49 protein-coding genes and 1 pseudogene (1 of these 50 running past the window's edge) are annotated in these 57,671 nt (G+C 62.8%); 22 read left to right on the forward strand and 28 right to left on the reverse strand.

What is annotated here, in order from left to right:
- The 6 genes and pseudogenes from glyA to NOV72_RS19450 all read left to right on the forward strand — a co-directional run.
- Window positions 1–162, forward strand: a pseudogene (glyA, locus tag NOV72_RS19425) (serine hydroxymethyltransferase); the annotation flags it as partial.
- A 103-nt stretch (window positions 163–265) separates the two neighbouring features.
- On the forward strand, window positions 266–877 hold the full coding sequence (locus NOV72_RS19430) for a helix-turn-helix domain-containing protein (RefSeq protein WP_106856216.1): 612 nt from the start codon (window positions 266–268) through the stop codon (window positions 875–877).
- A 27-nt stretch (window positions 878–904) separates the two neighbouring features.
- Window positions 905–1,453, forward strand: a complete 549-nt coding sequence (locus tag NOV72_RS19435) for a GNAT family N-acetyltransferase (protein WP_106856217.1) — start codon at window positions 905–907, stop codon at window positions 1,451–1,453.
- Window positions 1,454–1,552: 99 nt separating this feature from the next.
- Window positions 1,553–2,677: an FAD-binding oxidoreductase gene (locus NOV72_RS19440; protein ID WP_106856218.1), complete on the forward strand. Its 1,125-nt coding sequence runs from the start codon at window positions 1,553–1,555 to the stop codon at window positions 2,675–2,677.
- Between the two features lie 13 nt (window positions 2,678–2,690).
- A complete protein-coding gene (locus NOV72_RS19445) occupies window positions 2,691–3,887 on the forward strand; it encodes a M24 family metallopeptidase (RefSeq protein ID WP_106856219.1) in 1,197 nt (398 codons plus the stop codon).
- Between the two features lie 14 nt (window positions 3,888–3,901).
- On the forward strand, window positions 3,902–4,504 hold the full coding sequence (locus tag NOV72_RS19450) for a dimethylsulfoniopropionate lyase (protein WP_106856344.1): 603 nt from the start codon (window positions 3,902–3,904) through the stop codon (window positions 4,502–4,504).
- Here the strand turns inward: NOV72_RS19450 and NOV72_RS19455 are convergent.
- The 6 genes from NOV72_RS19455 to NOV72_RS19480 form a co-directional block, all read right to left on the reverse strand.
- Entirely contained in the window at window positions 4,501–5,520 is a 1,020-nt protein-coding gene (locus tag NOV72_RS19455) for an alcohol dehydrogenase (RefSeq protein ID WP_106856220.1), read from the reverse strand. The two genes, NOV72_RS19450 and NOV72_RS19455, sit on opposite strands and share 4 nt — an antisense overlap.
- 160 nt (window positions 5,521–5,680) lie before the next feature.
- Window positions 5,681–7,102, reverse strand: coding sequence for a purine-cytosine permease family protein (locus NOV72_RS19460; protein WP_181291118.1), 1,422 nt, complete (start codon window positions 7,100–7,102; stop codon window positions 5,681–5,683).
- A gap of 77 nt (window positions 7,103–7,179) precedes the next feature.
- A complete protein-coding gene (gene argE, locus NOV72_RS19465; protein WP_106856221.1) occupies window positions 7,180–8,343 on the reverse strand; it encodes an acetylornithine deacetylase in 1,164 nt (387 codons plus the stop codon).
- The gene (locus NOV72_RS19470; protein WP_106856222.1) at window positions 8,336–9,013 is read right to left on the reverse strand and encodes a DUF1028 domain-containing protein; all 678 of its coding nucleotides are present in this window, start codon (window positions 9,011–9,013) and stop codon (window positions 8,336–8,338) included. The genes argE and NOV72_RS19470 overlap by 8 nt, the downstream gene beginning before the upstream one ends.
- Window positions 9,014–9,023: 10 nt before the next feature.
- Window positions 9,024–9,461, reverse strand: coding sequence for a RidA family protein (locus tag NOV72_RS19475; RefSeq protein WP_106856223.1), 438 nt, complete (start codon window positions 9,459–9,461; stop codon window positions 9,024–9,026).
- A 31-nt stretch (window positions 9,462–9,492) separates the two neighbouring features.
- A complete protein-coding gene (locus tag NOV72_RS19480; RefSeq protein WP_106856224.1) occupies window positions 9,493–10,842 on the reverse strand; it encodes a flavin-containing monooxygenase in 1,350 nt (449 codons plus the stop codon).
- Between the two features lie 172 nt (window positions 10,843–11,014).
- Between NOV72_RS19480 and NOV72_RS19485 the strand changes: the two genes are divergently transcribed.
- The 6 genes from NOV72_RS19485 to NOV72_RS19510 all read left to right on the forward strand — a co-directional run bounded on the left by NOV72_RS19485 (window position 11,015) and on the right by NOV72_RS19510 (window position 17,596).
- Entirely contained in the window at window positions 11,015–11,941 is a 927-nt protein-coding gene (locus NOV72_RS19485; protein ID WP_106856225.1) for a LysR family transcriptional regulator, read from the forward strand.
- Between the two features lie 152 nt (window positions 11,942–12,093).
- Entirely contained in the window at window positions 12,094–13,233 is a 1,140-nt protein-coding gene (locus NOV72_RS19490; protein WP_106856346.1) for an aromatic ring-hydroxylating oxygenase subunit alpha, read from the forward strand.
- Window positions 13,234–13,252: 19 nt separating this feature from the next.
- On the forward strand, window positions 13,253–14,434 hold the full coding sequence (locus NOV72_RS19495; protein WP_106856226.1) for an ABC transporter ATP-binding protein: 1,182 nt from the start codon (window positions 13,253–13,255) through the stop codon (window positions 14,432–14,434).
- Between the two features lies 1 nt (window position 14,435).
- Window positions 14,436–15,482: an ABC transporter substrate-binding protein gene (locus tag NOV72_RS19500; RefSeq protein WP_106856227.1), complete on the forward strand. Its 1,047-nt coding sequence runs from the start codon at window positions 14,436–14,438 to the stop codon at window positions 15,480–15,482.
- Window positions 15,483–15,500: 18 nt separating this feature from the next.
- Window positions 15,501–16,754, forward strand: a complete 1,254-nt coding sequence (locus tag NOV72_RS19505; RefSeq protein WP_106856228.1) for an ABC transporter permease — start codon at window positions 15,501–15,503, stop codon at window positions 16,752–16,754.
- Between the two features lie 14 nt (window positions 16,755–16,768).
- Window positions 16,769–17,596: an ABC transporter permease gene (locus tag NOV72_RS19510; RefSeq protein ID WP_106856229.1), complete on the forward strand. Its 828-nt coding sequence runs from the start codon at window positions 16,769–16,771 to the stop codon at window positions 17,594–17,596.
- Between the two features lie 684 nt (window positions 17,597–18,280).
- On the opposite strand, the gene NOV72_RS19515 is transcribed toward NOV72_RS19510, so the two are convergent.
- On the reverse strand, window positions 18,281–19,009 hold the full coding sequence (locus tag NOV72_RS19515; protein ID WP_106856230.1) for a Crp/Fnr family transcriptional regulator: 729 nt from the start codon (window positions 19,007–19,009) through the stop codon (window positions 18,281–18,283).
- A gap of 776 nt (window positions 19,010–19,785) precedes the next feature.
- Between NOV72_RS19515 and NOV72_RS19520 the strand changes: the two genes are divergently transcribed.
- The 4 genes from NOV72_RS19520 to NOV72_RS19535 all read left to right on the forward strand — a co-directional run bounded on the left by NOV72_RS19520 (window position 19,786) and on the right by NOV72_RS19535 (window position 22,996).
- Window positions 19,786–20,637, forward strand: coding sequence for a class II aldolase/adducin family protein (locus NOV72_RS19520; RefSeq protein ID WP_106856231.1), 852 nt, complete (start codon window positions 19,786–19,788; stop codon window positions 20,635–20,637).
- A 99-nt stretch (window positions 20,638–20,736) separates the two neighbouring features.
- Window positions 20,737–21,057 carry a pyrimidine/purine nucleoside phosphorylase gene (gene ppnP, locus NOV72_RS19525; protein ID WP_106856232.1) on the forward strand — a complete coding sequence of 107 codons (321 nt, stop codon included), beginning with the start codon at window positions 20,737–20,739 and terminating at the stop codon, window positions 21,055–21,057.
- Window positions 21,058–21,132: 75 nt separating this feature from the next.
- Window positions 21,133–22,149 (forward strand): type IV toxin-antitoxin system AbiEi family antitoxin, encoded by a 1,017-nt coding sequence (locus tag NOV72_RS19530; protein ID WP_106856233.1) that lies wholly within the window; start codon window positions 21,133–21,135, stop codon window positions 22,147–22,149.
- On the forward strand, window positions 22,127–22,996 hold the full coding sequence (locus tag NOV72_RS19535; RefSeq protein WP_245933091.1) for a nucleotidyl transferase AbiEii/AbiGii toxin family protein: 870 nt from the start codon (window positions 22,127–22,129) through the stop codon (window positions 22,994–22,996). Before NOV72_RS19530 ends, NOV72_RS19535 begins: the two co-directional genes overlap by 23 nt.
- Before the next feature lie 3 nt (window positions 22,997–22,999).
- On the opposite strand, the gene NOV72_RS19540 is transcribed toward NOV72_RS19535, so the two are convergent.
- The gene (locus NOV72_RS19540) at window positions 23,000–24,016 is read right to left on the reverse strand and encodes a 1-aminocyclopropane-1-carboxylate deaminase (RefSeq protein WP_106856235.1); all 1,017 of its coding nucleotides are present in this window, start codon (window positions 24,014–24,016) and stop codon (window positions 23,000–23,002) included.
- A 144-nt stretch (window positions 24,017–24,160) separates the two neighbouring features.
- On the opposite strand from NOV72_RS19540, the gene NOV72_RS19545 reads away from it, so the two are divergent.
- Complete coding sequence (locus tag NOV72_RS19545; RefSeq protein WP_106856236.1) at window positions 24,161–24,688, forward strand: Lrp/AsnC family transcriptional regulator; 528 nt, start codon at window positions 24,161–24,163, stop codon at window positions 24,686–24,688.
- Between the two features lie 83 nt (window positions 24,689–24,771).
- Entirely contained in the window at window positions 24,772–27,138 is a 2,367-nt protein-coding gene (locus tag NOV72_RS19550) for a penicillin-binding protein 1A (RefSeq protein ID WP_106856237.1), read from the forward strand.
- A 219-nt stretch (window positions 27,139–27,357) separates the two neighbouring features.
- Here the strand turns inward: NOV72_RS19550 and NOV72_RS32800 are convergent, their stop codons facing one another.
- Complete coding sequence (locus NOV72_RS32800) at window positions 27,358–27,543, reverse strand: hypothetical protein (RefSeq protein WP_245933092.1); 186 nt, start codon at window positions 27,541–27,543, stop codon at window positions 27,358–27,360.
- On the opposite strand from NOV72_RS32800, the gene NOV72_RS19555 reads away from it, so the two are divergent.
- A complete protein-coding gene (locus NOV72_RS19555; RefSeq protein ID WP_245933093.1) occupies window positions 27,536–28,615 on the forward strand; it encodes a GDSL-type esterase/lipase family protein in 1,080 nt (359 codons plus the stop codon). The genes NOV72_RS32800 and NOV72_RS19555 overlap by 8 nt on opposite strands.
- A gap of 68 nt (window positions 28,616–28,683) precedes the next feature.
- On the opposite strand, the gene NOV72_RS19560 is transcribed toward NOV72_RS19555, so the two are convergent.
- Window positions 28,684–29,889 (reverse strand): glycoside hydrolase family protein, encoded by a 1,206-nt coding sequence (locus tag NOV72_RS19560; RefSeq protein ID WP_106856239.1) that lies wholly within the window; start codon window positions 29,887–29,889, stop codon window positions 28,684–28,686.
- Between the two features lie 1,102 nt (window positions 29,890–30,991).
- Here NOV72_RS19560 and NOV72_RS19565 point away from each other — a divergent pair.
- Together NOV72_RS19565 and murJ are read left to right on the forward strand one after the other, a co-directional pair.
- The gene (locus NOV72_RS19565; RefSeq protein ID WP_106856240.1) at window positions 30,992–31,555 is read left to right on the forward strand and encodes a serine O-acetyltransferase; all 564 of its coding nucleotides are present in this window, start codon (window positions 30,992–30,994) and stop codon (window positions 31,553–31,555) included.
- 114 nt (window positions 31,556–31,669) lie between these two features.
- A complete protein-coding gene (murJ, locus tag NOV72_RS19570) occupies window positions 31,670–33,037 on the forward strand; it encodes a murein biosynthesis integral membrane protein MurJ (protein WP_106856241.1) in 1,368 nt (455 codons plus the stop codon).
- Window positions 33,038–33,071: 34 nt separating this feature from the next.
- Here murJ and NOV72_RS19575 read toward each other — a convergent pair whose 3' ends face one another.
- From NOV72_RS19575 to NOV72_RS19620, 10 genes are all read right to left on the reverse strand, one after another.
- Window positions 33,072–35,006 carry an acyltransferase family protein gene (locus tag NOV72_RS19575; RefSeq protein ID WP_106856242.1) on the reverse strand — a complete coding sequence of 645 codons (1,935 nt, stop codon included), beginning with the start codon at window positions 35,004–35,006 and terminating at the stop codon, window positions 33,072–33,074.
- Between the two features lie 121 nt (window positions 35,007–35,127).
- Window positions 35,128–36,138, reverse strand: coding sequence for a polysaccharide deacetylase family protein (locus NOV72_RS19580; RefSeq protein WP_106856243.1), 1,011 nt, complete (start codon window positions 36,136–36,138; stop codon window positions 35,128–35,130).
- Window positions 36,139–36,143: 5 nt separating this feature from the next.
- Window positions 36,144–37,226 (reverse strand): hypothetical protein, encoded by a 1,083-nt coding sequence (locus tag NOV72_RS19585; protein WP_245933094.1) that lies wholly within the window; start codon window positions 37,224–37,226, stop codon window positions 36,144–36,146.
- Between the two features lie 45 nt (window positions 37,227–37,271).
- Entirely contained in the window at window positions 37,272–38,291 is a 1,020-nt protein-coding gene (locus tag NOV72_RS19590) for a hypothetical protein (protein WP_106856245.1), read from the reverse strand.
- Entirely contained in the window at window positions 38,291–39,454 is a 1,164-nt protein-coding gene (locus NOV72_RS19595) for a glycosyltransferase family 4 protein (protein WP_106856347.1), read from the reverse strand. The genes NOV72_RS19590 and NOV72_RS19595 overlap by 1 nt, the downstream gene beginning before the upstream one ends.
- Before the next feature lie 13 nt (window positions 39,455–39,467).
- The gene (locus NOV72_RS19600; protein ID WP_106856246.1) at window positions 39,468–40,634 is read right to left on the reverse strand and encodes a glycosyltransferase family 4 protein; all 1,167 of its coding nucleotides are present in this window, start codon (window positions 40,632–40,634) and stop codon (window positions 39,468–39,470) included.
- Entirely contained in the window at window positions 40,631–41,704 is a 1,074-nt protein-coding gene (locus tag NOV72_RS19605) for an SDR family oxidoreductase (protein ID WP_106856247.1), read from the reverse strand. Before NOV72_RS19605 ends, NOV72_RS19600 begins: the two co-directional genes overlap by 4 nt.
- Window positions 41,697–42,908: a glycosyltransferase family 4 protein gene (locus NOV72_RS19610; RefSeq protein WP_106856248.1), complete on the reverse strand. Its 1,212-nt coding sequence runs from the start codon at window positions 42,906–42,908 to the stop codon at window positions 41,697–41,699. Before NOV72_RS19610 ends, NOV72_RS19605 begins: the two co-directional genes overlap by 8 nt.
- 115 nt (window positions 42,909–43,023) lie before the next feature.
- Window positions 43,024–44,301: a Vi polysaccharide biosynthesis UDP-N-acetylglucosamine C-6 dehydrogenase TviB gene (gene tviB / locus NOV72_RS19615; protein WP_106856249.1), complete on the reverse strand. Its 1,278-nt coding sequence runs from the start codon at window positions 44,299–44,301 to the stop codon at window positions 43,024–43,026.
- Window positions 44,302–44,395: 94 nt separating this feature from the next.
- The gene (locus NOV72_RS19620) at window positions 44,396–46,636 is read right to left on the reverse strand and encodes a polysaccharide biosynthesis tyrosine autokinase (protein WP_106856250.1); all 2,241 of its coding nucleotides are present in this window, start codon (window positions 46,634–46,636) and stop codon (window positions 44,396–44,398) included.
- Between the two features lie 782 nt (window positions 46,637–47,418).
- Here NOV72_RS19620 and NOV72_RS19625 point away from each other — a divergent pair.
- Window positions 47,419–48,546 carry an MraY family glycosyltransferase gene (locus NOV72_RS19625; protein ID WP_106856251.1) on the forward strand — a complete coding sequence of 376 codons (1,128 nt, stop codon included), beginning with the start codon at window positions 47,419–47,421 and terminating at the stop codon, window positions 48,544–48,546.
- Between the two features lie 187 nt (window positions 48,547–48,733).
- Here NOV72_RS19625 and asnB read toward each other — a convergent pair whose 3' ends face one another.
- From asnB to NOV72_RS32025, 8 genes are all read right to left on the reverse strand, one after another.
- Window positions 48,734–50,755: an asparagine synthase (glutamine-hydrolyzing) gene (gene asnB / locus NOV72_RS19630; RefSeq protein WP_106856252.1), complete on the reverse strand. Its 2,022-nt coding sequence runs from the start codon at window positions 50,753–50,755 to the stop codon at window positions 48,734–48,736.
- Window positions 50,756–50,801: 46 nt separating this feature from the next.
- Window positions 50,802–51,935: a glycosyltransferase family 4 protein gene (locus NOV72_RS19635; protein WP_106856253.1), complete on the reverse strand. Its 1,134-nt coding sequence runs from the start codon at window positions 51,933–51,935 to the stop codon at window positions 50,802–50,804.
- A gap of 202 nt (window positions 51,936–52,137) precedes the next feature.
- Window positions 52,138–53,478, reverse strand: coding sequence for a glucosamine inositolphosphorylceramide transferase family protein (locus NOV72_RS19640; protein WP_106856254.1), 1,341 nt, complete (start codon window positions 53,476–53,478; stop codon window positions 52,138–52,140).
- A 332-nt stretch (window positions 53,479–53,810) separates the two neighbouring features.
- Window positions 53,811–53,999 (reverse strand): hypothetical protein, encoded by a 189-nt coding sequence (locus NOV72_RS32020; RefSeq protein WP_146150027.1) that lies wholly within the window; start codon window positions 53,997–53,999, stop codon window positions 53,811–53,813.
- A gap of 442 nt (window positions 54,000–54,441) precedes the next feature.
- Entirely contained in the window at window positions 54,442–54,570 is a 129-nt protein-coding gene (locus NOV72_RS33015) for a hypothetical protein (protein WP_281261819.1), read from the reverse strand.
- A gap of 208 nt (window positions 54,571–54,778) precedes the next feature.
- A complete protein-coding gene (locus NOV72_RS19645) occupies window positions 54,779–55,294 on the reverse strand; it encodes an NUDIX domain-containing protein (protein WP_245933095.1) in 516 nt (171 codons plus the stop codon).
- A 224-nt stretch (window positions 55,295–55,518) separates the two neighbouring features.
- The gene (locus NOV72_RS19650; protein ID WP_106856255.1) at window positions 55,519–57,633 is read right to left on the reverse strand and encodes a phosphocholine-specific phospholipase C; all 2,115 of its coding nucleotides are present in this window, start codon (window positions 57,631–57,633) and stop codon (window positions 55,519–55,521) included.
- 30 nt (window positions 57,634–57,663) lie between these two features.
- Window positions 57,664–57,671, reverse strand: the end of a protein-coding gene (locus NOV72_RS32025; protein ID WP_146150028.1) for a hypothetical protein. Its footprint extends 271 nt past the window's final position; 8 of the gene's 279 nt are visible here — the last part of the coding sequence; its start codon lies beyond the right edge, outside the window — the gene reads right to left on this strand; its stop codon occupies window positions 57,664–57,666.

Genomic DNA, 57,671 nt, shown 5'->3' on the forward strand with positions numbered 1-57,671 from the left:
GGCTCGCCCGCGATGACCACGCGCGGCTTCGGCGTGAAGGAAGCGGAGATCGTCGGTAACCTGATCGCCGATGTGCTGGAAAGCCCGGAAGATGCGGGCAACCTCGAACGCGTGCGCGCGCAGGTCGCCGAATTGACGAAGCGTTTCCCCGTGTACGGCTGATTCAGATCGGCTCAAGTGTTCGCAACGGGCTCCGCTGTCATCGTGCAGCGGAGCCCGTTTTCGCTTGACATCGATATCCGGCTTATTGGAAACTAAGTCCATTATGCTAGATACCGTAAAACCCGCTTCCGACGAAACCGGCAGCGACATCAATCAGCGCATCGCCGATCGCGTGCGCGAGTTGCGCGCCGCGCGCGGCTACACGCTCGACGCGCTCGCGGCCCGCTGCGGCGTGAGCCGCTCGATGATTTCGATGATCGAACGCGGCGCCGCCAGCCCTACGGCCGTCGTGCTGGACAAGCTCGCCGCCGGTCTCGGCGTGTCGCTCGCGAGCATCTTCGGCGGCGAGCAGGAAGGCGCGCCGGCTGAACCGCTCGCGCGGCGCAAGCAGCAACTGAAATGGCGCGATCCGGAATCCGGCTACACGCGCCGCAATCTTTCCCCGCCGGGCTGGCCGTCGCCGTTCCAACTGGTCGAAGTGGATTTTCCGCCCGGCGCGCGCGTCGCCTATGAACGCGGCGGCCGCGAATCGACCATGCATCAGCAAGTCTGGGTGATGAGCGGACGCATCGACATCGTGATCGGCGAGGAGCTTCATGCGCTCCAGCAAGGCGATTGCCTCGCGATGCGGCTGGACCGACCGCTCATCTTCAGCAACCCGGCTTCGAAGGCGGCGCGCTATATCCTCGTGATCGGCGACGCGCCCGCAAACTGATTCATCCTCAGCCTGAACGGATACCGAATGAACACCACCGCACCGCACGACGACGTGCGCCTGATCGACTGCAACGAAGCCGACCACGCGCTCGCCATTCTCGACATTCTGAACGAAGCCATCGTCAATTCGACCGCGCTGTACGACTACAAGCCGCGCCCCGTCGAAGCCATGACGACATGGTTCGCGACGAAGCGCGCGGGCGGCTTTCCGGTCGTGGGCGCGTTCGATGCATCGGGCAAGCTGATGGGCTTCGCGAGCTGGGGCACGTTCCGCGCCTTCCCCGCGTTCAAGTACACGGTTGAGCACAGCGTCTACGTGCATCGCGATTGCCGCGGGCTCGGGCTGGGCGAGCGGCTGTTGCGCGAACTGATCCGTCGCGCGAAGGAAGCGCAGGTGCATGTGCTCGTCGGTTGCGTGGACGCGTCGAATGCGGGGAGCATCCGCCTGCATACGCGTCTGGGCTTCACGCACTCGGGAACGATCGCGGAAGCCGGATTCAAGTTCGGTCGATGGCTGGACGCGGCGTTCTATCAGCTCAATCTTGAGACACCCGCGCAACCGGTGGACGGCTGACGCATAACATGAAGTAATGGAACCCGGAAAATAAAGCGCGTTGACGGTGTTTTTGCGCGCTCCAATACTGCGCTCATTGCAAACGCACTTTCGAGCGCCATGAACTCCGTCGACAGAATCTTCGCTCCTTCATGCGATCTCGCCGATCGCCTCGCCGATGTCGCCACCTGGGAACACGGCGGACGGCTCTGGCCGAGCGGCGCGCAGCAGACGCTGACGTGCTGCCGCGTCATCGACGAAACGCACGACGTCAGGAGCTTCGAATTCCGCACGGAAGACGGCTTGCCCGTGCGGTTCGAGCCGGGTCAGTTCATGACCGTGTCGGCGAGCGTGCAGGGACAATCGGTCGAGCGCTGCTACACGATCTCATCCGCGCCGACGCGCCCGTTTCTATTGTCAATCACGGTCAAGCGCGTTCCGGGCGGGACCGTGTCGAACTGGCTGCACGACACCATGAAGCCCGGCAGCACGTTGCGCGCGTATGGACCCTCGGGCGTCTTCACGCCGACGGCCGCGCCCGCGCCGAAATCGCTGTACCTGTCCGCCGGTTCCGGCGTCACGCCGCTGATGTCGATGACGCGCGCGAGCATCGATCTCGGTCTGGATCGCGACATCGTCTTCATTCATAGCGCGCGCACGCCTGCCGACATCGTGTTTCGCGAAGAACTCGCGCGGCTCGCGAAGCTCTCGCCTCGCCTGCGCGTGTTTTTCGTGTGCGAGGGCATCGGCGACGAAGCGAACTGGAATGGACCTACGGGCCGTCTCAGTCTTTCGTTGCTGTCGCAGTGGGCGCCGGATTATCTGGAACGCGAGGTCTTCACCTGCGGTCCCGCCGGATACATGAGCGCGGTGCGCGCGCTGCTTCGCGAGGGCGGCCACGATCCGGCGCGCTATCACCAGGAAAGCTTCGATATCGGCGCGGGCGTCGCACCGGAGCCAGAAGCCGCGCCCGCCGCGCCGGACACTTTCACCGTCAGGCTCTCGCGCTCGTCGAAGTCGTTCACGATGAACGCATCGCAGACCGTGCTGTCGGCGGCGAAGAAGGCGGGCGTCGCCATCGCGTCGTCGTGCAGTCAGGGCGTGTGCGGCACGTGCAAGACCCGCGTGCTGGAAGGCACCGTCGATATGAAGCACAACGGCGGCATCCGCGACAGGGAAGTGCAGAAGGGATTGCGCCTGCTCTGTTGCAGCCGTCCGACTTCGGACCTCGTGCTGGAACTGTGAGGAGACACGCAGCGTGATCGAATCCGAAGTCAAGACGCAAACCTTGAGCGACGTGAGGACATACCGCCTCGCACGCGTGCAGGCGCAGTTGCAGCGGCATCGATGCCCCGCGATTTTGCTGTACGACCCGGTCAACATCCGCTACGCGACGGACACGTCGAACATGCAGATATGGACGGCGCGCAATCCGTCGCGCTACATCATGGTGTTCGCCGATGGCCGCATCGTCGCGTGGGAGTTTCATCGTTGCGAGCATGTGTGGCAGGGGCTGGATCTGGACGTCGAATTGCGTAGCGCGGTGAGCTGGATCTACTTCAATGCGGGCGATCAAACCGAAAGCCGCGCCAATCTCTGGGCCAACGAAATTCTCGACGCGTTCCGCACTCATGCGCGCGGCGAAAGCCGGCTGGCGGTCGACCGGCTCGATCCCATCGGCACGGCGCTGCTCGTTAAAAGCGGACTCACGCTGCTCGACGGTCAGGCAATGATGGAAGACGCCCGCGCGATCAAGTCGGCGGGCGAGCTCGTGCTGATCGGCGAATCGCTGCGCGCCTGCGAGAAGGGCATCGAGCGCATGCGTCGCGAGCTTCGGCCCGGCATGACGGAGCAGGCGCTGTGGGCGAACCTTCACTTCGAGAACATCCGTCACGGCGGCGAGTGGATCGAAACGCGGCTGCTCGCTTCCGGCGACCGCACCAATCCGTGGATGCACGAATGCTCGTCGCGCGTGCTGCAAGAGGGCGAACTGCTCGCCTTCGATACCGACATGGTCGGACCGCACGGCTACTGCTCGGATATCTCGCGCACGTGGATCGTGGGCGACGCGCGGCCATCGGACGAACAACGCAGGCTGTACGAACTCGCCTGGTCGCAAGTCCACTTCAACATGGATATCTTGCGTCCCGGCATGACGTTTCGCGAGTACAGCGAGAAAGCGTGGAAAATTCCCGAGCCGTACCTGAAGAACCGGTATAGCTGCGTGGCGCATGGCATCGGCATGGTCGATGAACATCCGTCCATCGCGCATCAGGTGGATTGGGACAGCGCGGGCTACGACGGCCGCTTCGAAACCGGCATGACGCTGTGCGTGGAAAGTTATATCGGCGCGGAAGGCGGAAGTCAGGGCGTGAAGCTCGAGCAGCAGATCGTGCTCACGGAGCACGGCTGCGTGCCGCTCACGACATGCGCCTTCGAAACCGACTGGCTGTGACGAAGGATCATCCGATGAACCATCGTCTGGAGAACGTGGCGGCCTTCATCGCCATTGCACAGAGGCTGTTTCAGTCGGAGAAGCTGCCGGCGGGCGGACGCGAGGTCGCCGCGCGCGTGTTCGAGCGGCTGCGCACGCCATCCGACGACGGCGCACGTCACGCCACGCGCTATCCCGCGTGCGAGCGGCTCGACGCCACACTCGCGCCTTTCATGAACGACGACACCGACTTCGGCGCCGCCGCGCGCGCGATCAAATCGCTCGAACCCGATCTCGGATGGTCGCGCCGTTCGTCGGGCGTGAACGGCAGCGACGGTTACATCGACGCGCACGTGCACGGCATGATCTGCGGTCCCGGCGGCGCGGAAAGCCGCTACGACGTGCAACTGGGCTTCTCGCTGATGCTGCCGCACACGCGCTATCCCGACCACAGCCATCCGCCGGAGGAAGCCTACGTGCTCTTCACGCCCGGCGAATTCCGGCAGAACGGCGGCGAATGGATAGATCCGGGCATCGGCGGCGGCATTCACAACGTTCGCAACCATCCGCACGCGATGCGATCGGGTTCTGTGCCGTTTCTCGCGATATGGGCGTTGTTGACGAGAGCGGGCGATTAGCGACCCGGCGTCAACACCACCCTGAACCGCGCCTTCCCGCTCATCATCCGCTCATACGCCTCCGCTGCGCGCGACAGCGGATATTCCTCGATCATCGGCTTCACGCCCGACAGCGCGCTGAACGCGAGCGTTTCCTGCGAATCCGCCGCCGTGCCGGACGGCCAGCCCTGCACCGAATTGCGGCCCATGATGAACTGCGTGATCGGCACCTCGACCGGCTCCTCCGATATCCCCACCATGATGAGCTTGCCGTTGAGCCCGAGCCCGCCGATGGCCGCGTTCATCGCCTTGCCGCTCGCGGCCGTCGCCAGAATGACGCGCGCGCCGCCGAGCGCCTTCAGGGCATCGGCGACGTCTTGCGATTCGCTGTCGATATAGTGATGCGCGCCGAGCTGCTTCGCGAGCGGCTCCTTGTCCTTGCCTCGCGCGATGGCCGCCGTGACGAAGCCCATCTTGCGCGCGAACTGCACGCCCAGATGGCCGAGCCCGCCGATGCCGAGAATCGCGACCACGTCGCCCGCGCGCGCGCCGCTGTTGCGCAGCGCATTGAAGGTGGTGATGCCCGCGCAAAGGAGCGGCGCGGCATCGACGTCGGAGAGATCGTCGGGCATGCGCGCGAGCGCTTCCTGCGGCGCGACCATGTAGTCCGCATAGCCGCCGTCGTAGCTGATGCCCGGCACGAGCGCGCGCTGGCAAAGCACGAAGTCGCCGTGACGGCAATGCTCGCAATGGCCGCAATGCCCGCCGTGCCAGCCCACGCCGATGCGCTGCCCCTTTTCCCATCCTTCCACGCCCGCGCCGAGCTTTTCGATCACGCCCGCGATCTCGTGGCCCGGCACGCGCGGAAACTGAAGGCCGGGCCATAGTCCTTCGACGGTGAGGGTATCGCTATGACAGATTCCGCAGGCCTGCACCTTGATCAACACATGTCCGTCGGGCGGCTCGGGCACATCGCGCTCGACGAGTTCCAGCGGACCGTTCGCTTTCGCTACCTGCACTGCCTGCATCGTTGGCATCGCTTGCTCCTTGTCATGGGAGAAACACGCGCGGCGCGGCTGGCGCGCCGCAATCGGATGACACGGCCCGGCAAAATCGCAATCCCGACCGTATCGTGGAGGAACGTCGGAGATTGCGATTGTGACAGGTCTCGGGCAGATGCATCGGCTGCGCGACCGGTTACCGCGTCGCGCCGGGCGCCACCTGCGCGCCGTTCTGTCTGCGCCGATAAACCGTATCCCGCGACGCAAGCCAGTAATACACCGGCGACGTCAGCAGCAAACCGACGACCCACGACAAATCCGCGCCGTCGAGATACTTCGGCACCGGTCCCGCGTACATCGGCGTATTCATGAACGGGATCTGCACCGCTATGCCGATCGCATAAGCAATCAACGCTTGCGGATTGAAACGCCCGTAAATGCCGCCGTCCACCTGAAAGATCGATTGAATGTCGTACTTGCCTTTGTGGATCACATAGAAGTCGATGAGATTGATCGCGGTCCACGGCACCAGCACGACGAGCAACGCGAGAACGAGATCGACGAGATTCGCGACGAAGTTCGTCGACGCACCGATCGCGAAGTAGCAGCATGCGACGAGTATCACGACCGACAGCACCGCGCGCGCCTTCGCCGTCGGAATCCAGCGATACGTGAAGGTTTGCAGCGACGTGATCGTCGCGAGCACCGCGCCGTAGAGATTCAGCGCGTTATGGCTGATCACGCTCAACAGGAACAACACGAGCATCGGCAGGCCGAGCGGTCCGGTGGCGAGCTTCACGGCGTCCATCGCATCGGCGCCGGGCGGCACGGCCAGCACCGCGACCGCGCCGAAAACGAAGGCGAGCGTGGAGCCGATCGTGCAGCCGAGATACGTCGCCCAGAACGTCGATGCGACGCGCACGTTCGCCGGCAAATAGCGCGAATAGTCGGAGACGTAGGGCGCGAATGCGATCTGCCACAGTGCGGATAGCGAAACCGTCGCGAGCCAGCCGGCGAAGTTGAAGCCGCCGCGCGTGAGGAAGTCGTCCGTCGAAACATGCGTGAGGATGTAGCCGAATCCCACGCAAATGCCGATGCCGAGCACCCATGTCCCGATGCGGTTCAGGATGTGAATGAAGCGATATCCGATGATGCCGATCAACCCCGACCCCAGCGCACCGATCACGATGCCCACGGGCACCGACACCGACGACTCGATGCCATGCAGCGATTTCCCCGCCAGCACGATATTCGACGCGAAGAAGCCCACGTACATCACGCCCGCGATGACGGTCACGAGCAGCGCGCCCCACGAGCCGAACTGCGCGCGGCTCTGGATCATCTGCGGGATGCCCATTTGCGGCCCTTGCGCCGAATGCAGCGCCATCAGCACGCCGCCGACCGCCTGACCGACGATGATCGCGACGATGCCCCACAAAAGATTCAGATGAAAGATCTGCACGCCGAGCGCGCCGGTCACGATCGGCAAGGGCGCGATATTTCCGCCGAACCACAGGGTGAAGAGATCGCGCACCTTGCCGTGACGATCCTCGGGCGGCACATAGCCGATGGTGTGCTTCTCGATCAACGGAGAAGCGTTGCGTTGCGCGGTAGTCAAAGTCGTCTCCTTAATGCGCGCGGCAAAGCGATGCCCTGACGCGCGAGGCGCCGGAATCGCTCGAAGCGCTTGAATAATCAGGCTGTGGTCGAGAGATGGTCCGCGAGCCGTATCAGCATCGCGTCGCAATCGCGGAGTTGTTCGATCGTCACGTACTCGTCGGGCTTGTGTCCCTGATCCATGCTTCCGGGACCGCATACGACAGTCGGAATGCCGGCTCGATCGAAAAGCCCGCCTTCGGTGCCGAACGCCACCGTGCCGAAGTCCGCCGAACCGCTCAGCAGCGCGAGCAGACGCGCCGCTTCGCTGTCGGGCGGCGTCGCCAGTCCGGGATACGCGGAGAGCGGTTCGAGCGTGATGTCGGTATCGGGCTTCACGGCGCGCATCTTCGGCAGCAGTTCGGCTTGCGCGTACATGTGCAAATCGTCGGCGACGACGCTGGCGTCGAAGCCCGGCAGCGCGCGCACTTCGAAATCGAACTCGCATTCCGCCGGCACGATGTTGAGCGCACGGCCACCTTTGATCGTGCCCGTTTGCACCGTGGAATACGGCGGATCGAAACGCTCGTCGTGATGCTCGGGCTGCGCGAGCTTCTCGCCGATCTCTTCCAGACGATTGATGAGACGCGCCGCATACTGGATCGCATTGACGCCATACGGCGCGTAAGCCGAATGACACGGCGCGCCCTTCACCTGACAACGCATCGCGAGCTTGCCCTTGTGCCCGAGCACCGGCTTCATCGACGTCGGCTCGCCGATCAGGCACAGCACCGGTTTATGCGCGCGTTTCTCCAGTTGCGCGAGCATCGGCCGCACGCCGAGGCATCCGACTTCCTCGTCGTATGAAAAGGCCAGATGCACGGGCAATCTCAGTTCACGCTGCAGCAACATCGGCACGGCGGCCAGCACCGATGCGAGAAAGCCCTTCATGTCGGCCGCGCCGCGACCATACAGCCGTCCATCTTTCTCGGTGAGGCGGAAGGCATCGACGGTCCACGGCTGGCCATCGACGGGCACGACATCCGTATGACCCGACAGCACGATGCCGCCGCGATCGCGCGGTCCGATCGTCGCGAACAGGTTCGCCTTCGTGCGCTCCGCGTTGTAGAACAACTCGCTTTCGACATCGAGTTGCGCGAGGTAATCACGAATGAATTCGATCAACTCGAGATTCGAATCGCGGCTGACCGTCGCGAAGCCGATCAGCCGTTCGAGCAGATCGCGGCTCGTCAGGTCACTCATCGCCGGGCACTCCGTAGCTCGGCGCGGCGGTCGGATTCAATGCGCGGGTCACGTAGTCCTGCATCTGCGGTCTGTACGCGTGCCAGAGCGCATTCAGCTTGCCGATGGGATCATCGTCCGCCCAGTCCACGCGCAGATCGACGAGCGGCCAGCTCTGTTCGCCCGCTATTTTCAGCGCCGCCGAATGCACCGGGCCCGCTTCGCCGCCCGCAGCGATCGCGGCATGCATCGCCGCGAGGAGCCGGTCCGCAAGGTGGCCGGAAGCGTTCTCGAACGCGGGAATCATCGCCTCGATCACGTGGATGCCCGCGAGCATGTTGCCCGCCGCCACGCACTGCCTGCCCGAGACCGCGTGATACGTGCCGAGCGCCTGCTTGCCGCTGAAAAACGCGGTGCGGCCTTGCGCATCGACCACCGTCACTTGCCGATACTCGCTCCATTCGTTCGCGGCCAGCGCACGCTCGAGCGCTGCGGCGGGATCGAGATGCGCGCCTTCCATGTGATCGAGAATCTGCGAGCCGAGCGCGGGCAGCGTCACGTTCTGCGTCGCGACGGCGCCGACGCCCGCGCGCACCCACGGACAACGCGCGCCCACCGCGATGCTCGATGAACTGATCGCGATGCCAAGCTGCCCGGTCTCTTGACATCGTCCGACGATTGAGAATGTCATGTGCCCTCCGTTATGCGTTCGGCGGCGTCCATCCGTCCGGAATGACGGCGATCACGTCGATCTCCATCAGCCATTCGGGCTGACCGAGCGCGACGACGGTGAGGCCCGTCGAAATCGGAAACACGCCCTTCAGCCATTTGCCGACTTCGCGATACACCGGCTCGCGAAAGCGCACGTCGGTGAGATACGTCGTCGTCTTGACGACGTGCGAAAGATCGCTGCCCGCTTCTTCGAGCAATTGCTTCACGTTTTTCATCGCCTGCTCGGCCTGCGCGCGCGGATCGCCGAGACCGACGAGAGTGCCGTCGAAGTCCGTGCCGATCTGGCCGCGCACATAGACGGTATTGCCCGCGCGCACGGCTTGGCAAAGATCGTTGTCGAGCGACTGATTCGGATACGTATCCTTCGTGTTGAACATGCGGATACGGGTATGCGTGGGTTGGCTCATCGAATGCACCTTGATACGGGAATATTTGAAATCAGTTGACGCCCATCTCGCTGACCTTGTGGACGCGCGATTCGTCCGGTGCGGGCTCGACGGTTTCGACGCGCTTCTCTTCTTCGTGATGTTGCGGCGCGTCGTAATACGCGAGGTATTTACGCTGCGTGACGATGTGATCGGCGATATGTTTCGCGTCGTGCCACACGCCCCAGATGAACGCAGAGCCGCGGCGCGACAGCCACGGCAAGCCGACGAAATAGATGCCCGGCTCCTTCGCGACGCCGCGCTGATGTTTCGGCTTGCCTTTGTCGTCGAATGCATCGACTTGCAGCCACGTGAAATCGACGGCATAACCTGTCGCCCAGATGATCGACGTCACGCCTTCCTTCGCCAGATCGAGTTCGCATAGCGGATGCGTCATGCAGTCCGGATCGGCGGGAATGATGCGGGCTTCGGGCTCTTCCGGAAGATCGAGGCCGTTGCGTTGCGCGTAGGCATCGGCGGCATCGAGCAGCGACAGATAGTTCTCGTCGCCGCGCCGGATGTTGTCCGCGAGATCGGCTTCGAACGTGACGCGGGTATCGTCGAATGATTTGGTCAGGCCGACGAGCGTGATGCCCTGATGCGCGAGACGCCTGAAGTCCACCGTATGACCGCCGCGCGCGCCGCTCACGGCGATCGTCACGTGCTCGCGGCCGGGCTTCATCACTTCGGCGTCCCATTCGCCGAGTACGCCGAGCCACCAGCAGAAGTCGCGTCCGCGATATCCGCGCGGCGGACGATCATGCGCACCGACCGACAGATATACGCGACGCCCCGCGCGCTGCAATTCATCGGCGATCTGCACGCCCGACGATCCCGCGCCCACGACCAGCACGCCGCCTTCGGGCAATTGCTGCGGATTGCGATAGCCGGCGGAATGAATCTGCGTGAGCGCTGCGCTCTTCGGCGCGATCGGCGGAATCACGGGACGCTGGAACGGGCCCGTCGCAACGACAACGCGATTTGCTTCGATAATTCCTTCAGACGTATCGACGGTAAAGCCCGGACGTCCCGCATTGCGCACGACCTTCTTCACTTCGACGCCGGTGCGAATGGGCGCATCGAACTTCCTTGCGTATTCGACGAAGTAATCCGCGACCTGCTCTTTCGATGCGAAAGCGTTCGGATCGAAATTCGCGAACTCCAGATTAGGGAAACGATCGTGCCATGCGGGGCCGTTGGCGACGAGCGAATCCCATCGGCCCGTGCGCCAGCGCTCGGCGATGCGATCGCGCTCCAGCACGAGATGCGGCACACCGAGCTTGCTCAGATGCTCGCTTATCGCGACGCCGGCCTGGCCCGCGCCGACCACGAGCGTGTCGATTGATTTCCTTTCCACTGTCATGGCTATGTCCTTCCGAAAGGCCGTTGTATTCGTGATGTCTTCGTGAAAATCTACGCGCGCTATCGAAATCTGAAAAATATATTTAAAAAATGCATAGCATCGGAATAAGCTATGCAATGAATTTTGAGCGCTTCACAATGCGGCCTTTCGAGTGAGCTCTGGAGCATCGTCGATGGAAGTTCATCCACTGCGCTATTCGCTGCGGCAGTTGCGCTACTTCGTCGTCACGGCCGAAGCGTTGTCGTTCACCGCAGCGGCGAAAAAACTGCATATTTCGCAGCCGTCGATATCGACTGCGCTCGCGGATCTCGAAGAATCGTTCGGCGTGCAACTATTCATACGCCGTCACGCGAGCGGTCTGTCGCTCACGCAGGCGGGGCGCGATTTGCTCGGGCAAGCGCGCAATCTGCTGAAGATCGCGGAAGAGCTGCAAATGGCCGCGAAGGAAATGGATGGCGGCATGACGGGCTCCATCGCACTCGGTTGCCTCGTTTCGCTCGCGCCGCCGTTGATGCCGGGGCTCATCAGCCACTTCACGGCCGGGCACGCGGGCATTTCGTTCCGCACGGTCGAAGCGCATCAGGACGGCTTGCTGCGCGGACTGCATGACGGCTCGCTCGATATCGCGCTCACCTATAGCCTGGACCTGACCGAAGATATCGCATTCACGCCGCTGATTTCCTTGCCGCCTTACGTGATCCTGCCGAAGACGCATCGGCTTGCCCGCGCGCGCAAGGTATCGCTCGCCGATCTGCTGCCGGAGCCTTACGTGATGCTGGATTTGCCGCATAGCCGCGAGTATTTCGCCGCGCTCTTCGATGCGGTCGGCAGCCGTCCCGTGCCCGCGTTTCGTTCATCGCAGCCGGAAGTCGTGCGCGGCATGGTGGCGAACGGTCTCGGCTATAGCATCCTCAATTTTCCGCTTAAATCGAATCGCACGGTGGACGGCGAAGACTTCGTGATTAAGCGCTTCAAGGACAACGTCAACGCGACAACGCTCGGCATCGCGCAATCGCGCACGATGCGCCCGAGGCAGGTCGTGCATCGCTTCTCGTCCTTTTGCGAAACCTATATCCGCCGCTTGCATATCGATATCTGACACACGCGCTGCATAGGTAAAAGCTTTGCTTTGTATCCGAAAACAATATTTTGGCTGGCAATTTGGCTTGATAGATTGATGTCCATGTCGTGCGCAACGCCTCGAAACCTCGCGTTGACGCGCTTCCACGGGGGAGGAACATGGAGAGCCTCATGACAAGGACGATCGCGGTGCAAACGCTCATCGACCAGTTGCGGTCGAATTGCGAACGACCATTCAGCGATGCGCGCGCCATGCCGCCCGGTGTCTATACATCGCCCGAATTTCTGGCTCTGGAAGAGCGTGAAATCTTCGCGCGCGAATGGCAATGTGTCGGCCGCGCGAGCGCGCTGAAAGAGCCCGGCGACTATCTGACGGCGCAGATCGGCGCGCAGCCGATCGTGGTGTTGCGCGACGAACAGATGCAGCTCAAGGCGATGTCGAACGTGTGCCTGCATCGCATGTCGGTGCTGCTCGAAGGGCGCGGCAACAAGCGCCGTATCGTGTGTCCGTATCACGCGTGGAGTTATGGGCTCGACGGCGAATTGAAGGGCGCGCCGCTGATGGACCGGCAAGAAGGCTTCTGCAAGGAAAGCTATAAGTTGCCCGCCGTGCGCTGTGAAGAATGGCAAGGCTGGATCTACGTGACGCTCGATGAAAGCGCGCCGCCCGTTCAAAAGCAACTGGCCGAATTGAGCGAATTGATCGGCGCGTACGGCATGACGGACTACATCGAAACTTTCTATGAAGAGCACGTGTGGGATACGAACTGGAAGATCCTCGCCGAGAACTTCATGGAAAGCTATCACTTGCCGATGCTGCATCGCGCAACCGTAGGGCCGCATTCCCGGCTCGAAGAAATGGAATGTCCGCCAGGTTATCCCGCCTTCAATTATCACTGGATCACGAAGGAAGCGAGTTTGCCGATCGGCAATGCGCATCCGGACAACACGCGCTTATCGGGTCACTGGCGCAAGACGACCGCGCTGCTCGCGATTTATCCGACGCATCTCGTCACGCTCACGCCCGGCTATTTCTGGTATCTCGTGTTGCAACCGCGCGGCGTCGGGCGAGTGCATATCCGCTTCGGCGGTGGGCTCGCGCCTGAATTCATCGCCGATCCGGAAGCGAACGCGCACATGACGACGTTGAAGAAGCTGCTCGACGAAGTGAACGCCGAAGACAGGCGCGGCGTGGAAGCCGTATTTCGCGGCGTGCATGCGCCGCTCGCGAAGCCCGGCAATCTGAGTCATCTCGAACGGCCCAATTACGACTTCGCGCGCTACATCGCGGCGAAGCTCGCACAGCACTGAAAGACAGGACGCGATCACGATGTCAGACCCTTCCTTCATCTCCTTCTCGGGCGTGAGCAAATCGTACGACGGCGCGCACTATGTCGTGGAAGACCTGAACCTCGACGTGCGCAAGGGAGAGTTTCTTTCGCTGCTCGGACCGTCTGGCTCGGGCAAGACGACCACGTTGATGATGCTTGCAGGCTTCGAATCGCCGACGCAAGGCGAGATCAGACTCGATGGCCGGCGTCTCGACGACAAGCCGCCGCATCAGCGCGATATCGGCATGGTGTTTCAGAACTACGCGCTCTTTCCGCATCTCACGATTGCGGAGAATGTCGCGTTTCCGCTTTCCGTGCGGCGCGTGAGCCGCGCCGAGCAGAAGGCGCGCGTCAAACGCGCGCTGGAGATGATCGAGTTGCCGCATCTCGCGAACCGTCGTCCCTCGCAGCTTTCCGGCGGCCAGCAGCAGCGCGTCGCGCTCGCACGCGCACTCGTGTTCGAACCGAGCGTCGTGCTGATGGACGAACCGCTCGGCGCACTCGACAAACGCCTGCGCGAAACGATGCAATATGAAATCATGCGCCTGCATCGCGAGCTCTCGCTGACGATCGTCTACGTGACGCACGATCAGGCCGAAGCGCTGACGATGTCCGACCGCGTCGCCGTGTTCTCCGATGGCCGCATCCAGCAAGCCGCCACGCCAAGCGAACTCTACGAGAACGCGCAGAACGCGTTCGTCGCGAACTTCGTCGGCGAGAACAACGGACTCACGGGACGCGTCGTCAGTGCGAACGACGAATGGGCGACGCTCGCGCTGTCGGACGGCAGCGTGATTCGCGGGCGCTGCGAACACGGCCTGCGCGCCGGCGACGAAGCGATGCTCGCGCTGCGTCCCGAACGCGCGCATATTCCGGGCGCCGAAGGCGTGCAGCCCGACGAGCACAGCAATGTCGTGCGCGCCTGCGTCGAAGAACTCGTGTATTGCGGCGATCATCATCGCGTGCATCTTAAGCTCGGCTCGCGCGATTCCATCGTCGTGAAAGTGCCCAACACGCAGCGTCATGCGTTGCCTTGCGCGGGCAGCACGATTGATATTGCATGGCGTCACGACGACTGCAAGATTCTCGCGATGATGGCGCCGAAGAGCGCACCCGCGATTGCCCCGGCCACACCGCCCTCACCTTCCCTCATCACGACCGCACCCGCAGGAGCCAACTGACATGCGCACTCATATCAAAGCACAATGCGCCGCACTCGCAGTAGTTGCGTTTGCAACTATCCCGACACACGCGGCGGAAACGCTGTCCGTCGTGACCTTCGGCGGCGCATACGAAGCCGCTGCGAAGAAAGCCTGGTTCGATCCGTTCACGCAGGCGACGGGCGTGAACTTCTCGACCGAATCGTACGACGGCGGCCTCGCCAAGCTCTCCGCGATGGAGCAGGCGAAGAACACGACGTGGGATCTGATCGACCTCGAAACCAACGACGCGATCACCGCATGCGATGAAGGCCTGCTGCAGAAGTTCGACAAGAAGTCGCTCGGCAAGACAAGCGATTTCATCCCCGGCTCGATCAGCGATTGCGCGGTCGCGAGCATGGTCTGGTCCACCGTCTATGCCTACGACGCGAGCAAGCTGAAGACCGCGCCGAGCACCGTCAACGATTTCTTCGACTTGCAGAAATTCCCCGGCAAACGCGGCCTGCGCAAGTCGCCGAAGGTGTCGATGGAATGGGCGCTGATCGCCGACGGCGTCGCACCGAAGGACGTGTACAAGGTGCTCGGCACGCCGGCGGGCGTCGATCGCGCTTTCAAGAAGCTCGACACGATCAAGAAGAACATCGTGTGGTGGGAATCGGGCGCGCAGGCGCCGCAACTGCTTGCGGATGGCGCGGTCGTGATGGTGCAGGCCTATAACGGCCGTATCGACGATGCCGCGAAGAAGGACAACAAGCCGTTCAAGGCGGTCTGGGATGCGCAGGTCTACGACTTCGAATGGTGGGCCATCCCGACGGGCGCGAAGCATGCCGACACGGCCGCGAAGTTCATCGTGTCGCAGGCGCAGCCGAAGGCATCGGCGGATCTGTCGAAGTACATCGCGTATGCGCCGCCGCGGAAGGACGCCGTTGCGCTCGTCGACAAGCAGCGTCTTGCCGACATGCCGACCGCGCCGGACAACTTCAAGCGCGCGGTGCAGATCAATGCGAACTTCTGGGCCGATAACGCCGATCAGATCAACAAGCGCTTTCAGGTTTGGCTGACGCAGTAAGCGCATTCGAGGACAAACATGCCTGCATCGATTCACGCGGCCGCCACCGGTTCTCCGACGAGAGCCGATGGCCGCGCCTCGTTTCAAAGAACGCAGCGCCGCGCATCGGTGCAGGCTTTGTTGCTTGCATTGCCGCTGATCGTGTTTCTGCTGTCGACGTTCATCGCACCGATCGCGCTGCTGCTTGCGCGCAGTGTCGAGAACAAGGAAGTGCCGGGCAGCATGCCCGCGCTGACTCGCGCGCTCGAAGCATGGGACGGGCGCGGCGTGCCCGATGAACATACGTTCGCGCTGCTCGCCGCCGGCCTCAAAGACGCGCAGCAGAGCGGACAACTCGGCACTGTCGCGCGCAGGCTCAACTTCGCGCAGCCCGAGTTTCGCAGCTTGCTGATGCGCACCGCACGCAGCGTCCGCGACGAGACGCCGCCCGCATGGAAGCCCGTGTTGATCGAGATGGACGAGCGCTGGAATGCCCCTGAAACATGGCGTCTTTTGAAACGCGCCGCCACATCGCCGACGCCCGACTACCTGCTCGCCGCCGTCGATGCGCAAGTGACGCCGCAAGGCAACGTCGCATTCGTGGCGGATAACGCGTCGGTGTATCGGCAGGCGTTTCTTCGCACGATATCGATCAGCGCGTCGGTCACGCTGCTGTGCCTCGTGCTCGGCTATCCGGTCGCGTGGCTGCTCGCCAATCTGCCGGCGCAAAGCAGCAACCGCCTGATGCTCTTCGTGATCGTGCCGTTCTGGACGTCGCTGCTCGTGCGCACGACGGCGTGGTACGTGCTGCTGCAACCGGGCGGCGTCATCAACGGTCTCTTGATGGGCCTCGGCCTCGCGACGCATCCGGTGCCGCTCATCTTCAATCGCACGGGCGTGTTGATCGGCATGACGCACGTTCTTTTGCCGTACATGATTCTCGCGATCTATTCGGTGATGAAAGGTGTATCGCCTGTCTACGTGCGCGCGGCGCAATCGCTCGGCGCGCATCCGTTCACCGCGTTCGTGCGCGTCTATATTCCGCAGACGCTGCCGGGCGTGGGCGCGGGTTGCTTCCTCGTCTTCGTGCTCGCGCTCGGTTACTACATCACGCCTGCGCTGCTCGGTGGCGCGGGCGATGAGATGATCAGTCAACTCATCGCGCTGCAAACGAATACGCAACTCAATTGGGGACTCGCGGGTGCGCTGTCGGCGTATCTCGTGATCTTCACGGCGATCTTCTATTTCCTGTTCAACCGCATCGTCGGCATCGACCGGTTGCGCTTCGGTTGAGGAGTCTTGTTTCCATGACAGAGCCACGCAACAGGGTGCTGACCGAATGCATCGCATCGCGCTGGGTGCGCGTGCATACGGCGATCGTGCTGTTCTTTCTCGTCGCGCCGATTCTCGCGATCATCCCGCTCTCATTCAATTCGGGATCCTATTTTTCTTATCCGTTGCAGGGCTTTTCGCTGCGCTGGTACGAGCAGGCGCTGACGAGCCCCGACTGGCAGCGGTCGCTGTTGAACAGCATCGGCATCGGCGCGGCATCGACGTTGATCGCCACGTGTCTCGGCACGCTCGCGGCGCTCGGTCTCTCGCGCTCGCAGTTTCCATTGCGCTCGATCATCATGCCGATCATCATCTCGCCGATGATCGTGCCGATCGTCGTCGTCGCGGCGGGCTTCTATCTGATCTTCGCGCCGCTCGGGCTCGTGAACTCGTATCCCGGCGTGATCTTCGCGCACGCGGCGCTCGGCACACCCTTCGTCGTGATCACGGTGACGGCTTCATTGCTGTCGTTCGATCAGAGTCTCTTGCGCGCGGCATCCGGTCTCGGCGCGACGCCGTGGATCGCGTTTCGCCGCGTGACCTTGCCGCTTATCACGCCCGCCGTCGCTACGGGCAGCGTGTTCGCCTTCGCGACCTCGTTCGATGAAGTGATCGTGATTCTGTTTATCGGCGGGCCGGATCAGCGCACTGTGCCGCGTCAGATGTGGAGCGGTATTCGCGATTCGATCGATCCGTCGATTCTCGCGGTCGCGACGATGTTGATCGTGTTTGCCGTTTTGCTTTTTGCGAGCATCAATTGGCTGCGGGGGCGGGCGGCTGCGGCCAGCCGTGGGCTCGTTTGATTCGCCGGATCCCGATTTCGTGTCGGTTTATTGGTGTTGCCCCTGTGCGGGGCGGCAGTCACTTTCTTTGCTGCTGCAAAGAAAGTAACCAAAGAAACAGCTATCCCCATCCAAAGTGCTTCATGCCGGCCGCGGCACAGGCGATTGGCTGAATGGAACCCAGAGTAGCGAATGCCCTCGCAAGCCGAATCGGGCTTGGATCGCGCACGATCTGACACATCGCACCACACGCCAGATTGGTTCAGCACCAAATAGCTCCGGCCCGCTTCGCGGCCGACCGGTCAACTCGGTCTGCGCGCGCTTCTTTGCTGACACAGCTTTCTCACCGCGTCGCGTCGCACCGCACTGCACTGCCCACGTACACGATGGTTTCCCTTGCATACCCCACGGCAGCGCGAAGCGCTGTGCCGAAGCTATTTCGAGCTGAACCAGAGCGCTCAAAGTAATGGCATGTCAGACCGTGCGCGATCCAAGCCCGAGTGGGCCTATGAGGGCGACACTTAGGCGAGGACCATTGCCGGCTGGCACGTGTGGCCAAATTGCGTGTGACCGCGGGCCGTGCGCCGGCTGCTTTCTTTGGTTACTTTCTTTGCAGCAGCAAAGAAAGTGACTGCCGCCCCGCACAGGGGCTACGCCAATAAACCAATACGAAATCGGGATCCGGCGAAAAGACCAAAAACCCGCTCAAACAACCGCTTCAGCCCGCCGCGGCAACATCCGATCAAACTCACGCTTGACGATGCCATAACACTCACACGCACGCTCCTCGAGCCCCGCGCGATCCAGAATCCTGATGCATCCGCGGCTATGATGAATCAGCCCCGCATCATGGAGCTTGCCGGCAGCTTCGGTCACACCCTCGCGACGCACGCCCAGCATATCGGCGATCATCTGCTGCGTCACGCGCAACTGATCGTTCGGAGTGCGATCCGTCTGGATCAGCAGCCAGCGGCACAGTTGCTTCGACAGCGAGTGGTGACGATTACACGCAGCCGTCTGCGCGACTTGCGTGAGCAGGGCTTGCATGTACAGCAACATCACGCGGCGCAGGAAGTCAGAGCGGCCGAAATGCTCGCGCAACGCGCCCGCGCTCATGCGGTACGCGAAGCCCGCGCATTGCACCTGTACGCGAGTCGGCATCGTGTCGCCGCCCGTCAGTACCGGAACACCCGACATCCCTTCGCGTCCGACCGCCGCGACCTCGACGGAACCGCCGTCTTCCATCGTATGCAGAAGCGAGATGATCGCCGTGGTCGGGAAGTACACGTGATGAATGCGTTGACCGGAATCGCACAGCAACTGTTCCGTGCGCAACTGGACGAGTTCGAGATGCGGCGCGATGGCTTGCCATTCCTGTGCCGGAAGCGCGCCCAACAAATGATTGCCGTGCAGATCGGATTGAAGAGTCAACATTTTTTTAGTCTCGTGCGTATGCGCTTCGCGCTTTTGATTTCTTCTGGCTCGCAACAGGATTCGCGTATGCATCTGACGGCGTACATCGAACCTGTTGCGACCAGCCCCGTAGCACAAACTCACCGCTCTTATCTGTTGTTGAAGGATCGCGGTGACCTTCGTGCTTGGTCATACATTAGCGAGAGGTGTGCCAGCGCACGCCAATCCTTATACCAACTGGGGTTTGCGCGAGGCCGCACGCAACGCGCGGCAACGTGCGCTCAAGTACGAACAAAATTGATTCAAACCTGAAAGACGACCTTCATACGGATCGCACGAGAAGCGCGGCCGACGCCAAACGTTTTCGTCTGGCCAATGTCCTGTCGCGATAAGGGTTCGGCGGGAGTCGGATTTTCGAATACGCTGCAGATTGCACGCGTCAGAAGCTTGTCGCTGTGGAAACGGCCTCTGCTCACAAAATGTTGCAAACGTGGTTAACGGCTTCTCGCGCGGCTTTTGAAGGCCCGCTGTTGAGTCGTCGCCGAGCCTTATGCGGCGGGACTTCGCAGGATTCGCCCGCGTCGTGAACCGGGGCTTCGTATGATCGGAAGCGCAATTGCGGCACCGCGAAAAATGTTGCATCGCCTATACCTGAGCGAATTCGCGAATCCAGCAAAGGCTGCGAAAGCCGAAGCATGAATGTGACTCATGTTTCCTTGAACAACCTTCGTTTGTCCGCAAGCATCGCTCGCGGCACCATGCGTGGCATACCCACTTGATCCGCAAGGAGCGAAAAGATGAGCGACGTCATGGAGACCCCCGCAAAGACCGACACGGCAATCGACCTTAAAGGCCGCGTGTCGATCTATCAGCCGGAACAGGAAGGTCTGATTTTCCCCGAGCTGCCGACGTTTTCGAGCCACGCCGAACATCGACGGTATCTGAAAGAGCGCCTCGTCGCCGCGTGCCGCGCGTTCGCGTTGCAAGGCTTCGATTACGGTTTCGCGGGCCACCTCACGGTGCGCGATCCGGAGAATCCGTCGCTCTACTGGACCAACCCGATGGCCGTTCACTTCTCGCAAGTGAAGATGTCGAACCTGATTTGCGCGGATCACGAGGGCAACGTGGTCGAAGGCGATTACGCGATCAATCGCGCGGGCTTCGTGCTGCACGCGGCGGTCCACGAGCAGCATCGGGACATCGTCGCGATGTGCCACGCGCATACCGTCTACGGCACCGCGTTCGCGGCGCTCGGCAAGCCGCTGATCCCGATGTCGCAGGACGCCTGTGCGTTCTATGAAGACCACGTCGTGATCGGTGACGAAGCGGGCAAGGTCGCCGTCGAAGTGAAGGGCGGCAACAAGGTCGCGAACGCGTTCCAGGGCGTGAAGGCCGCGATTCATCAGAACCACGGCCTGCTGACCGCGAGCCGCCACAGCATCGATTCGGCCGCGTTCTGGTTCATCGCGCTCGAGCGCTGCTGCCAGCAACAACTGATGGTCGAAGCGACCGGCGTCACGCCGAAGCTCGTGCCGGAAGACCGCGCGCGCTACAGCCGTGAGCACGTCGGAAGTGAGTACATTGGCTGGTTGCACTTTCAGACCATATGGAATGATCTCGTCGCCACGCAGCCTGATATGTTCGATTGAGCTTGCTTTCTGGCTGACCCGGGCGACGCGCTAGAACCCGCATCGCCCTTTTTTGTATGATGGCGGACCACCCTTCCACGACAACCAAGGACCACCGCCATGACCGCCGCAACGCAATTCGATCAGGTTTCCGTCATCAAACGCGCCAATGTCTACTTCGACGGCAAGTGCGTGTCGCATACCGTCCTTTTCGCCGACGGCACGAACAAGACGCTCGGCGTGATCCTGCCCGGCACGCTCAACTTCGGCACCGACGCGCCCGAGCTGATGGAAGTGCAAGCCGGCCAGTGCCGCATCCGTCTCGACGGCAGCGACGAATGGAAGACCTACGGCGCGGGCGAATCGTTCTCGGTGCCGGGCAAGAGCCGCTTCGATATCGACGTGACCGAAACGCTCGATTACGTCTGCAGCTATCTGTGACCTGAGCTTTTGTCCAATTTTTATCGACGTCCACGTTTCGTGTACAATCTTTAAAATTGGACAACGAGCCGACCTATGCCGCCGAATGCCGAGCAACTCGTCGAAGCCGCCGCAGCCGCCTTCAGCGAAGCGACCGGCCTCGCCGCGCGCCGCGTCAAGCGGCCCGCGCGCGGCGAGTATGACGCCGCCATCGAATTCCGCATCGGCGGGGCGCGTTTCAAACGTCCCGTCGTCGTGCGGGAAAATATCGACCGGTTCAGCGCGCTGTCCGCGTTCGGCGCATCGGCCGCGCGCAACGGCGGCGCGAATCCCACGCTCGTCACCCGGTATCTGTCGCCGGACATGATCCGCGCGTGCCGCGAATCCGGCGTCGATGCACTCGATCTCGCCGGCAACGCGAGCCTCGTCGAAGGCAATAGCGTCGTGATCGTCTCGGGCCGGCCGCGCGTGGCGCACGGCAAGGCGCATCGGTCCAGAACCTGGACCAAATCGACACTGCGCGTGACGCTCGCACTGCTCGTCACGCCCTCGCTGCTGGAGCGCGGTTATCGCGACATCGCGCAGAACGCGGGCGTCAGTCACGGCACGGTGCAAAACGCGGTGCGCGCGCTCATCGATCATCGCGACGTGTTCGAACGTCCCGATGGCCGCGGCCTGCAATTCGCCGACAAGGAACGGCTCATCGACGAATGGGTCACGCTGTATCCCCGGCAACTGCGAGAATCGCTGCTCATCGGGCGATATCGCGCGGAGTCGAACGACTGGTGGCGCGACGCGCCCGATCTGCCGGGTCAATGCCAGTTTGGCGGCGAGCCCGCCGCGGCGATACTCACGGAATATCTGAAGCCGGCGACGGTCACCGCCTATTGCGCCGAAACCGTGCCGCGCGAGTGGATCATGCAGGCGCGGTTGCGGCCCGATCCCGCCGGGAACGTCGAATTCCTGCGCGCGCCCATCGCGCTCGCGCCCATCGAAGGACTGCCGCCGAACGTCGTCGCGCCGCTGATCGTGTACGCCGATCTCGTCGCGAGCGGCGACCCGCGCAATCTCGAAACCGCCAGGATGCTGCGTGAACGCTACCTCGCCGCTTGAACTGCTGCCGCATCGACCGCTCGCCGGCGTCATGTCGGCGATGCTGCGCGACGTCGTCGCCGCGACGCACGCAACGGGCATCGCGTGGTTCATCGGCGGCGCGAGTGCGCGCGACCTTCTGCTCACGCACGTCCACGACATAAAGGCGACGCGCGCGACCGCCGACATCGACATCGGCATTTCGATTCAAAGCTGGACCGGCCACGACGCATTGCGCCACGCGTTGCTCGCGTCCGGCCATTTCACGGCGCCGAAGGGCTCGGCGCATCGCCTGAATTACCGCGCGCCGCAGACCGGCGAGCGCACGTGGCTCGACATCGTGCCGTTCGGCGGCGTGCAGGACACGCACGGTGAAATCGCGTGGCCGCCGGACGGATCGGTGCGGATGAACGTCGCGGGTTTCAGGCAGGCGCTCGATACGGCGATCGCCGTGCGCATCGACCGTGATCTCGTCGTGCCGGTCGCAGCGCTGCCCGCGCAGGCGATGCTGAAGCTCATCGCGTGGCAGGACCGGCACGCGGCGGATCGCAAGGACGCGATCGATCTGCTCTTTCTGATGGCGCATTACGAGCAGGCGGGCAACCGAGACCGTCTTTATTCCGATGCCTTCGATCTCGTCGAGCGCCACGGTTTCGATCCGGAAATCGCGGGCGCCGCGCTGCTGGGCCGCGACACGGCGGCGCTCGTCGATGAAGCCGTCCGCGCGCAGATTCTCGCGATCCTGCGCCCGGACGATCCCGCGCCGCCGATTCTCACGCACATGCTCGGCTCGCGCATGGCCGTCTTCGAAGCCGATACGTCGGAACGAATCGCCGCGCTGTTCTACGCGTTTCGCGAGTCGTTCTAGCGGTCAGCCGTTGCGGAACAGATAGCTGTACGCGTTGAGCGCGGGCACGCCGCCGAGATGCGCGTACAGCACCTTCGAGCCTTCGGGGAATTCGCCGTTGCGCACCATCTGGATCATGCCGTCCATCGACTTGCCTTCGTACACCGGATCGGTCAGCACGCCTTCGAGCCGCGCGCAAAGACGAATCGCGTCCAGCGTGCCCGCGTTCGGCAGGCCGTATTCGGGGCCGCCGAAGCGCGTGTCGAGAATCACGTCCTCGCGCGCGATGTCCTGGCCGAGCTCGACGAGCGCCGCCGTGTGCTTCGCGATGCGCAAAATCTGATCGTGCGTCTGCTGCGGTTTCGCCGATGCATCGATGCCGATCACGCGCCGCGCGCGTCCGTCCGCCGCGAAGCCGACGACCATGCCCGCCTGCGTGCTGCCCGTCACCGAGCACACGACGATGTAATCGAACGTGAAGCCGAGTTCCGCTTCCTGCGCGCGCACTTCCTCCGCGAAACCGACGAAGCCGAGACCGCCCAGCGGATGCTCCGAGCAGCCCGCCGGCACCGGAAACGGCTTGCCGCCGACCGCGCGCACGCTGTCCATCGCGTCCTGCCAGCTTTTGCGAATGCCGATATCGAAGCCGTCGGCGACGAGCCGCACGTCCGCGCCCATCATCCGCGACATCTGGATATTGCCGACGCGGTCGTAGACGGCATCGGCGTAATTGACCCAGTTCTCCTGCACCAGCACGCATTTCATGCCGAGGTGCGCGGCGACCGCCGCGACCTGGCGCGTCTGGTTCGACTGCACGCCGCCGATCGACACGAGCGTGTCGCAGCCTTCGGCGATCGCTTCGGGAATCAGATATTCGAGCTTGCGCGTCTTGTTGCCGCCGAACGCGAGGCCGCTGTTGCAGTCCTCGCGCTTCGCATACAACTCGACCTTGCCACCGAGATGCGCGGAAAGGCGCTTGAGCGGCTGAATGGGCGTCGGTCCGAAAGTGAGCGGATAACGGGGAAAACGTTGCAGGTTCATGATCGGCGTCCTCGTGAGAGTGGAACACCATCGTAGAGAGTGCCGGGAATGGACGGGTTGCGAAAAAAATGGCATCGGCCTAACGTCTGCGAATGTACTGACGTTCATGCGCACTTTTATTTCGTCCGATATCGCCGCCACGCAATGAAAAAAACCTCATCCGCTCCGAACCCGCATCCGGCGGGCGTTCAGACCGATCGCGTCGATCGCGCGATCCTGCGTCAGTTGCAGCGCGACGCGTCGATCTCGAATGTCGCGCTCGCGGAGAAGGTGAATCTCAGCCCGCCCGCATGTCTGCGGCGCGTCGAGCGGTTGCGCGAAGCGGGATTGATCCGCGCGACCGTCGCGCTGCTCGATCCGAAAGCGCTCGACGCCGGCATGCTCGTGCTGATCGGCGTGATCCTCGACCGCTCCACGCCCGATTCCTTCGCCGATTTCGAAAAGGCCGCGCAGAAAGTGCCCGGCTGCATGGAATGTCACGTCGTGACGGGCGAATTCGACTTCTTCATGCTGATCCGCACGCGCGACAGCGAGAGCTTCAACCGGCTCCACGCCGAGAAGCTGCTTTATCTGCCCGGCGTGCGCCAGATCCGCACGTTCGTCGTGCTGCGCGAGATTCTTTCGACGACGGCGTTTCCCATCGGCGAGTCGGCCGGCGCGCGCACGCCGTGACCTCGAATACAAATTTGCGAAAGACCTGCTGAAAAATTACGCTACGATTCAGGGTTTTCCATGTCCGGGCATCCCGTTTCGTTGTGACCGCGTTTGATTTCAAAGCCCTGGCCAAGGCGATTCTGGCTCGCCTCGCGTTGCGGCTGCGTCCGCATCTGCGGCCGCGCACGCTGCTTCTGCTGCCCGCGCTCTTCGTGCTCTACGTGCTGGTGCTGATTCCGTTCACGCCCGGCATCCGCGATATCCGCAAGGCGAAGGTCGATCAGCCCGCGCAGATCTATTCCGCCGACGGCAAGCTGCTCGCCGAGTTCAAGCCGACGCATCGCGAATGGGTGAGCCTGAAGCAGATCTCGCCGCAGGTGATCGACGCGCTCATCGCGACGGAAGACCGGCGCTTCTATCAGCATCACGGCATCGATTTCCGGCGCACTGCGGGCGCGGCGCTGCGTACGTTTTCGGGCGACCGTCAGGGCGGCTCGACGCTCACGCAGCAGCTCGCGCGCAATCTGTATCCCGAGGAAATCGGCCGTTCGCAGACGCTCACGCGCAAGCTGAAGGAAGCGATCACCGCGTTCAAGATCGAAGCGCTGTATTCGAAGGACGAGATCCTCGAAACCTATCTGAACACGGTGCCGTTTCTCTACAACGCGTACGGCATCGAAATGGCCGCGCGCACTTATTTCGATAAATCCGCGGGCCAGCTCGACGTGCTGGAGAGCGCGACGCTCATCGGCATGTTGAAGGGCAACAGCTATTACAACCCGGTGATCAATCCCGAGCGCGCGCTCGAGCGCCGCAACATCGTGCTCGGGCAGATGGTGAAGTTCGGCCATCTACAGGCCGCGAAGCTCGATGCGCTCAGAAAGCGCCCGTTGCGCATCGACTTCGAGCGGCAGACGGAAGAGCCGGGCCGCGCGCCGCACTTCGCGCAGCAATTGCGCAAGTGGCTGATCGGCTGGGCCGACGACAACGACTACAACATCTATTCCGATGGCCTCGTCGTGCGCACGACCATCGATTCGCGTCTGCAGACGATGGCGGCGAACGCGCTCGCGCTGCAAGGCAATCAGTTGCAATCGATCGCGAATGCGGCGTGGGGCGGTCGCGGCGGCTGCGCGAACACGAACGTCGATCTCGCGCACGCGTTCATCCGCGAGACGGATGAATATCGCGCGTTGCGCACGGGCGGCGCGAACGACGCCGATGCCATCAAAAAACTCGGCGCGGATCGCGCGTTCATGCAGGCGCTGTGCGAGAACAAGACGCGCGTGCAGGCCGCGTTTCTCGCGCTCGATCCGCGCAACGGCCAGATCAAGGCGTGGGTCGGCAGCCGCGACTTCACGCAGGATCCGTTCGATCACGTCGCGCAGGCGCGCCGCCAGCCCGGCTCGACGTTCAAGCCCTTCGTCTACGGCGCGGCGTTCGAGCGCGGCGCGAAGCCGACGGACACGTTCGTCGATCAGGCTGTCGAAATTCCGGTGCGCGGCGCCGAAACCTGGCGCCCCACCGACGACTCGCCGCCCTCGGGCCGCCCGGTGAGTCTGCGCGACGGCATCGCGTATTCGAAGAACCGCATCACCGCGCAACTGATGGAGCAGGTCGGACCCGGACGCGTCGCGCGGCTGGCGCGCGACATGGGCGTGCGCGACAGTCATCTGGACGTGGTGCCGTCGCTCGCGCTCGGCACGAGTCCGGTCACGCTGAAGGAGATGGTGTCGTCGTACGGCACCATCGCCAACGACGGTAGTTATATGGAGCCGCTGCTCGTCACGCGCATCGAGAACAAGGACGGCGACGTGCTCGCGCAGTTCGAGAGCGCACCGGAGCGCGCATTGTCCGTCGATGCGACGCGCAAGCTCGTCGACGTGATGCGCGACGTGATCGATCGCGGCACGGGCACGGCGATCCGGACGCGCTTCGGCATTCGCGCGGACGTCGCGGGCAAGACGGGCACGACGCAGGACAACGCGGACGGCTGGTTCATCCTGATGCATCCGCAACTCGTGGCGGGCGCGTGGATCGGCTTCAACGACAGCCGCGTCACGCTGCGCAGCGACTACTGGGGACAAGGCGCGCATAGCGCGCTGCCGGTCGTCGGCGACTTCATGCAGCGCTCGCTGCGTTCGCATCTGATCGACGCACGCGCGCGCTTCGACACGCAGGAAACGCCGGGCCTGTGGCAGACCATGACCACGCGCGTACGAACCTGGTTCGACGAAACCTTCTCGAAAGCGCCGAAGCCCGGCAAGCCCAAAACCGCGCAGACGGCGGCGCAGCCTCCCGCGCGCGCGAAACGCACGCCTTCGGAGCCGGCGGCCGAAGTGACCGAAGAAACGCCGCAACCGCCGGTGTTCACGACGTTGCCGCCGATCCTGCCATCGCCGGGAGAAAGTGCGAGCGATGCAGCGCCGGCATCGTCGCCCGACGCGGCATCCGGCGCGCAGCCGTAACGCGCGGCGCGCGTCCATCGAAGGCGGTTAGTTGCGGCGCAATCGATTCAAAATCGCCTTTCCTCCGATATGAGCGTCCGCGCACAGAGCGTGCGCGCGATCGGTGTTCCGATGCGTCAAGACGAAACAAACTGACCGAAGATTTCGCCAACCAAAACGGCGCGCTGTGGCCACACGCGCCCGCCAATCGAACTTCCCCACTCCATGGACGTCGCGGCGTCACGCAGACGTCCACTTCATGTCCCGGCTGGGTTCGGAGAACGCGTTGAACAAGCAATTGCCTCGCATCAGGCGAGCCGTCACGGCCACTGCGCTCGCCTTGTCGCTTTCGTCGTCCACTTTCGCGCAGAGCATCAGCGCCACCTTGCCGTGGACCGGCACCTGGAGCGCCGCGCCGATGTCCATCGGTAACGGCGGTTTCAACAATCAGACGATCCGGCAGATCGTGCACACGAGCATCGGCGGGACGGCCCTCGGCGTGCAGTTCTCGAACCTGTATGGCAGCGATCCGCTCGTGATCGGCGATGTCCACGTCGCGTTGAGAGCGAGCGGCCAGCGCACCGTGCCCGGCTCCGACAAGGCCGTGACTTTCGACGGCCAATCGTTCGTCACGATCCCGCCGGGCCGCGCGATGATGAGCGATCCGGTCGCGTTTCAGGTGCCGGCGCTCACGGATATCGTCGTCAGCGCCTATCTGCCGCAGCAGACGCCGGGCGATACAACCGGTCACGTGGACGGTCTCCAGGACGTGTATATCGCACCCGGCGACGTCAGCGCCGACACGAACTTCACCGGCGGCGTGGTCAACGCGCTCGGCGCGCAGTCCTATTACTTCCTCACCGACGTCGTCGTGCAGAACGCCAGCGCGACGGGCGTCGTGGTCGCGTTCGGCGCGTCGATCACCGACGGCCTCGCGTCGCAGCCGAACATCAACGGCCGCTGGCCGAACCTCCTGGCCGCGCGCCTGCAGCAAGCCGGCATGACAGTCGGCGTGCTGAATCAGGGCATTTCCGGCAACGATTTCTTCACGAACGGTTCGGGCGAAGCCGGCCTCACGCGCTTCCAGCGCGACGTGCTCGACCAGTACAACGTGAAGTGGGTCATCATTTCCGACGACGCGGTCAACAGCCTGATCGGTGGCGCGCCGCCGACGGCGGCCCGCCTCAACAGCGCGTTCAGCGAACTGGCGCAGAGCGCGCATGCGGCGGGCGTCCGCGTCATCTGCTCGACGCTCACGCCGTTCGAGGGCGTGTCGTCGTGGACGCCGGATATCGAGGCGACGCGCGCAGCGGTGAACGCGTTCGTCGCCACCGCCGGCAGCGGATGCGATGCCGTGCTCGATCAGGCCGCCGCGCTCAGCGATCCGTCGAACCCGCCCGTCATGCTCGGCGCGTACGACAGCGGCGATCATCTGCATCCGAATCAGGCGGGCCTGCAGGCCATCGCCAATTCCGTGAATCTCGGCTGGCTCAAATAAGCGGCGCGAAAACGCAAAAACGCCATGCGGAAAGGCTTCTCCGCATGGCGTTCGTCTTTCGTCGCCGATTACGACTTGACGATCGTCGGGTTCGTGACGTTGATCGTCGGACCCGACTTGTCCCACTGCTCAACGATCAGCGGGTACTTCCACTTCGGATTCGAGCTGCTGATCGTGCCGTTCACGACATAGCCGTCGAGCGACAGACCCTGAACCGCGAACGAACCGCCGGGGCTCGTCGTGTCGACGTGGTTCGTGATCGCGATGCTGACCGTCTTGCTGACCGGACCCGGCAGCGAGCCGAACCACACGTTGATGCCGCCGCCCTTGCAGTTCGCCGTCGTCGGGCTGTTGATCGTGATGTTCTTGAACACGGCCGAGTTGTCGTTCGGTTCGAAGTCGAGACCGCATGCCGGCGCCGTGCCGGTGATGTTCTGCCACGTCGGGGTGTTGAACACGATCGTGTCGCCCGAGATGATCGACACGCCCTGACGGCGGCAGCCGTCGGCCTTGTGGTTGTCGACGCGCAGGTTGTACGTCGGCGTGTTCTTCTTGCTCTGGCTGTCGTTGATGTAGATGCCGTCGCCCCACGTGTTGATCGTCGTCGGCGCCGTGAGCGTCACGTTCTGGCCGCCGAGGATCGAGAAGCCCATGCCGTGCTCGCCGCCCGAAGCCGAGTTCAGCTCCTTGCTGCCGTCGAGGTACGCGTTTTCGACGGTGACGTTGCTCACGTCTTCGATGAGCATCATCTGGTAGATGTCGGCGTTGTGCGGCAGCAGCTTGATCGAAGCGCCCGACGCAAAGCGGATGTGGCTGTTCGTGCGCAGCTTGAGGCCGGTCGTGTCGATGCGGACCTGGCCGGAGATCAGCAGAATCTGGCCGACGGAACCGTCGATGGCGGCCTGCAGCGCGGCGCGGTCGTTGGTCTTGCCATCGGCCTTCACGCCGAACGACGAAGCGGCGATCGTGCCGGCGGTGTTATCGGACGCGGCGGACGTCGAGCTTGCCGGCGTCGCTGCGCTGGCGGGGGTGGCCGCGCTGGCGGGCGTGGCGGACGAAGCCGAGCTCGCGGGCGTCGCCGTGGAGGCGCCACCGTTGTTTCTCCTTCTCCAGCGATCCGCGACCGAATCGGCCACGCCGCCATCGCTGCCGCCGCCGCATGCGGCGAGCACGAACGCACCGCTGCCCGCGATGAGCGAGGTCAGCAACTTGCGACGGGTAGCGATACGGGTGTTGTCTACCTGGTTGTCTGCCTGAGTGTTGTTCGGAAGCATTAGTCTTTCCAATTGGTCGTGCGTTATCGACGGGCGAACCCGTTCCTGCGACATCGGCCGCACGCAACGTTTCTTTATGGGCGGTGAGATGACCAACGCAAATTCAGCAGGCGCAAACGATTGCGCCGCTCAGCGCTCGACAGCCGCACACGGCGACTCCGAAAGGCATCTCGGCGAAAAACAGAGCGACTTCGGGATTGAGGAACCAGATATTCCGGAAAACCTGTTCAGCCCATGCCCGATCGACCCGCGAACGGACCGCCGAAGCACTGAAGTCTGACGGAAGCAATTACCGTCTTTTATTAATACTACCGATTGTTACGGAGTATTTCTACCCGCTACTTGTTACAGAATGTACGCTTGTAACTTTTTATTTTGCTTTTTCCGCGCTTTAATGCGTTGCATTTTCTGTTTCATTCACCGGAGAGTGAATTAATCTACGTCTTTTTGAATGTTAATACCGTAGATGAATAATGCCACTTTAATCCACATTCGATACGACGATTAACATTCATCTGAACATTCGATTTTAAGCATACGAACGTTCACGCGAAGTTCCGGCTGAACACCTTGACGGAAGGCCATACAAGGCTTGGCCGAGCGCCTTTCGTATGCCGAAACGATCAACAATCGGCAGATTATTTCGCTTTATTGATCGATGGTGCCGCCGGTTATCCTCATTCGCCGCCGTCGATTTACCGTCTTCGACGAACCGAATAAGCAATAATTACAAGATGAAAGCGGCTTAAATGCGTTTTCAACTGACGAATCGGATTTTGTAAGTACGGCCCGCAAAAAAAGTTTTAATCAGAAGACGAAAGACCCTACGGTGCATACCCTTATCGGGTTTATACGAAGATGACACAATCTTCCGGTTTTCCCGCGACAACTGGCGCTCGCGCGGATCGCTAATGATCTGATTAAATATTTTCGTTATTCGACAGACAAAATACAGGCTGCCGGAAATACTTCCCCGTTGCAAATCGGTCATGTGTTCCATTTCGCACCGAAGCGATGCGGCGTAATCATTAGTCTTATGGTTGGTGCCGCCTGCCGCTTCTGATAACGCACAAGAACTCACGCAAACCATAGACGCGCCGCAATGAAAACCTACGATCTGATCAAGAGCGACCTCTATCGCTACTGCGGGGAGTACAGCCTCATCCTCCTTCTCGAACAGCTCGTGCTGAACGAAGGGTTCAACTACATGTTCTGGCTGCGGCTCGCGGGCGCGGCGTCGTCGCGGCCTGCGCGCCTCGTGCTCAATCACATCATCCGCCTGAAGCAGCGCCGGTACGGGTTCGTGATCAGCCCGCGCACGAAGATCGGGCCGGGCTTCTATATCAGTCATGTCGGCTCGCTCGTGGTGAATCCGACCGCGGTCATCGGCGCGAACTGCAACATCTCGCAGGGCGTGACGATCGGATCGAACCACGGCAAGGCGGCGACGATCGGCGACAACGTGTATATCGGGCCGAACGTCTGCATCGTCGAAGACGTGACCATCGGCGACAACGTCACGATCGGCGCCGGCAGCGTCGTGACGAAGGACATTCCGTCGAACGTGACGGTGGCCGGCTGCCCGGCGCGCATCCTCACCGACGATGCGTCGCTCAACCGGGCTGCGCGCTACATCATGCGTCCGTGGGCCATGCAATCGTCGTAAGAATCGTTTGAAGACAGACGCGCCGTCATCGGCGCTGGCGGGTGCCTTGGCGAACAGTCGGGGCGCCCGTTTTCGTGCATGCTCCTCTCTCCATGCGAATGCGGGGGAGTACACGTGCTGAGCGCAGCTGTGCAATCGGTAAGACGACGTCTCGGCGGCGTGCATCAGGATCACAAGCGAATCGCGAGAAGCGCGGTCGTCCTGCTGATATTCGTGATCGCCGGGAAATGCATCGGCGCATCGAAGGAAATGGCGATCGCGTATCGCTACGGGATCAGCGGCACCGTCGACGCCTATCAGTTCGCGCTCACGCTCGTCACCTGGCTGCCCTCGATGCTCACGAACGTGCTCGCGGTGCTGCTCGTTCCCGCGCTGGTGTCGCTCAAGGAAGACAAGTCTCAGCGCGACGGCTTTCTCGGCGAGCTCGAAGGCGTCGGGCTCGTCATCGGCCTCGCGTCGTCTCTGCTGCTCTGGCTGTTCTGGCCTTATCTCGCGGATGTCATCGCGGGCAGTCTCGCCGAATCGACTCGCGACATGTGCCGGGCCATGATCATCAGCATGACGCCGGTCGGCCTGCTGACCTTCACGATCTGCATCTCGTCGTCGCGCCTTCAGGCTTCGGGCAAGCACATCAATACGCTGCTGGAATGCGTGCCGGCCATGGGCCTTCTGATCTTCGTGCTCGCCGCGCGCAACAATACGTCGATCACGCCGCTCGTTCTCGGCACGTCGCTCGGCTTCGTGGTGCAGGCCGCGTGGCTGCGCGTGCTGGCCAAACGCGCCGACTCGATGCCCGCGCTGCCGCGCGTGTCGGCACGCGCAAAACAGTGGCCGTCGACGATCCGCTCGATGGGCATGCTCACGATCGGCTCGGTCGTCGCGAGTCTCTGGCTTCCCATCGACCAGTATTTCATGGCGCAGCAAGGCGACGGCGCCATCGCGACGCTCGGCTACGCGAACCGGCTGCTCTCGCTCGTGCTCAGCATGGGCGCGCTCGCGATCACGCGCGCGACCTTGCCGATTCTCGCGGAGATTCTTCATCGCGGCGATCATGCGCGCGCGCGCAGCACCGCGCTGAAGTGGTCGGGCATCATGACGATGCTCGGTCTCGTCGGCGGACTTTTCGCGTATGCGCTCGCGCCGCATGTCGTCAAGCTGCTGTTCCAGAAAGGCGCCTTCACCGCCGACGACACGATCGCGGTCACCACGCTCTTTCGCTACGGACTGCTGCAGGTGCCGTTCTACTTCGGCATGTGCGTGCTCGTGCAGTTGTTCGCGAGCGAAATGCGTTATCGCGCGATCTCCGTGATTTCGCTGATCGGCTTCGGGACGAAGATCATCGGCAACGTGATTCTCGTGCGTCTCTATGGCGCGCAGGGCGTGCTGCTCGCGACCGGCATCGGCGCGATCGCCGTGCTCGCGAGCTACATCGTCTGGACGCGCTTCGCGCCGCCGTTCACCCCTACCGCGACGCAAGAATGAAATACGGCCTCCCGAAGGAGGCCGATTCTCAGCTTCAGCTCTGCTCGAAGACTCGCCGGAACATCGGCACGAGGAAGCGGTTGCCGTATTCGCTCATGTGGTGGAAGTCGGAATAGAGCGGCCGGCCGTCGTGCGAACCCATGCATTTGCCGTCCGGACACAGATACGGGCGCGGGTCGAGCAGATGGATGCCGCACTGGTCGTGAGCCTGACGCATCGCCTGCAACAGGCCGCCGTTGCGCTCGACGTAATCGTTGAGCGTGATCGACAGATCGGGCGCGTGCGGGTCCTTCATCTTTTCGCGTGCGAGCATCAGCGGAACGTTGAAGTCGAATTCCGGAATCGGCTCCACGAGATAGACGGGCCGGATCTTCGAGATGCGGCAGACCGTCGACAGCAAGTGCTCGCGATACCGCTCGGTCGAAAACGGCGTGGGCGTCTGCGCGGGCTGCTCGGGATTGACGAACGCGAAGTCATCCATGCTCGGCCCCGACCAGTACTGCGACCAGTGATTGGCGATAATCACGGGCGTCTTCGCGGTCTGATCGCGGCTGAGGATATCGATGTACTTGCGGTCCTGATCGAAGCAGTCGCCATTGCCGCGACGGATGCCGTAAATCGTCGGACAGCCTTCGATCGTGATGAGCAGGACATCGCCCTCCTTGCCGTTGGGCACCGCATCGACGACCGCTTCGGCGATCGCTTCCGCGTGACTGTCGCCGAGCACGACCACGCGGCTGTCCTTCTGCTTGCTCGCGACGTCGCACGGATCGATCATCATGTGACACTTCGTGCGGTGCGGGTTCGTGTCGTAGGTTTCGCTATCGGCGATGAACACCGAGCGGTCGAAGCGATTCGGCACGCCCTGGCTCGCATAGATGCTGCCGCCGCCGATCGCGAGCAGCAGCGTGAACGCGAGCACCGGGCGCAGCGTGATGAACCTCGGGAACGCGCGCGTCTCGCCGGGCGACGGCTTTCTCGTCTTCGATTCGACGAGCGCATACGACAGATATCCCATCACGAAACCGCCGGCAATGGCACCCACGCGCCAGAGCAGCGAGCCTTCCTTGTCGAAGTACGTGAGCGCGACGACGAACGGCCAGTGCCACAGATAAACCGAGTACGAAATCTTGCCGATGAATTGCGCGAGCGGATTGCACGTGAAGATCGAATGCTTGCGCGCCGCGATCAGCACGAGCGCGGTGCCGAGCACCGGCACGAGCGCGAGATAGCCGGGCCACGCGTTGTTCTCGTTGAAGGTGAGCGCGCCGTACACGATCATCGCGAGGCCGGCGAATTCCATCGTACGGCGCATGGCGCGGCGCGGCGTCAGCGGGAACAGGAACACGAAACCGCCCGCGAGCATTTCCCACGCGCGCGTCGGCAGCAGGAAGAACGCGGCCGTCGGCCACTTCGTCGGATCGGAGAGATAGACGCACACCGCCAGCGATGCGAGCGCGACGCCGATCAGCGCGATCACGGTCCCGCGTTGCCCGAAGAGTTTGCGCACGAGCAGAATGCCGAGCGGATACAGCAGATAGAACTGCCACTCGACGGAAAGTGACCACGTGTGCAACAGCCACTTCAGGTGCGAGCGGACATCGAAATAACCCGCCTCGCGCCAGTAGACGATGTTCGAGAAGAAGCCGAGGCTCGATCCCGCCGCCTTGCCGAACGCGCGAAACTCGGAAGGCAGGAAGACGAGCCAGCCGAGCACGCCGAGCATGAAGCAGAGAAACGCGAGGGCCGGAATGATGCGCCGCGCGCGATCGGCATAGAACTCGAGCACCGAGAAGCGGCCCTTCTCCATGCGTCTGAAGATGATGCTCGTCATCAGATAGCCCGAGATCACGAAGAACACGTCGACGCCGAGAAAGCCGCCCTTGAAGCCGGGCACGTCGAAGTGAAACAGGACGACCGCGAGAACCGCGAACGCGCGCAAGCCGTTTATATCGTTACGGAAATTCATCGCACTTTCCCTCGTTGTTCTTATCCCGCGCACGCGCCGGCGCGCTGCAATGGCCGGAGCCGATGCGGCGCACCCGCGATGCGGGTTGTTTTCCAGTGTCTTGTTGCTTCTTCGTACGTCGTCAAACGAACAGCCCGAACTCCATCTCCGCAAGCCTGCTCTCTTCGGATTGCGTCGCCCGCGCGACTTCCGCCATGGTCGCGGGCCGCACGCCGTAGGTCTCTCTCAAATGCGCATGATGCTTGAGCACCGCTTCGAGCACCGCGAGATTTTCGGCGAGATTCGCGCCGAAGTTATGCGGATGCCACCACAAGTGAAACGAACGGCCGGTGCGCGCCGCCGATGTCATCGACTGCTTGATCCGATGAATGCGCAGCCATTCCAGCGCCCGCTTGTTGCGCGCATACGGACGCAGGAAGCGGCTGGAGCGCACATCGACGAGCCCGCGCGAAGGACGCGGGTCGAAGGCGTGATCGCCCGAAAGATCGATATAGGCGTCGGCGAGACGCGCGGCGCGGCGCAGCGCGGCTTCGTCGGCGCGCGAGGTTTCCCGATACATCCAGTTGCGCTCGGTGCCGCGGTACGCGATCAGCCCTTCTTGCGCGCATACCGAAAGGTACGCGTTGTTCACCTGATTGCGCGGAAACACGATGCTCGCGGGCGGATCGGCGAGACGGCGGATCGCCGCGACGGATGCCTGCATGTCGGCGGCGAATTGCGCCTTGTCCTGCCCCGCTTCGAGACAGTAGTAATGACAGAACGTATGGCTCGCGAGCTCGCTGCCTTCGGTATCGACGATCTGGCGCGCGAGCGACAGCCCGTAATGGTACGGATCGCTTTTCTCGTCCGCGCCGATCGAATCGATGTAGCCGTTCGTGTACGGACTGAGCTTTGCGTCGTCATACGACGGACGGATATCGGGCAGATTCGCGAGCAGATCCTTCTTGTTATCGAAGAGCAGCATGCCGACCGTCGCCCATGTCGCCTTCACGCGATACTTCGTGAACATCGCGAGCATGGCCGGAATCGCCTCGCGCACGCCGAGGATGTTCTTGCCATACGTGGCGATCGTGCGATGGTCGCGCACGCCCCACATCAGTTCGAAATCGAGCGAAATCAGGAAGTAGGACATGGTCGTCAGGGCATCAGGAAGTATTTATAGACGCCTTCGAAATAGCTCTTCGTTGCGTCGGCGGCGACGGCCACGTACACGCCGAAGGTAATGACGAGAACCATCGCGTTCTTGATCCGGATCTCCGGCGCGAGGAAAGGCAGGAGCAGCGGCACGCAATACCAGACGCGGCCCTTCGCGAACGGAAACACGAAGAACGCGACGACGAGATACACGAACAGCCCGAAATGCATGATCGACAAACGCGTATAGCCGAGTTCGCGCTTCGTTTCCGGCGAGCGCCACGTCGAGTACAGCACCATGACGGACGCCATCGTGTAGAACAGCAGCAGCATCAGCAGCTTGATCGTGAAGTTTTCCTGATAGCCGGTGTATTCGTCGATGCGGCGTCCGCCGTACGTCGCGAACAGGAACTTCGCCGCCGACGCCAGCACGACCGCCGCCGCGCTGACCACGATGAGCGAACGCTTCTTCTCGCCGCCGAATCCCGCGGCGAGCAGCAGCGCGGTCGGCACCGCGAAGGTCGTGTGCACGAAGCTCGCGAGACCCATGCCGAGCGTCGGACGATTGAAGCGGCACGCGAACAGCATCGCGATCGCGAGCCCGAAGCCCTGCCGGATCTGGAACAGGCCGACCGTGGCGAGCGCGTACGGAATCACGAGCCACAGCAGCAGGCCGATCAGCGGGCGCCGCGTTTGCAGCAGCGAATACATCACGATCAGGTTGAGCAGCACGACCGTCGTGCGAATGCCGCCTTCGGGCGTCACGCCGAACGCGTTGAGCATGATGACCCACGTGCGCCAGCCGAGCTCCTCGGTGATGAGGCTGATGAGAAAGCCCATGTCCGACTCGCGGTTCTGATAGAACTGCACGAGCCAGTGCCAGTCCGTCGAGCGGAAGTACTGAATGTACGCTTCCTGGTCGAAGATCAGGCCGACGCTGCGCTCGCGGAACGCCACGATCGAAAGCGCGGCGGCCGCCAGCACCAGGAACGCCCATCCGGAAGGCGTCATGAAGTACGCGAATCCGCGCACTCTGTTCGCGGGTGCGCGTTGCTGCGCCGTGTTGTCCATTGTGGTTGCTTGCATCGTATTGGCCATTTTTTTCGCTTTAGTTATTCCGTGGGCGCGCTGTCAGGGCACGAGCCTCAGGTTGGTGACGACGATCTTCGGTCCCGCCTTGTCGTAATCGATGCTCTCGACGGTGGAAAGCCGCGGGCTCACCCACGTCGGCGAATGGCTCGCGATCTGCCCGGACACTTTGCGCCCGTTCAGCTTGAGCGCCGACACCGCGAAGGCCGCATCGCTCGCGCCTTCGTCGCGATGATTCGTGATGCCGATATCGACATGCTTGGGCATCGGCCCGACAATCTCCTCCAGCCAGACGATGATGCCGTAGCGGCACCTGCGCGTCGTCGGATTGACGATGCGGATGTTCTCCAGAATGTCCGCGTTGCTGTTCGGCTCCGCGTCCAGGCCCGCTTCCGGCTGCGTGCCGCCGATGTTCTCCCACAGCGGATTCTCGAACACGATGTTGCGTCCGCTGATGATCGACACGCCCTGTCTGCGGCAGCGGTCCGCATGGTGATTCACCACGCGAATGCCGCTGCTGTACTTGTATTCGACGTTGTAGCTGTTCGCGATATAGATGCCGTCGCCCCAGCATCCGACCGTCTTCGGCGAGATGAGCGTGACCTCGGTGCTGCCCGCGATCGAAAAGCCCATGCCGTGACCGTTCTCACGCAGCTCCGGCTTGGCGGCGTTCAGTTCCTTGCTGCCGTCGAGCACCGCGTTTTCGACGAGCACATTGTTCACGTCCCAGATGCGGAAGATCGAATAGAACGACGTGTCGTGCGGCAGCAGCTTGATCGACGCGCCCGGCGCGAAGCGCACATGACTGTCGCGACGCAGATCGAGCCCTTTCTCGTCGATGCGGCACTTGCCCGTGATGAGCAACGTCGCGTCGACGGACTGGTCGATGGCTCTTTGCAACGCGACGCGGTCGTTGGTCTTGCCATCGCCCTTCACGCCGAACGACTTGTCGGTGACGACGTCGCGCCGCTCGGCCGCGCGCGCGGTGAGGCCGAGCGCGCCCGACCCGCCGGCCACGGCGCCCATCAGCAGCGAGTGGATCACGCGTCGCCTGTCGACCATTACGCTTTTTCTCCCGTGACCGTGCGCCGATACGCCGTGCTCCTGACTTCGTCGCCACGCGTGCGCGCGCCGAGTCGCGTGAAGATCGCGTCCCACTGGCGCAAGATCGCCTGCGACGAGTAACGTTGCCGCACCGATGCCGCCGCCTTGCGTCCGAGTTCGGCGCGCAACGCTTCGTCGGACATCACGCGCCGCAGCGCGTCGGTCAGCGCGGCCTTGTCGGCGAATGGCACGAGCACGCCGTCTTCGCCGTCGCGGGTCAGTTCGCGCGGGCCGCTCTTGCAGTCGAACGCGACGGTCGCGAGTCCGAGCGCCATGCCTTCGAGCATCGCCATCGGCAAGCCTTCGTAGCGCGACGACAGCACGAACGCATCCGAGCGCGCCATTTCTTCCCACGGCGTCGTGGTCTTGCCGGGCATCAGCACGCGCTCGCCCAGCTCGTGCTGCGCGACCTGCGCTTCGAGCGCCGCGCGCTCGGGGCCTTCGCCCCAGATCCACAAATCCCAGTCCGGAAACTCGGGCGCGAGCGTCGCGAACACGTCGATCAACCAGTCGAACGCCTTTTGCGTGTTGAGCCGCCCGACCGCGATCAGCCGCTTGCGCGCGCTCTTCTCGACGGACTTCGGATCGAGCAGCAGCAATTCGTCCGGCAGCGGATTGGGCACCACTTCGATGCCCTTCACGCGCGGCACCATCTTGCGAAACGACGCCTCCATGTTGTCCGTGAGCAGCGTCAGCAGATCGGCGAACGGATAGACGAAGCGGCACATCCGCATCATCAGCGACGAGCGGCCATCGGCGGAAGGGTCGATATGCTCGCTCGCGATCACCGGAATGCCGAGCCCGCGCGTGGCGAGAATCGTCGTGATGTTGACGTTCGAGAGAAACGACACGACGACATCCGGCGCGCTCTCGCGAATGAGCGCACGCAGCGCGCGAAAACGCGCGGGATATTGCAGCATGCGCGCGCCGGCCTTCACGCGATCGGCGAGGAAAACGCAGCGCACGTTTTCCGCGAGCGGATAGAAGCACGCGCCGCGGCCGCTGTACGTGATGACGAGCGTGACGGTGTCGCCGCGTTGCGCCCACGCATTGACGAGCGATGCCGCGACGCGCTCGGCGCCGCCGCTTCCCATCGAACTGACGACGAGCATGATTTTCATCGGCGTCGGCTCCTCATCGCTCGGCAACGGGAACGCGCAGGTTCGGCCGCAACGGAACCTTCACGCCGGACTCTTCGAACACTTCCTGCCACAGCGCGATCGTTTTCGGCAATGCGAAGGTGTCGTTGACGGAAGTCGCGCACAGCGCCATGCGATGCCGCTCGGCGTCGTCCCGCATCAGCGATTCGAGCGACTTCGCGAGCGCGTTCGCATCGCCGACAGGATTCACGAGCAGGCCGTTCGTGCCATGCGTGACGATCACGCGCGGCCCGGAATCGCAGTCGTAGCTCACCGCCGCGCAGCCGCTTGCCATGGCTTCGACGAGCGTCATCGAAAAGCCTTCGAAGTGCGAACTCAGCACGTAGAGATCGGCGCGTTCGTACCAGTCCGCCACGTTGCCCGCGCGGCCCGGCAGAAACACGCGGCCGTGCAGCTTCGACTCTTCGACGCGCCGTTCGAGACTCCCGCGCGCCTGGCCTTCGCCGACGATCACGAGATCCCATTGCGGCAACGCGCCGGCGATCTTCCGGAACGCGTCGATGAGACTGTCGAAGCCCTTTTCCGGCGACAGCCGTCCGACCGCGAGCAACACGCGGCGCTCGTCACCGACGACGCTGCGCGGCTCGATCATCGGATTCGTTCGCGCGATCGGCAGCGTGAACGGCGGCGGAATCACCTTGACGTCGGTGCAGCGGCAATGCGTTTCGATCCATTCGCGGGTTTCGTCGGTGAGCGCGACGACCTTGTCCGCGAAGCGATACGTCAGAAGCCGCAGACGCTCCCAGAACGGCGTGAGCGGCGCGCGCGGCGGATGCGTGTGCTCGCTCGCGATGATCTTGTACGGCAGGCCGATGCCCGCGAGAACCGCGAGCACGTTGGCCGTCGCCATGACGCCGAGCGCGACCGTCGGCTTCGTCTCGCGCAGCACCTTGCGGAAAGCGAGCACGCGCTTCAGGTTGGACAGCGCCGTGCGCAGCATGCCGCCGCCTTCGACGCCGCCCGCGAGCCCCAGCTCGATGCGCTTCACGCGCGGATGAAACGGATAGACGTCGCCCTCACCTGCCGTCAGCGTGACGACGGTCACTTCCCAGCCGAGCGCCGCCCACTCGTTCGCGAGATTGGCGGTGACGCGCTCCGCGCCGCCGCCGTGCATCGAGTAGATGAAAACGACGATTTTCATGCGGTCCTCGTCGCCATGTCGGCTTCGGCCGGCACGAGCCGCCGCCCGGAAAGGAAGCGGATATACCAGGGCATCGCGATCGCGAGACCGTCCGCGAGCGCAATGGCGTGCGCGTAGCCGAGCAGTTGCGCGGCCTTGTCGACGTTGGCCTGCGAATGGCGCACGTCGCCGGCGCGGAACGGCGCGTAGACCGGGCTGCCGTCGTTCAGCACGCCGTTCTCGGCGAGCACGCGCTTCAGGCCGTCGTAAAGCTGATTGAGCGTCGTGCGGTCGCCGACCGCGACGTTGTAGACCTGGTTGCGCGCCTGCGCGTCGGACATCGCCGCGAGGATGTTCATCTGCACGACGTTGTCGATGAAGCAGAAGTCGCGGCTCGTCTCGCCGTCGCCGTTGATGGTCACCTGCTCGTCGTCGATGAGCGCGGCCGTCCACTTCGGAATCACGGCCGCATACGCGCCGTCCGGATCCTGACGCTTGCCGAACACGTTGAAATAACGCAGGCCGATCGCGTTCAGGCCGTACGTGCGCGCGAACACCGATGCGTACAGCTCGTTCGCGTACTTCGTCACCGCGTACGGCGAAAGCGGCTGGCCGATGCGATCCTCGACTTTCGGCAGGCCCGGATGATCGCCATAGGTCGAACTCGACGCCGCGTAGGTGAAGCTCTCCACCTTCGCGTCGCGTGCGGCGACGAGCATGTTCAGAAAGCCGCTGATGTTGACTTCGTGCGTCGTGATCGGATCGTTCACGGAACGCGGCACCGAGCCGAGCGCCGCTTCGTGCAGCACGTGCGCGGCGCCCTTCATGGCGGCGCGGCAATCGTCGAGATTGCGGATATCGCCTTCGATGAAACTGAAGCGGTTCCATTGCGCGGGCGTCACGAGCGAGCGCACTTCGTCGAGATTGCGCTGATGGCCCGTCGCGAAGTTGTCGAGCCCGACGACTTCCTGATCGAGCTTCAAGAGCGCTTCGAGCAGATTCGAGCCGATAAACCCGGCGACGCCCGTGATCAGCCACTTGCGCGGATTGCGCGTCAGTTGCTGGCGGATCGATTCGTAACGATCAGACATGAAAGTCTCCAAGATTGCCGACGGGCGCGGCGTGTTCGCGGCGCTCGCCTTCGATCGCGATCGAGGGCACCAGCTCGCGATACACGGCCAGCGTCTTCTCGATGACGATGCGTTCGTCGAAATTCTTCAGCGCCTTTTCACGCGCGGCGAGGCCCAGCTTTCTCGCGAGCGCGCGGTCGTCGTCGAGCTGGCGGATCGCGTCGGCGAGCGCGCGGGCGTCGCGCACCGGCACCTGCAAGCCATCCACGCCCGACTCGCTGACCACTTCGCGGCAGCCCGGCGCGTCCGTCGTGATGAGCGGCAGCGCGCAGCCCGCGGCTTCGATCAACGCTTTCGGCAGGCCTTCGCGATAGCTCGGCAGCACCATCACGTCCACTTCGGCGAAGAGCTTCGGCATGTCGCTCACATGACCGAGCCATTCGACGAGTCCCTCTTTCACCCAGCCCTGCACCATCGCCGTGCTCACCGACGCCGGATTGCCGTCGTCGGGCGAGCCCGCGAGGAGGAAGCGCACGGTGCGATTCTCGCGCCGCAGCATGCGCGCCGCCTCGACATATTCCTCGATGCCCTTGTCCCATACGAGCCGCGCCGCCAGCAGGATGCGCAGCGGCTTGACCGCATCTTCGGCCGACTCTTCGCGCACCTTGAAGCGCGTCAGATCGACGCCCGAGCCCTTGATGAGGCGAATCCCCTTCGATTCGACGATACGCGCGGCTTCGAACAGCTTGATGTCGTCCGGATTCTGCAGGACGAGAATGCTGTCGCGGCCGTTCAGCGCCGTGCGCATCACCTGGCGCACGACCGGCTTCAGGATACGCGCCTTCAGGTCGCGGCTCGTGAAGACGTAGCCCATGCCCGCCACCGCGTTCACGCGCGCGGGCACGCCTGCGAGCTTGCTCGCGAACGAGCCGTAGACCGCGCTCTTGATCGTGAAGCCGTGCACGAGCTGCGGCTTTTCGCGCTGGAAGAAACGCGCGAGCCACAACACGAGCGCCAGTTCGCGAAGCGGATTCAGGCTGCGGCGGTTCATCGGCACCGCATGCCAGCGAAAACCGAGATCGCGCAGCTTCGGGCCGTATTCGCCGTCCGGTGACAGCAGAATGACCTCGAAACCCGCGTCGCGCAGTTTGCGAGCGAACGAAAGACGAAAGTTATATAGATACCAATCGGTGTTGGCGTACAGAACTACCTTGGGCATCTTCATTGCGAACTCCGAACGTCCGGTTGACATCGCCGCGGGCAACTCCCGAATCTCGGGAGCCGAACCGCGGCGATGTTGTGCGACGGCCTGCATCGGCTCATCCCGATGCCACCGAACCTCAGAGACGCATGTCGCTCGCCTCGGGCGGCAGAACGTATTTGAGGTCGCACAGCACGTGCCGCGCCTTGCCGTAGGCGTGAATGCCGTCCGCGCCTTCATCGGCGAACTGGCGGTGCGCCACGGCGAGCACGATCGCGTCGTAGACGCCCTTGGCCGGCTGATCGATCGGATCGATGCCGTACTCGTGATGCGCCTCTTCCTTCGACACCCACGGGTCATACACGTCCACCTGGACGCCGTATTCCTTGAGATCGGCGATGATGTCGACCACGCGCGTATTGCGCAGGTCCGGGCAGTTCTCCTTGAACGTGAGGCCCATGATGAGCACGCGCGCACCCGAGATGGCGATGTCGCGCTTGGTCATCGTCTTCACGAGTTGCGAGACGACGTAATTGCCCATGCTGTCGTTCAGGCGGCGCCCGGCGAGAATGATCTCCGGGTGATAGCCGATCGCCTGCGCCTTGTGCGTCAGGTAATACGGATCCACGCCGATGCAATGGCCGCCGACGAGACCCGGACGGAACGGGATGAAGTTCCACTTCGTGCCGGCCGCGAGCAGCACGGACTCGGTGTCGATATTCATCTTGTTGAAGATGATCGAAAGTTCGTTGATGAGCGCGATATTCACGTCGCGCTGCGTGTTCTCGATCACCTTGGCCGCTTCGGCGACGCGGATGCTGCTCGCCTTGTGCGTGCCCGCGGCGATGATCCCGCGATACAGCTCGTCGACGAAATCGGCCACTTCGGGCGTCGAGCCGGACGTGACCTTCTTGATGTCCGGCAGACGGTGCGACTTGTCGCCCGGATTGATCCGCTCCGGGCTATAGCCGACGAAGAAATCTTCGTTGAATTTCAGGCCCGACATCTTTTCGAGCACCGGCACGCACTCTTCCTCGGTCGCGCCGGGATAAACCGTCGATTCATAGATGACGACATCGCCCTTCTTCAGCACGCTGCCGATGGTCGTCGACGCGCCGATCAGCGGCGAGAGGTCCGGACGCTTGTAGTGATCGATCGGCGTCGGCACGGTGGCGATGAACACCGTGCAACTGCGCAGGTCTTCGACTTCGGCGCTGTACTGCATGAGGGTCGCGGAGGCAAGCTCGGCATCGTCGACTTCGAGCGTGACATCGCGCCCTTCGCGCAGCGCGTTGATGCGCGCACGGTTGATATCGAAGCCCACGACGGGATGGCGCTTGCCAAATTCGACGGCGAGCGGCAGGCCGACATAGCCAAGACCGACGATGCCGAGTTTCAACTCTTGCGGCGAGAACATATTCACTTCTCCTCGTTATGCAACTCAGGACGTTTATTTAGTACTGCTTTTCGATTCAGGGTCCAGCAGGAGCGAATGCCGGATGAGTCAGCCTCTAGACTTCCTTGTCGGCCTTGTAGGCGGCGTAGGCGTAGCCACCGTACTGGCGCGCCTGGGCGTAGTTGCCGTAGTGCACCTTGAAGCCGTTGAGCAGGACGCCGGTCACGCTGGCGCCCGACTGTTCGAGCCGCTTCACGGACTCCGAGATTTCGCCGGAGCGCGTATCCCCATAACGCGCCACCAGGAAGATCGAACCCGCGACGGGCGCCATGATCGCCGTGTCCGACACCGCCAGGATCGCCGGCGCGTCGAGCAGCACGATGTCGTATTCTTCAGACGCGCGGCTCACCGACTCCGTGAACGCGTCCGACAGCAGCAGCTCTGCCGGGTCCGGCGGATAGAAGCCGCACTGGACGAAGTCGAGGTTGTTCAGCACCGAGCGATGCACGGTTTCTTCGAGCGTGGCGGAGCCGTTCACGACATCCACGAGACCCTTGCCGCGCGGCAGACCGAAGTACTGGTTCAGGTGGCCGCGGCGCAGGTCGCAATCGACGAGCAGCACGCGCTTGCCGCCGGCGGCGAGCAGCGTCGCCAGATTCGCCGACACGAACGACTTGCCGATGCCCGGCAGCGGGCCCGCCAGCATCACGACGTTGTTCGGCGCATCCATCAACGCGTACTGCAGGGACGAGCGCATCATGCGCAGGCCTTCCACGGCCGGGTCCGTCGGATAACGCGAGGCGAGCGCGAGCTGTTCCGGCTTCTTCTCGGCGATGCGCTTCGCGAGTTCCTTCTGGCGGTCGCTGTCCGGAATGGTCGCGAATACCGAAAGACCCGTCTTCGATTCCAGTTCCTTCGGATCGAGCACGCCCTTGAACAGGAAGTCGCGAGCGAAAGCCATCACGATGCCGATAAAAAGTCCGATACCTGCCGCGATCACGAGCACCAGCGCCTTGACCGGCTTGACGGGACGCTCGGGCACTTCCGCGCGGTCGAGCAGTTCCACGGTCGGCACGCGGCCGGCCTTGATGAGGCGCATCGTTTCGATGTTGTTGCGCAATGCCGAATAGACATCGGTGCTGACACGCACGTCGCGTTGCAGACGCAGCGCGCCCTGCTCGGCCGCCGGCATCGCCTTGACGCGCGCCGCGAGGTCGCTGATGTATTTCTCGGTCGCCGCGATCTGCTGGTCGATCACCACCACGCTCGGATGCGACGGCGAGAAGTGAACGGCCAGGTCCGAACGGCGGCGCTTCAGGTCGAGCAACTGCGCGTCGGCCTGCGAAGCCTGCTGCATGACGATGCGGCCTTCTTCGTCCGGATTGAACAGCGTGCGGCTGTTCCGATACGCGTTGTAGTTGTCCTCGGCCGTTTCCATCTGACGTTTCGCGTCGGGAAGTTGCTGCTCGAGATATTCGAGCGACTTCTCGGCGTTGATCCCGCGACGGTCGGCGTTCTGCCGGATATACATCTGCGAGAGTTCGTTGATGGTCGCCGCGACGAGCACCGGGTTCTTGCCTTCCAGCGTCGTGCTGATCACGCCCGACTTGTTGCCCTGCTCGGCGATCGTCAGCGAGTTCTGCAGGCGGTCGATGGCGGACACGCGCGAGTTACGCGTCAGATCGAACTCGACGCCCTTCTCGCCATGAATGAAGCCGACGAGCAGCGAGATCGGACCCGCTTCCGTGTCGAAGCGCTGCACGGTGCCGGTCTGGCCGCCGACGCCCGTTTCGATGCCGGGGCCGCGCACCTGATACTGGCCGTTGCCGAGAAAGCGCAGCGTGTATTCCTGGCCTTCGTACTTCTTCGGCACGTCGAACGCGGACACGTCGATCGATTCGGCGCCCCAGGCGTAGCCGCCACGGCCGAAGAGACCCGGCGTCGACGTTTCGTCGGTGGTGCGCGCGATCATTCCGCCGATCAGCGGGAAGCGATGCGGCGCTGCCTGGATATAGAGCTTGAGCGCATCGACGACAGGACCGAGCACGAACTTCGAGCCGATGACCTGGATTTCGCCTTCGGCCGTCGCGCGCTGGTCGAACATCGAGGCGGCGGTCCGCACCATGTCGCGTGAGTCGGTGGGCGGTGCGCTGCTCGAGTCGTCGACCCGGACGAGCATGCCGGCCTGGTAAATCGGTGCGGAGAAGTACGCGTACACCACCCCGATGCTGAAGACGACCGCCACGGTCGCCGCGATCATCTTCCAGTGACGGCCCAGCGTTTCGAGAATCGACGTGAGCTCGATCTCTTTGTCGGTCTCGGCCGTGACGGCTGACGCCTGATTTTTAACTTTCATAGAACGTCTCGTTACAGGCTCTTATGGGACCGGCGCGCGGCATGCGCACCGGATGCGGATCGAAACACCTGCAGCGCACCCGAAAGGGCGCAAACACCATTTCCTTATTCTTGAATTCAGGCCGGCATTCGGAGCCGTTAAAATCCCGCCCCGGCATTGCAGTCGTATTGAAACACACGACTCAAAAAAAGAGAAATTCCCACAGACGATTTTTGTTGTTTATCGAACCTTTCAAAGCGGCCGTGTGTTCTTTATCGCACTTTTAAGAATTTATTGAGTATGCGGGCCATTTGAACAAATCGGAAATTATCACAACCCGCTCTGGTGTATGCGCGGCACCGCACATATAATCGCTTTTAATCGGACGGCGAATTTTATGAAGAAAGCTGGTTTAGCCGGCATTGGCTTTTCGGACATTTTTTCGCCTACCGGAACAGCCCCTTCCCGCCTATGCTAGGCCTAGAGACGGCCGACGCTCCTCCCTCCAAAGCCGAACGTACCGACCCCGCAAGAAAATGCATGCGAAGGTGGGCTTGCGCACCGACGACGCACGATTCTCTTAAACCGGATTTAAAGTCCTTTATATGAAAATCGAGTTTTTACGGGTTTTTAAAATCGGGTTTGTATGAATAATCGGGGGAAGTCCCAATATAATCCCGGTAGGCTCGGTTTCACACATTAAAGCGCCATAAATGCGTGGACAATGGCAGGGGTTGTACCTACCATACGTTTTCGGGTTTTGATATTCGAAAAGAGATGCGCCCTCTTCGTGAGTGAGAAAAATGTTAAACCTTGCGCTTGGCTTCATCAGTTCTTTCTGCATGACGCTACTTATAGTTCGATTCGCGGGACGCTTCGGGGCGCTCTCCCTGGATCATGATTTAAATGGGGTTCAGAAGAACCATTCTCATCCGGTGCCGAGAATCGGCGGCATCGCGTTGATGGTCGCGGCCTGCGTGACCTTTCCCATCGCCGCGGTTTTCGGCGGCAATCCGCGCGACGAATCCCTGCTGCTGCTGCTCTGCGCGGCGCCGGCGTTCGGCAGTGGCGTGATCGAGGATTTGACGAAGCGCGTGAGCGTCCGCGCGCGTCTTCTGAGCGCGATGCTGGCGGCGCTTCTGGGCGCCTTCCTGCTCCACGGCGTGGTCGGCCGCGTGGATCTGCCGCTCGTCGATCCGATTCTCTCCGTCGCGCCCATTGCGATCGGCTTGACCGTGCTCGCGGTCGCGGGCCTCACCAACGCGGTCAATATCATCGATGGTTTCAACGGACTCGCCGCAGTCGTGTCGATTCTGATTTTCGGTTCGATCGGTTATGTCGCGCATGAAGTCGGCGACCTGCTCGTAATGAGCACCGCACTCACGATGATCGGCGCAATTGGCGGCTTCGCGATCTGGAATTACCCGGCCGCATCGATTTTCCTCGGCGACGGCGGCGCGTACTTCATCGGCTTCACGATCGCCGAGCTGCTCGTTCTGCTGGTCGCCCGGCACCCGGGCGTCAGCGCGTGGTATGCGATGGTCGTCGCGATCTATCCGCTCTTCGAAACGCTGTTCTCGATCTACCGCCGCCGGATCGTGCGCGGCCGGCCGGTCGGCGCGCCCGACGGCATCCACCTGCATACGCTGATCTTCAAGCGCATCGTGCGCAAGGGAAGCGATCCGCGCCAGCGTCAGCGCAGAAACGCGCGCACGTCGCCGTATCTGTGGGTGTTGAGCATGATCGGCATCGTGCCGGCTTCGCTCTTCTGGCATAACCCGGTGGTGCTCGCGGTGACCGCGGTCGTATTCGTCGTCGCGTATGTGTGGCTGTACACCGCGATCGTCCGGTTCAAGACGCCGCGCTGGCTGGTCGGCAGCAGACCGACTGTCGTTCCCGCCGCCGTGCCCGAGCAGACGCATCACAAATAATCGAAATCGCAGTTAGAGAGAAAGGCCCCGGTTCAACAGACCGGGGCCTTTTGCTTGGGTCGCGCTGTTACGAACCGATTGAAACGCGACGAATACAGCGCGTCGATCACGCAAGAAAAAAGGCCCTGGTCCGCAAGACCAGGGCCTTCATGAGCGGCGCGTGAACAGCGCCGGGCAACCGCCGATATCAGCTCGCCACGCCGGCAAGATCCGCCGCGTGCGACGCAAAGAGCGGGATCGACGAAGCATGCTGATGCTCGAGCCACTGCTGGAACATCAGCACGTTCCACAACTGCCGATGCCAGTTCTGCTCGCCCGACAGATGCTGCTGCCATTTCGCGCGCACCATGGCCGGATCGAAGAAGCCTTCGCGACGCAGCCGCGACGCGTCGAGCAGCGCTTCCGCCCAGTCGCGCAGCTCGCCGCGCAGCCAGTGCGTGATCGGCACGCCGAAGCCCTGCTTGGGCCGCTCGATCATCGCGCGCGGCACATGACGATAGAGCACCTGACGCAGCGCCCATTTCGTTTGTCCGTCGCGCACCTTCATCGACTGCGGCAGACGCCACGCGAATTCCACCACGCGATGATCGAGGAACGGCACGCGCGTTTCGAGCGAGACGCCCATCGCGGCGCGATCGACCTTCGTGAGAATGTCGTCGGGCAGATAGGTGATCATGTCGAGCGCCATCATGCGCTGCACGTCGTCGAGGCCGGTGAAGGCCGGTGCGTTGCCGGTCATCAGCGTGGGCGGCTGATAGCCGCCGATCACGAGCGCGGCCGGGTCGTTCCATTGCGACATCAGATGCAGATACACCTCGTCGCGCGACTGGCACGACAGCAGTTGCGCGCCCTTGTGCAGCTTGTCGCCGACTTTCACGCCGCGTAGCGACGACGGCAGGATCGGCTCCATCAGCCCCGCCATGCTGTTCCAGCGCTTCGGCGAAATCCCGGCGATGCCCGACGCCGCCAGCTTGCGCAACGGCGCCGGCAGCACCGTCATCTTGTCCCACATGTCCGGTGCGGTCCGGTAGCGCTGATAGCCGCAGAAGAGCTCGTCGCCGGCATCGCCGGACAGCGAGACCGTCACGTGCTGCCGGGCCAGTTGCGATACGAGGAACGTCGGCACCTGCGACGAATCGGCGAACGGCTCGTCGTACAGATCGGGCAGACGCGGGATGACGTCGAGCGCTTCACGCGCCGTCACGTACAACTCCGTGTGGTCGGTGCCGAGGTGCGCGGACACGGCCTTCGCGAGCTTCGCTTCGTCGAAGTCGCTTTCATTGAAGCCGATCGTGAACGTCTTCACCGGCCGCGTCGATTGCTTCTGCATCAACGCGACGATCGTCGACGAGTCCACGCCGCCCGAAAGAAACGCGCCGAGCGGCACGTCGGAGAGCATCTGCTGGCGGATCGCATCGCTGAGCAAGTGTTCCAGTTCGTCGACGGCGTCTTCGGCGTTGCCCGCGAAACCGCGCGCCGCGCCATTGACGGCGGCCTCGACGCCCGACCAGTAAGCCCAGATGCGCGGCTCGCGCCGTTCGAGCGACACGGTGAGCATCTTGCCCGGTTCGAGCTTGTAGATGCCTTCGAAAATGGAATACGGCGCCGGCACGCAGCCGTGCCGGATCTGCAGCGTCAGCGCGCCGCGATCGACATTGTTCTCGAACGCGGGATGCTCGCGCAGCCCCTTGAGCTCGGAACCGAACACGAACGCGGCTTCTTCGCCCTGTCCCTGCCAGCCGTAATAAAGGGGCTTTTCGCCGATCCGGTCGCGCGCGAGCGTGAGCTGACATTCCTGCCGGTCCCACACGGCGAACGCGAACATGCCGACCGCGCGCTCGATGGTCGCCTGAATGCCCCAGGCATCGAAGCCGGCCATCAATGTTTCGGTATCCGAACTTCCCCGCCACAAGGGCGCGCGTTGCGTATCTTCGAGTTCTTCACGCAGATCGAGATGATTGTAGATCTCGCCATTGAAGACGATCACATAACGTCCGCTGCCCGACGACATCGGCTGATGCCCCGCCGACGACAGATCCTGAATCGCCAGCCGGCGATGACCGAGCGCGATGCCGCGCAGATCATCGGTCCAGTCGCCCGCGTCGTCGGGTCCGCGATAGGCGATGGCGAGCGCCATCTTCCGGACCGTTGTCTTCGAGTCGCCCGGGCCGATGCCGCGACCACCCAGAAAGCCGACGATACCGCACATGTTCGTTCTCCTTCATATATGGCCAGAGGCCACGCTTATGCGATGCTCACTTTTCTTCGACGAGCCGCAGGTAGATATCTTCGAAACGCTCGCGCGCACGCATCATCGTGAATTCGGCGTGGATGCGCGCCTTCGCCAACTGGCCGAGACGGATGCGCTCGTCGGGCGTCATGTCAAGGACGCGCGACAATCCGGCCGCGAGCGCGTCCGTGTTTTCCTTCGCGACGACCACGCCCGTGTTGGCGACGAGCATGGCCGCATCGCCGACGTCGGTGACGACGCATGGCAGCGCCATCGCCATCGCTTCGCCGACGACGTTCGGGAAGCCTTCCGTGCGCGACGAGAGGCAAAACACGTCCATCGCCGACAGGCACGCGGGCACGTCGCGCCGCTCGCCGAGCAGCACGAAGCGCGCGGCGAATCCCGTCTGCGCGATCCAGCCGGCCAGTTCGCGATTGTTCGCGTCGAGATCGCGGCCGACCATCATGAAGCGCACGCCGGGATAACGCGCGGCCAGCATGCCCGCCGCGCGCACGAAATTCTGATGATCCTTCACCGGATGAAAGCGCCCGAGAATGCCGACGACGACCGCGTCGCCGTCGAATCCGCATTGCTCGCGAATCGCGGCGCGTTGCTCGGGCGTGGCGGACAGCCGCGCGACATCGAAGCCATTCGGCACGACCATCATGCGGCTCGCGTCATAGCCGACCGACACATGCGCCCGGCGCGAGGCCTCGGCCGCGCACACGATGGCCTGCGGCACGGAGTACGACAGCCACGCGCAGACCTTGCGCAACAGCACGGTCACGCGCGAGCCGCCCGACTTGACGTCGGTCGTGCGCACGCCCCAGACGATGCGCTTGTGCGCCGCGAGCCGTCCCGCGAGTCCGCCGAGAAAGTCGGCGTGATACATCCACGTCTGAATGATGTCGGGGCGTTGCGCGCGAATCAGCTTCACGAGTTGCCACAACGCGCGCGGGAAGCCGAGCGGCGAACGCATGCCGAGGCTATGCACGTCGATGCCGCGCGCGGCGAGTTCTTCGCCGACCTTGCCGGTCGTCGTCAGCGAGCAGACGACGTGACGAAACCGTGGATCTTCGATGTGCGACTCGATGAGGCGCTGAAGCATGCGTTCAGCGCCGTCCGCATTGAGCGCAACGATGACATGGAGAAGCTTCATGATCCGGCTGCCGTTTTTCTACGATGGGCCCGTCCCCAGGCAACCGGCGCGCGTCGCTGACGGAGATGCTGGTGCTGACGGGTGTTTGTTATGGCGATGGCCTGCCTCGCCGGAGACGAGTCACCAATGTAAGCCGGCGCGCATGGCACGCACTGTGCGACGTGCCACACGCCGACCGTCTTGCCCGCGGCCGTCTCTCAGGTCATGCGCGCCTCATCGCGCCGCGCCACGGATTCCATTTGCGAAGCTGCGTCTTCAGATCGATGACCGTGATTCCGCCGACCGCGTTCCACGTGTGAAGCCCCTGATGGCCGCGCGGCGGCGTGCGGATCGAAACGGTCCGCTCGGCGTAGGTCGTGGTCGTGAGTTCCGTGATTTCGCGGAACGTCAGCGCGGCGCCGTATTCGCGTTCGCAATTCTGCGCGGGGCGAATCAGGCGGTTCTGTCCGTCGTTGAACAAGTTGCCGGCCATGCGCGCGAGACGGCAGTCGGAGACCACGGGATTCATCGGATGCGCGGTCCATTCGCCGAACGGACTGTCGGAATGGAAAATCGACAGTTCGTCCCAGTTCGATCCGCCGTCTTCCGTGATGCTCGTGAACATCCACCACGTCTTGCCGTCGTGATAGAGCGTCGTATCGGCCGCGACGACGTCGCGCATGATGACCTTGTGCAGCACCCACTCGGTCGGGAACGAAGCGGCGCGGTACATTTCGATCGTACGATTGCCGCAGGTCTCCGGAATCATGAAGACCTCGCCTTCATGCTCGAAGAGGAACGGATACGACAGGTGATAGCTCTTGTCGAGCACGACGCGCGGCGTCTCCTGCCACGTCTGCGTGGCCGGATCGAACGCGATGTGGCTGATCGTGCCGCGATTCGTGTCGTAGGGAAGGCTCTCGAAGAACAGGTGATAGTCGCCGTTCTTGCCGCGCCAGAGGAACGGATCGGCGTGAAACTGCGACGTCATGCCGGGAAGCGTGACCCAGTTGCGGCTTTCGTCGCCATCGACGCCGTTCTCCGCGCCCGCGCGACGATATGCCAGCACCCAGTGTCCGCGCTGAACCAGCAGCTTGAGCGGTTGATTCAGCACCTTGCGGCCGAGATGCCGCAACGCGAAGCACGCCGACGTGAACGCCGACAGACGCGCCGGCCGCGCCTTCGCCTTGACGAGCGGCAGATCACGCGGCGAAGAGGCCGCGTTCAGACGTTGCCGCGCCCGTTCGACGAGCACGGCGACGCGCCGCAGACTCGTCTGCAGCGATTTCAGGAAGAAGAGCTTCTCCGGAATCGCGACGTACGACTCCGCCAAGAGACGCATCTCGTCCGAATCGGGCGACTTCCAAACGACCTGAATATGAGGAGTCCGGCATTGGAGCAGCGCTTTCCACAGCGCCTCGATGTTCTCGCTGCCGTCGTACAGGACCATGATCGGTGCGCGGGCAAGAGCGCGGCTGTGCGGTGCCTCGACCGAGTCACCGTAGAGCCGCTTTTCGACGCGCGTCCACCACTCAAGCACGGAAGGATATGCGGGTTGCGCCATTTCTTTTCCCTCAGACAGCGGCGATTTGCTAGTCGATTCCACTCCAATCTTTAGCTAAGCGCTTAACTGTCTTTATATGTGTTGTGGTCCGGCGCTTTTGAAATGATGAACAGTCCATTTCATGTTGATGCCGGCGAAGAAAGACTAGGGTCTGGGGAATGCGCGTGCGGTGCGCTATCGCACACAGTTGCGACAGCTAATTAATGCGAGGGATTTGAACGGCTGTGCCGGAAATGCGGCGCCGCGTGACGACCGGCGGGCTTGTGGGCGGCGATTTCGCCGACGCGGAAGGATGTGTAACTCGTTGGCGGAACAGGAGATTTTTTCGCGAATCAGGGCTCGTCGCGGCGCACGGCGACTTCGCGCCTGCGGAACCACGTCAGCCGCTTGTGCCCCGGCTTGCTCGTTTCATCGGCCTTATGTCTGGAAAAAGGCGAAAAGATAATTTCGATCACGGCCAGTAAAGCAAGACCGATTATTGCGAAAAAAACAATTGCGCCTATAACACCGGCTACTGACATGCTTCCTCCGCGCTCGTCCGCGTTGAATCAAGCATTTGATAAAACCCGTGGCTAAAAGTTGGTCGAGTGAATTTGATTTATCGGTGATTATATCACACGGCTAATCGTTCGATTTCCTGCATGCGACCGCTACGATGATTTTCGGATGCATCCCATGCATGCAAATCCCTGAACAAATAGGTGAAGCCCATTCTGTTCCATTGACCGTTCGCGCCGGAGACCGCCGCCCGCACGCTTGAAGGGCATGGCAGTCGGCGAGCGCGGTCGGGCGGACGCGTGCGTCATTAATCCAATATCGTGCGCAGCGTATTATTTAGTGCGGTCTGATTCTCGAAAGACAGCATTTCGCCATTCGAGGTCCTTCAAGTGATTCGTATGTCGCCGACAGTACCGGCCTATTTGACCGACAATTAAACGGCCATTCGGCGATAGAAGTCTGTATTCAGGCTAGCCGTTCTTTTTCCGAGCGTTTGTCGGACGTCGTCAAGAGAATGTCCGCAACAGCCAACAAGGAAAGGCCCACCACGGCCACGAATCCGACGGTCCCGGCGAACAGGGTGACGAGCTTCATGGTTTCCTCCGCCAGTCAAAGGGCGAATGCGTCCGTTGCTCAAAATTGCGGCGGGCGCTCCGCGATATACGCACGGGCGCCCTCGGCCGTTCCAACGGTAGCATAGACGCAACTTCGCCGAAAAAGTATTCATTTGGCAGCGAAATATGCGTCCGCGCGATTTAGGCAGACAAGAAAAATCGTCAGTCGGAAGGAAAAACGATCTGATTCAGCGACCGCGCCGGGCAACACCCGCCGACACCTCCTGCTCCGTCCCCTCGCGGCCCCACGCGTGTTTCGCGGAATCGCGGCCGCCGCCCATCGCGCGCATCAGGATCGCCCTGGTGCCCGGCGTGGCGCTGACGTGCGCGAGCTGATGCGCCTCGACCCACAGCAGTTCGTGGAATCGGGCGTCGGCTTTCGGTCGCAGATGCACGTGGTCCGGTATCGCAATGCGAAAAACATGATGCAGGTGATGCGCCGATACCTGCTGAAACAGGAAAGCGGCGGCGCTCGCCTCCACGCCGGTGTCTTCGTGCAGCGCTCGGATCGCCGCGACAATCGTCAATTCGTCGAATGCTACCGCTCCGCCTGGCAGCAACCACGGTCCGCCACGCTCCCGGACCAGCAGCACTGACTGGTGACGAACCAGCAGCACAGTTGCTCGTTCTCTCATCCCCGTCTCCGTGTTGCACCCCAATTCGTTGTTGGATTTGATGGTGCGATACGACGCGCGGCGTGCCATTTTGAATTCACCGTCCCGTCGATCTAAAGCTTGAACTGGCGTGCACGCTCGATCTTCACAGGCTTCGCTGCGCTTCGCAATGCGTGATGTCCCACGTATGTGCGCTTTATGACGAGAACTTTCGGGATTGGAGAAGAATAGTCCGATGCGCGGCCGCGCGCGTGTCCGAACGCGCGCGGCCGGCGATGCCCACTACGATGAGCGAGCCGGTATCAAGCTCGATATCACTCGCCGAGCGCGGGATCGCTCATGCTGTCGCGTCCGGTCTCGACGTGGCCCGCGAGACGCCGCAGGAACGCGGCATCGGTATCGACCTTGATTTCGACGTCGTACCAGCCGTGCGCGTCGCGCAGATCAAGGTAGACCTGCGCGGTGTCGCCGCCCCGCACGCGCCGCGTGATCGTCTTCGACGAATCGTATGCATTGGTCACGCTGAAGGTGCACGCGGCCGTTCCGCGATTCGCGAGACGCAGTTGCAGATTGCCGTTGGCGACGTCGTAACCTTCCGCGACTTCCGGCGCGGCCTGCTCGCTCGACCACCAGCCGCGCGACTGCGCGCCCGCCTTGCCCGCGATCCGCCGCAGAAAGCCGTTCGGTCCATGCACGACGAAATCGAAGCTGCCGTCCGGATTTGCCGCGACGCGGTCCGCAAGACGCTTGCGCGCTTCGACCGTGTAGCTGCGCGGCGCGTCCGCGCTGGCGTTGCGATAGAGCAGAAAGACGGCGCCCGCGCTGCCCGTGTTGACGAAATCGAACGAGACGGTGGCTTTCGATGCATCCCCGCGCGTGCGCACAAACAGTTCGTAAGGCAAGGCGCGCGCGGCGCGCACGCCGGGCTCCTGCTTCGGGACCGCCTGCGCGGCGGGCGGCACGGGCTTGTAGTCCGTATGGCGCTCCTTGTCGGGCGGAACGTAGCCGCTCGTGCCGGGAAGCGTAGGCATCGCGGCATTGGGATTGCGGAAATCGAACGCGGATGTCAGGTCGCCGCAGATCGCCCGGCGCCACGGCGTGATGTTCGGCTCGGCCAGGCTGTGCGCATGGCCGAAACGCTTCTGGATGAAGCGAATCACCGACGTATGGTCGAAGGTTTCGGAGCACACCCAGCCGCCTTTCGACCACGGCGACACGACGAGCATCGGCACGCGCGCGCCGAGGCCATACGGGCCGCTCGCGTACTTCGCGCTGCCCGGAAAAATCTCGGCGGTCGTATCGACAGTCGAAAGGCCGTTCGCGCTCGAGGTCGGCGGAAACGGCGGCACGACGTGGTCGAAGAAACCATCGTTTTCGTCGTAGTTGATGAGGAGCGCCGTCTTGCTCCACACGTCCGGGTTCGACGTCAGCACCTGCAAGACCTGATCGACGTACCAGGCGCCATAGTTCGCGGGCCAGTTCGGATGCTCGGAGAACGCTTCCGGCGCGACGATCCACGAGACTTGCGGCAGCATGCCGGCCTGCACGTCGCGCTTCAGGATCGCGAAGTAATCGTCGCCGGCGGCCGCGTTCGTGCCGCGAAGCGCCTTTTCGTACAGCGGACTGCCGGGCTGCGAATTCTGATACTGCTTGAAGTAGAGCAGCGAGTTGTCGCCGTAGTTGCCGATATACGCGTCGTCGGTCCAGCCCCAGAAGTGTTTCGCGTCGAGCCCGTCGCCGATGTCCTGATAGATCTTCCAGGAAATGCCCGCTCGCTCGAGCACTTCGGGAAACGTCGACCAGCCGTAGCCCGCTTCCGCGTTGTCGACGACCGGACCGCCGCCCGTGCCGTCGTTGCCGACGTAGCCCGTCCACATGTAGTAGCGGTTCGGATCGGTCGATGTGTTCGTCGAGCAGTGATAGGCGTCGCAGATCGTGAAGGCGTCGGCGAGCTGGTAGTGGAACGGGATGTCGTCGCGTTGCAGGTACGCCATCGTCGTCGTGCCCTTGAACGGCACCCACTGATCGTACAGGCCGCCGTGAAATGCGCCCTGCCCGCTTATCCAGTCGTGCGGCAGATCTTCCAGAAACTGCAGGCCGAGGTTCGCCGCGCCGGGATGAAACGGCAGCACTTCGCCCGCGCCGGCCGCGATCGGCTGATTGAAAACGGGCTTGCCGTTCGGCAGCGTCACGGCGCTCTTGTCACCGTAACCGCGCACGCCGCGCAGGGTGCCGAAGTAATGATCGAACGAACGGTTCTCCTGCATCAACACGACGATATGCTCGATGTCCTCGATCGATCCATGACGGTTGTTCGCGGGAATCGCGAGCGCCTGGCGAATGCCGAGCGGCATCACGTTCAATGCGGCGGTCGCGCCTGCAGCCTCGACGGCCGCGCGCAGAAAATCACGACGGTTTCTGTTTTTCATTCGTTTCGCGGGGAAAGTGAATAGGAAAGGTCAGTCCA

The organism is Caballeronia novacaledonica, assembly GCF_900258035.1.
In the GTDB taxonomy this organism is placed as follows: domain Bacteria; phylum Pseudomonadota; class Gammaproteobacteria; order Burkholderiales; family Burkholderiaceae; genus Caballeronia; species Caballeronia novacaledonica.

Bases quoted from the DNA above. Each gene is read 5' to 3' on its own strand.
- NOV72_RS19430 (WP_106856216.1), top strand. From the start codon at position 266: ATGCTAGATACCGTAAAACCCGCTTCCGACGAAACCGGCAGCGACATC.
- NOV72_RS19435 (WP_106856217.1), top strand. From the start codon at position 905: ATGAACACCACCGCACCGCACGACGACGTGCGCCTGATCGACTGCAAC.
- NOV72_RS19440 (WP_106856218.1), top strand. From the start codon at position 1,553: ATGAACTCCGTCGACAGAATCTTCGCTCCTTCATGCGATCTCGCCGAT.
- NOV72_RS19450 (WP_106856344.1), top strand. From the start codon at position 3,902: ATGAACCATCGTCTGGAGAACGTGGCGGCCTTCATCGCCATTGCACAG.
- NOV72_RS19455 (WP_106856220.1), bottom strand. From the start codon at position 5,520: ATGCCAACGATGCAGGCAGTGCAGGTAGCGAAAGCGAACGGTCCGCTG.
- argE (WP_106856221.1), bottom strand. From the start codon at position 8,343: ATGAGTGACCTGACGAGCCGCGATCTGCTCGAACGGCTGATCGGCTTC.
- NOV72_RS19470 (WP_106856222.1), bottom strand. From the start codon at position 9,013: ATGACATTCTCAATCGTCGGACGATGTCAAGAGACCGGGCAGCTTGGC.
- NOV72_RS19475 (WP_106856223.1), bottom strand. From the start codon at position 9,461: ATGAGCCAACCCACGCATACCCGTATCCGCATGTTCAACACGAAGGAT.
- NOV72_RS19480 (WP_106856224.1), bottom strand. From the start codon at position 10,842: ATGACAGTGGAAAGGAAATCAATCGACACGCTCGTGGTCGGCGCGGGC.
- NOV72_RS19485 (WP_106856225.1), top strand. From the start codon at position 11,015: ATGGAAGTTCATCCACTGCGCTATTCGCTGCGGCAGTTGCGCTACTTC.
- NOV72_RS19490 (WP_106856346.1), top strand. From the start codon at position 12,094: ATGACAAGGACGATCGCGGTGCAAACGCTCATCGACCAGTTGCGGTCG.
- NOV72_RS19495 (WP_106856226.1), top strand. From the start codon at position 13,253: ATGTCAGACCCTTCCTTCATCTCCTTCTCGGGCGTGAGCAAATCGTAC.
- NOV72_RS19500 (WP_106856227.1), top strand. From the start codon at position 14,436: ATGCGCACTCATATCAAAGCACAATGCGCCGCACTCGCAGTAGTTGCG.
- NOV72_RS19505 (WP_106856228.1), top strand. From the start codon at position 15,501: ATGCCTGCATCGATTCACGCGGCCGCCACCGGTTCTCCGACGAGAGCC.
- NOV72_RS19510 (WP_106856229.1), top strand. From the start codon at position 16,769: ATGACAGAGCCACGCAACAGGGTGCTGACCGAATGCATCGCATCGCGC.
- NOV72_RS19515 (WP_106856230.1), bottom strand. From the start codon at position 19,009: ATGTTGACTCTTCAATCCGATCTGCACGGCAATCATTTGTTGGGCGCG.
- NOV72_RS19520 (WP_106856231.1), top strand. From the start codon at position 19,786: ATGAGCGACGTCATGGAGACCCCCGCAAAGACCGACACGGCAATCGAC.
- ppnP (WP_106856232.1), top strand. From the start codon at position 20,737: ATGACCGCCGCAACGCAATTCGATCAGGTTTCCGTCATCAAACGCGCC.
- NOV72_RS19530 (WP_106856233.1), top strand. From the start codon at position 21,133: ATGCCGCCGAATGCCGAGCAACTCGTCGAAGCCGCCGCAGCCGCCTTC.
- NOV72_RS19540 (WP_106856235.1), bottom strand. From the start codon at position 24,016: ATGAACCTGCAACGTTTTCCCCGTTATCCGCTCACTTTCGGACCGACG.
- NOV72_RS19545 (WP_106856236.1), top strand. From the start codon at position 24,161: ATGAAAAAAACCTCATCCGCTCCGAACCCGCATCCGGCGGGCGTTCAG.
- NOV72_RS19555 (WP_245933093.1), top strand. From the start codon at position 27,536: ATGTCCATCGGTAACGGCGGTTTCAACAATCAGACGATCCGGCAGATC.
- NOV72_RS32800 (WP_245933092.1), bottom strand. From the start codon at position 27,543: ATGGACATCGGCGCGGCGCTCCAGGTGCCGGTCCACGGCAAGGTGGCG.
- NOV72_RS19560 (WP_106856239.1), bottom strand. From the start codon at position 29,889: ATGCTTCCGAACAACACTCAGGCAGACAACCAGGTAGACAACACCCGT.
- NOV72_RS19565 (WP_106856240.1), top strand. From the start codon at position 30,992: ATGAAAACCTACGATCTGATCAAGAGCGACCTCTATCGCTACTGCGGG.
- NOV72_RS19575 (WP_106856242.1), bottom strand. From the start codon at position 35,006: ATGAATTTCCGTAACGATATAAACGGCTTGCGCGCGTTCGCGGTTCTC.
- NOV72_RS19580 (WP_106856243.1), bottom strand. From the start codon at position 36,138: ATGTCCTACTTCCTGATTTCGCTCGATTTCGAACTGATGTGGGGCGTG.
- NOV72_RS19585 (WP_245933094.1), bottom strand. From the start codon at position 37,226: ATGCAAGCAACCACAATGGACAACACGGCGCAGCAACGCGCACCCGCG.
- NOV72_RS19590 (WP_106856245.1), bottom strand. From the start codon at position 38,291: ATGGTCGACAGGCGACGCGTGATCCACTCGCTGCTGATGGGCGCCGTG.
- NOV72_RS19595 (WP_106856347.1), bottom strand. From the start codon at position 39,454: ATGAAAATCATGCTCGTCGTCAGTTCGATGGGAAGCGGCGGCGCCGAG.
- NOV72_RS19600 (WP_106856246.1), bottom strand. From the start codon at position 40,634: ATGAAAATCGTCGTTTTCATCTACTCGATGCACGGCGGCGGCGCGGAG.
- NOV72_RS19605 (WP_106856247.1), bottom strand. From the start codon at position 41,704: ATGTCTGATCGTTACGAATCGATCCGCCAGCAACTGACGCGCAATCCG.
- NOV72_RS19610 (WP_106856248.1), bottom strand. From the start codon at position 42,908: ATGAAGATGCCCAAGGTAGTTCTGTACGCCAACACCGATTGGTATCTA.
- tviB (WP_106856249.1), bottom strand. From the start codon at position 44,301: ATGTTCTCGCCGCAAGAGTTGAAACTCGGCATCGTCGGTCTTGGCTAT.
- NOV72_RS19620 (WP_106856250.1), bottom strand. From the start codon at position 46,636: ATGAAAGTTAAAAATCAGGCGTCAGCCGTCACGGCCGAGACCGACAAA.
- NOV72_RS19625 (WP_106856251.1), top strand. From the start codon at position 47,419: ATGTTAAACCTTGCGCTTGGCTTCATCAGTTCTTTCTGCATGACGCTA.
- asnB (WP_106856252.1), bottom strand. From the start codon at position 50,755: ATGTGCGGTATCGTCGGCTTTCTGGGTGGTCGCGGCATCGGCCCGGGC.
- NOV72_RS19635 (WP_106856253.1), bottom strand. From the start codon at position 51,935: ATGAAGCTTCTCCATGTCATCGTTGCGCTCAATGCGGACGGCGCTGAA.
- NOV72_RS19640 (WP_106856254.1), bottom strand. From the start codon at position 53,478: ATGGCGCAACCCGCATATCCTTCCGTGCTTGAGTGGTGGACGCGCGTC.
- NOV72_RS32020 (WP_146150027.1), bottom strand. From the start codon at position 53,999: ATGTCAGTAGCCGGTGTTATAGGCGCAATTGTTTTTTTCGCAATAATC.
- NOV72_RS33015 (WP_281261819.1), bottom strand. From the start codon at position 54,570: ATGAAGCTCGTCACCCTGTTCGCCGGGACCGTCGGATTCGTGGCCGTG.
- NOV72_RS19645 (WP_245933095.1), bottom strand. From the start codon at position 55,294: ATGGCACGCCGCGCGTCGTATCGCACCATCAAATCCAACAACGAATTG.
- NOV72_RS19650 (WP_106856255.1), bottom strand. From the start codon at position 57,633: ATGAAAAACAGAAACCGTCGTGATTTTCTGCGCGCGGCCGTCGAGGCT.